The 57,671-nt window shown below is 37.9% G+C and carries 49 protein-coding genes, 7 pseudogenes and 1 riboswitch (1 of these 57 only partly in view); of the genes and pseudogenes, 30 read left to right on the top strand and 26 right to left on the bottom strand.

Going from position 1 to position 57,671, the window contains the following annotated elements:
* Positions 1 to 146: pseudogene (locus tag JCM10596_RS23575) on the top strand (ABC transporter ATP-binding protein) (it extends 537 nt beyond the left edge of the window).
* Positions 143 to 2,734, top strand: a pseudogene (locus JCM10596_RS31625) (ABC transporter permease). Before JCM10596_RS23575 ends, JCM10596_RS31625 begins: the two co-directional pseudogenes overlap by 4 nt.
* Positions 2,735 to 2,801: 67 nt before the next feature.
* On the opposite strand, the gene JCM10596_RS03310 reads toward JCM10596_RS31625, so the two are convergent.
* On the bottom strand, positions 2,802 to 3,950 hold the full coding sequence (locus tag JCM10596_RS03310; protein WP_025025920.1) for a glycosyltransferase family 4 protein: 1,149 nt from the start codon (positions 3,948 to 3,950) through the stop codon (positions 2,802 to 2,804).
* A gap of 197 nt (positions 3,951 to 4,147) precedes the next feature.
* Here JCM10596_RS03310 and JCM10596_RS03315 point away from each other — a divergent pair, with 197 nt between their 5' ends.
* From JCM10596_RS03315 to JCM10596_RS03380, 14 genes and pseudogenes are all read left to right on the top strand, one after another.
* Positions 4,148 to 5,323: a TraB/GumN family protein gene (locus JCM10596_RS03315; RefSeq protein WP_025025921.1), complete on the top strand. Its 1,176-nt coding sequence runs from the start codon at positions 4,148 to 4,150 to the stop codon at positions 5,321 to 5,323.
* Positions 5,324 to 5,327: 4 nt separating this feature from the next.
* Positions 5,328 to 5,792 (top strand): GyrI-like domain-containing protein, encoded by a 465-nt coding sequence (locus JCM10596_RS27440; protein WP_025025922.1) that lies wholly within the window; start codon positions 5,328 to 5,330, stop codon positions 5,790 to 5,792.
* A gap of 155 nt (positions 5,793 to 5,947) precedes the next feature.
* Positions 5,948 to 7,752, top strand: a pseudogene (pepF, locus tag JCM10596_RS23590) (oligoendopeptidase F).
* A gap of 192 nt (positions 7,753 to 7,944) precedes the next feature.
* Positions 7,945 to 8,385, top strand: a complete 441-nt coding sequence (gene sufU, locus JCM10596_RS03330) for a Fe-S cluster assembly sulfur transfer protein SufU (RefSeq protein WP_025025923.1) — start codon at positions 7,945 to 7,947, stop codon at positions 8,383 to 8,385.
* A gap of 55 nt (positions 8,386 to 8,440) precedes the next feature.
* Complete coding sequence (gene rpsN / locus JCM10596_RS03335) at positions 8,441 to 8,710, top strand: 30S ribosomal protein S14 (protein WP_025025924.1); 270 nt, start codon at positions 8,441 to 8,443, stop codon at positions 8,708 to 8,710.
* 34 nt (positions 8,711 to 8,744) lie between these two features.
* A complete protein-coding gene (locus tag JCM10596_RS03340; protein ID WP_025025925.1) occupies positions 8,745 to 9,710 on the top strand; it encodes a CobW family GTP-binding protein in 966 nt (321 codons plus the stop codon).
* Between the two features lie 418 nt (positions 9,711 to 10,128).
* On the top strand, positions 10,129 to 10,890 hold the full coding sequence (locus tag JCM10596_RS03345; RefSeq protein WP_234410388.1) for an SAM-dependent methyltransferase: 762 nt from the start codon (positions 10,129 to 10,131) through the stop codon (positions 10,888 to 10,890).
* Between the two features lie 13 nt (positions 10,891 to 10,903).
* Complete coding sequence (locus JCM10596_RS03350; RefSeq protein WP_159102301.1) at positions 10,904 to 11,653, top strand: class I SAM-dependent methyltransferase; 750 nt, start codon at positions 10,904 to 10,906, stop codon at positions 11,651 to 11,653.
* Positions 11,654 to 11,757: 104 nt separating this feature from the next.
* Positions 11,758 to 11,934, top strand: a riboswitch (cobalamin riboswitch).
* 197 nt (positions 11,935 to 12,131) lie between these two features.
* A pseudogene (locus JCM10596_RS23595) lies at positions 12,132 to 14,005 on the top strand (anaerobic ribonucleoside triphosphate reductase).
* Positions 14,006 to 14,022: 17 nt separating this feature from the next.
* A complete protein-coding gene (gene nrdG / locus JCM10596_RS03360) occupies positions 14,023 to 14,475 on the top strand; it encodes an anaerobic ribonucleoside-triphosphate reductase activating protein (RefSeq protein ID WP_025025928.1) in 453 nt (150 codons plus the stop codon).
* A gap of 51 nt (positions 14,476 to 14,526) precedes the next feature.
* Positions 14,527 to 14,871, top strand: a complete 345-nt coding sequence (locus JCM10596_RS03365; protein WP_025025929.1) for a metal-sensitive transcriptional regulator — start codon at positions 14,527 to 14,529, stop codon at positions 14,869 to 14,871.
* Between the two features lie 55 nt (positions 14,872 to 14,926).
* Positions 14,927 to 15,133: a copper chaperone CopZ gene (copZ, locus tag JCM10596_RS03370; protein WP_025025930.1), complete on the top strand. Its 207-nt coding sequence runs from the start codon at positions 14,927 to 14,929 to the stop codon at positions 15,131 to 15,133.
* 93 nt (positions 15,134 to 15,226) lie between these two features.
* Entirely contained in the window at positions 15,227 to 17,653 is a 2,427-nt protein-coding gene (locus JCM10596_RS03375) for a heavy metal translocating P-type ATPase (RefSeq protein WP_025025931.1), read from the top strand.
* 121 nt (positions 17,654 to 17,774) lie between these two features.
* Positions 17,775 to 18,644: an alpha/beta hydrolase gene (locus JCM10596_RS03380; RefSeq protein WP_025025932.1), complete on the top strand. Its 870-nt coding sequence runs from the start codon at positions 17,775 to 17,777 to the stop codon at positions 18,642 to 18,644.
* A 94-nt stretch (positions 18,645 to 18,738) separates the two neighbouring features.
* On the opposite strand, the gene JCM10596_RS03385 is transcribed toward JCM10596_RS03380, so the two are convergent.
* The gene (locus JCM10596_RS03385) at positions 18,739 to 19,146 is read right to left on the bottom strand and encodes a CHRD domain-containing protein (protein WP_025025933.1); all 408 of its coding nucleotides are present in this window, start codon (positions 19,144 to 19,146) and stop codon (positions 18,739 to 18,741) included.
* Between the two features lie 183 nt (positions 19,147 to 19,329).
* On the opposite strand from JCM10596_RS03385, the gene JCM10596_RS03390 reads away from it, so the two are divergent.
* The 3 genes from JCM10596_RS03390 to JCM10596_RS29975 are packed head-to-tail and all read left to right on the top strand — an operon-like array spanning position 19,330 to position 24,321.
* Entirely contained in the window at positions 19,330 to 20,496 is a 1,167-nt protein-coding gene (locus tag JCM10596_RS03390) for a DUF4317 domain-containing protein (RefSeq protein ID WP_025025934.1), read from the top strand.
* A 43-nt stretch (positions 20,497 to 20,539) separates the two neighbouring features.
* Positions 20,540 to 23,098, top strand: a complete 2,559-nt coding sequence (locus tag JCM10596_RS23600; protein ID WP_234410389.1) for a DUF4011 domain-containing protein — start codon at positions 20,540 to 20,542, stop codon at positions 23,096 to 23,098.
* Positions 23,050 to 24,321, top strand: coding sequence for a PDDEXK-like endonuclease domain-containing protein (locus JCM10596_RS29975; RefSeq protein WP_234410390.1), 1,272 nt, complete (start codon positions 23,050 to 23,052; stop codon positions 24,319 to 24,321). Before JCM10596_RS23600 ends, JCM10596_RS29975 begins: the two co-directional genes overlap by 49 nt.
* A 71-nt stretch (positions 24,322 to 24,392) precedes the next feature.
* On the opposite strand, the gene JCM10596_RS31135 is transcribed toward JCM10596_RS29975, so the two are convergent.
* Positions 24,393 to 24,602 carry an EamA family transporter gene (locus tag JCM10596_RS31135; RefSeq protein ID WP_369345594.1) on the bottom strand — a complete coding sequence of 70 codons (210 nt, stop codon included), beginning with the start codon at positions 24,600 to 24,602 and terminating at the stop codon, positions 24,393 to 24,395.
* On the bottom strand, positions 24,515 to 25,297 hold the full coding sequence (locus JCM10596_RS23605; protein ID WP_369345591.1) for a DMT family transporter: 783 nt from the start codon (positions 25,295 to 25,297) through the stop codon (positions 24,515 to 24,517). Before JCM10596_RS23605 ends, JCM10596_RS31135 begins: the two co-directional genes overlap by 88 nt.
* A 242-nt stretch (positions 25,298 to 25,539) precedes the next feature.
* Between JCM10596_RS23605 and JCM10596_RS03405 the strand changes: the two genes are divergently transcribed.
* Positions 25,540 to 26,202: an HAD family hydrolase gene (locus JCM10596_RS03405; protein ID WP_025025935.1), complete on the top strand. Its 663-nt coding sequence runs from the start codon at positions 25,540 to 25,542 to the stop codon at positions 26,200 to 26,202.
* 36 nt (positions 26,203 to 26,238) lie between these two features.
* On the top strand, positions 26,239 to 26,670 hold the full coding sequence (locus JCM10596_RS03410; RefSeq protein WP_025025936.1) for a hypothetical protein: 432 nt from the start codon (positions 26,239 to 26,241) through the stop codon (positions 26,668 to 26,670).
* A gap of 70 nt (positions 26,671 to 26,740) precedes the next feature.
* Here JCM10596_RS03410 and JCM10596_RS03415 read toward each other — a convergent pair whose 3' ends face one another.
* Positions 26,741 to 27,307, bottom strand: coding sequence for a TetR/AcrR family transcriptional regulator (locus tag JCM10596_RS03415; RefSeq protein WP_025025937.1), 567 nt, complete (start codon positions 27,305 to 27,307; stop codon positions 26,741 to 26,743).
* A gap of 152 nt (positions 27,308 to 27,459) precedes the next feature.
* Between JCM10596_RS03415 and JCM10596_RS03420 the strand changes: the two genes are divergently transcribed.
* Both JCM10596_RS03420 and JCM10596_RS03425 read left to right on the top strand, forming a co-directional pair.
* Positions 27,460 to 29,514 carry an efflux RND transporter permease subunit gene (locus JCM10596_RS03420; protein WP_081791894.1) on the top strand — a complete coding sequence of 685 codons (2,055 nt, stop codon included), beginning with the start codon at positions 27,460 to 27,462 and terminating at the stop codon, positions 29,512 to 29,514.
* The gene (locus tag JCM10596_RS03425) at positions 29,514 to 31,361 is read left to right on the top strand and encodes an X-X-X-Leu-X-X-Gly heptad repeat-containing protein (protein WP_034680391.1); all 1,848 of its coding nucleotides are present in this window, start codon (positions 29,514 to 29,516) and stop codon (positions 31,359 to 31,361) included. Before JCM10596_RS03420 ends, JCM10596_RS03425 begins: the two co-directional genes overlap by 1 nt.
* 34 nt (positions 31,362 to 31,395) lie before the next feature.
* Here the strand turns inward: JCM10596_RS03425 and map are convergent, their stop codons facing one another.
* Entirely contained in the window at positions 31,396 to 32,142 is a 747-nt protein-coding gene (gene map, locus JCM10596_RS03430) for a type I methionyl aminopeptidase (RefSeq protein WP_025025940.1), read from the bottom strand.
* Between the two features lie 366 nt (positions 32,143 to 32,508).
* Between map and JCM10596_RS03440 the strand changes: the two genes are divergently transcribed.
* Positions 32,509 to 33,432 carry a DUF3994 domain-containing protein gene (locus tag JCM10596_RS03440; protein WP_025025941.1) on the top strand — a complete coding sequence of 308 codons (924 nt, stop codon included), beginning with the start codon at positions 32,509 to 32,511 and terminating at the stop codon, positions 33,430 to 33,432.
* A gap of 500 nt (positions 33,433 to 33,932) precedes the next feature.
* Here JCM10596_RS03440 and JCM10596_RS29405 read toward each other — a convergent pair whose 3' ends face one another.
* From JCM10596_RS29405 to JCM10596_RS03470, 5 genes are all read right to left on the bottom strand, one after another.
* Positions 33,933 to 34,109, bottom strand: a complete 177-nt coding sequence (locus JCM10596_RS29405; RefSeq protein WP_159102302.1) for a hypothetical protein — start codon at positions 34,107 to 34,109, stop codon at positions 33,933 to 33,935.
* 503 nt (positions 34,110 to 34,612) lie between these two features.
* Positions 34,613 to 35,122 carry a DinB family protein gene (locus JCM10596_RS03455; protein ID WP_025025942.1) on the bottom strand — a complete coding sequence of 170 codons (510 nt, stop codon included), beginning with the start codon at positions 35,120 to 35,122 and terminating at the stop codon, positions 34,613 to 34,615.
* Between the two features lie 414 nt (positions 35,123 to 35,536).
* On the bottom strand, positions 35,537 to 35,698 hold the full coding sequence (locus JCM10596_RS29050) for a DUF1878 family protein (protein ID WP_148302498.1): 162 nt from the start codon (positions 35,696 to 35,698) through the stop codon (positions 35,537 to 35,539).
* A gap of 30 nt (positions 35,699 to 35,728) precedes the next feature.
* Complete coding sequence (locus JCM10596_RS23610; protein WP_081791882.1) at positions 35,729 to 36,370, bottom strand: phosphotransferase; 642 nt, start codon at positions 36,368 to 36,370, stop codon at positions 35,729 to 35,731.
* 206 nt (positions 36,371 to 36,576) lie between these two features.
* Positions 36,577 to 36,891, bottom strand: coding sequence for a hypothetical protein (locus tag JCM10596_RS03470; RefSeq protein ID WP_025025943.1), 315 nt, complete (start codon positions 36,889 to 36,891; stop codon positions 36,577 to 36,579).
* Positions 36,892 to 37,152: 261 nt separating this feature from the next.
* Here JCM10596_RS03470 and JCM10596_RS03475 point away from each other — a divergent pair, with 261 nt between their 5' ends.
* Positions 37,153 to 37,704: a nucleoside/nucleotide kinase family protein gene (locus tag JCM10596_RS03475; protein ID WP_025025944.1), complete on the top strand. Its 552-nt coding sequence runs from the start codon at positions 37,153 to 37,155 to the stop codon at positions 37,702 to 37,704.
* Positions 37,705 to 38,192: 488 nt separating this feature from the next.
* Complete coding sequence (locus JCM10596_RS03480) at positions 38,193 to 38,969, top strand: SDR family oxidoreductase (protein WP_025025945.1); 777 nt, start codon at positions 38,193 to 38,195, stop codon at positions 38,967 to 38,969.
* A 113-nt stretch (positions 38,970 to 39,082) separates the two neighbouring features.
* On the opposite strand, the gene JCM10596_RS03485 is transcribed toward JCM10596_RS03480, so the two are convergent.
* The 6 genes and pseudogenes from JCM10596_RS03485 to JCM10596_RS03510 form a co-directional block, all read right to left on the bottom strand.
* Positions 39,083 to 40,483 carry a sensor histidine kinase gene (locus JCM10596_RS03485; protein WP_025025946.1) on the bottom strand — a complete coding sequence of 467 codons (1,401 nt, stop codon included), beginning with the start codon at positions 40,481 to 40,483 and terminating at the stop codon, positions 39,083 to 39,085.
* Positions 40,484 to 41,196, bottom strand: a pseudogene (locus JCM10596_RS23615) (response regulator transcription factor). It abuts the gene before it with no gap.
* A 75-nt stretch (positions 41,197 to 41,271) separates the two neighbouring features.
* Positions 41,272 to 41,622 carry a YxeA family protein gene (locus JCM10596_RS03495; RefSeq protein WP_025025947.1) on the bottom strand — a complete coding sequence of 117 codons (351 nt, stop codon included), beginning with the start codon at positions 41,620 to 41,622 and terminating at the stop codon, positions 41,272 to 41,274.
* 25 nt (positions 41,623 to 41,647) lie between these two features.
* Positions 41,648 to 42,376 (bottom strand): ABC transporter permease, encoded by a 729-nt coding sequence (locus JCM10596_RS03500; RefSeq protein WP_025025948.1) that lies wholly within the window; start codon positions 42,374 to 42,376, stop codon positions 41,648 to 41,650.
* A 12-nt stretch (positions 42,377 to 42,388) separates the two neighbouring features.
* Positions 42,389 to 43,140 (bottom strand): annotated as a pseudogene (locus tag JCM10596_RS23620) (ABC transporter permease).
* A complete protein-coding gene (locus JCM10596_RS03510) occupies positions 43,137 to 44,054 on the bottom strand; it encodes an ABC transporter ATP-binding protein (RefSeq protein WP_025025949.1) in 918 nt (305 codons plus the stop codon). Before JCM10596_RS03510 ends, JCM10596_RS23620 begins: the two are co-directional and overlap by 4 nt.
* A gap of 465 nt (positions 44,055 to 44,519) precedes the next feature.
* Here JCM10596_RS03510 and JCM10596_RS03515 point away from each other — a divergent pair, with 465 nt between their 5' ends.
* Together JCM10596_RS03515 and JCM10596_RS03520 are read left to right on the top strand one after the other, a co-directional pair.
* On the top strand, positions 44,520 to 44,999 hold the full coding sequence (locus JCM10596_RS03515) for an RNA polymerase sigma factor (protein WP_025025950.1): 480 nt from the start codon (positions 44,520 to 44,522) through the stop codon (positions 44,997 to 44,999).
* 2 nt (positions 45,000 to 45,001) lie between these two features.
* Positions 45,002 to 45,688 (top strand): zf-HC2 domain-containing protein, encoded by a 687-nt coding sequence (locus tag JCM10596_RS03520; RefSeq protein WP_025025951.1) that lies wholly within the window; start codon positions 45,002 to 45,004, stop codon positions 45,686 to 45,688.
* Between the two features lie 165 nt (positions 45,689 to 45,853).
* Here the strand turns inward: JCM10596_RS03520 and JCM10596_RS29980 are convergent, their stop codons facing one another.
* The 3 genes and pseudogenes from JCM10596_RS29980 to JCM10596_RS23625 form a co-directional block, all read right to left on the bottom strand.
* Complete coding sequence (locus tag JCM10596_RS29980) at positions 45,854 to 46,804, bottom strand: CAP domain-containing protein (RefSeq protein WP_025025952.1); 951 nt, start codon at positions 46,802 to 46,804, stop codon at positions 45,854 to 45,856.
* Between the two features lie 315 nt (positions 46,805 to 47,119).
* On the bottom strand, positions 47,120 to 48,064 hold the full coding sequence (locus JCM10596_RS03530) for a GNAT family N-acetyltransferase (protein ID WP_025025953.1): 945 nt from the start codon (positions 48,062 to 48,064) through the stop codon (positions 47,120 to 47,122).
* A gap of 50 nt (positions 48,065 to 48,114) precedes the next feature.
* A pseudogene (locus JCM10596_RS23625) lies at positions 48,115 to 48,619 on the bottom strand (GNAT family N-acetyltransferase).
* A 155-nt stretch (positions 48,620 to 48,774) separates the two neighbouring features.
* Between JCM10596_RS23625 and JCM10596_RS03540 the strand changes: the two are divergent.
* Together JCM10596_RS03540 and JCM10596_RS03545 are read left to right on the top strand one after the other, a co-directional pair.
* Positions 48,775 to 50,733, top strand: coding sequence for an ABC transporter substrate-binding protein (locus JCM10596_RS03540; protein WP_025025954.1), 1,959 nt, complete (start codon positions 48,775 to 48,777; stop codon positions 50,731 to 50,733).
* Between the two features lie 42 nt (positions 50,734 to 50,775).
* A complete protein-coding gene (locus JCM10596_RS03545; protein ID WP_025025955.1) occupies positions 50,776 to 51,783 on the top strand; it encodes a DUF3231 family protein in 1,008 nt (335 codons plus the stop codon).
* A gap of 165 nt (positions 51,784 to 51,948) precedes the next feature.
* Here JCM10596_RS03545 and JCM10596_RS03550 read toward each other — a convergent pair whose 3' ends face one another.
* The 6 genes from JCM10596_RS03550 to JCM10596_RS27450 form a co-directional block, all read right to left on the bottom strand.
* Positions 51,949 to 52,509, bottom strand: coding sequence for a DJ-1/PfpI family protein (locus JCM10596_RS03550; RefSeq protein WP_025025956.1), 561 nt, complete (start codon positions 52,507 to 52,509; stop codon positions 51,949 to 51,951).
* Between the two features lie 116 nt (positions 52,510 to 52,625).
* Complete coding sequence (locus JCM10596_RS03555) at positions 52,626 to 53,960, bottom strand: (Fe-S)-binding protein (protein ID WP_025025957.1); 1,335 nt, start codon at positions 53,958 to 53,960, stop codon at positions 52,626 to 52,628.
* A complete protein-coding gene (gene glcD, locus JCM10596_RS03560; protein WP_025025958.1) occupies positions 53,954 to 55,363 on the bottom strand; it encodes a glycolate oxidase subunit GlcD in 1,410 nt (469 codons plus the stop codon). Before glcD ends, JCM10596_RS03555 begins: the two co-directional genes overlap by 7 nt.
* A gap of 100 nt (positions 55,364 to 55,463) precedes the next feature.
* A complete protein-coding gene (locus JCM10596_RS03565; protein ID WP_025025959.1) occupies positions 55,464 to 56,600 on the bottom strand; it encodes a CdaR family transcriptional regulator in 1,137 nt (378 codons plus the stop codon).
* 91 nt (positions 56,601 to 56,691) lie between these two features.
* Complete coding sequence (locus tag JCM10596_RS27445; RefSeq protein WP_159102303.1) at positions 56,692 to 57,075, bottom strand: hypothetical protein; 384 nt, start codon at positions 57,073 to 57,075, stop codon at positions 56,692 to 56,694.
* Positions 57,072 to 57,608, bottom strand: a complete 537-nt coding sequence (locus tag JCM10596_RS27450; protein ID WP_051541156.1) for a hypothetical protein — start codon at positions 57,606 to 57,608, stop codon at positions 57,072 to 57,074. Before JCM10596_RS27450 ends, JCM10596_RS27445 begins: the two co-directional genes overlap by 4 nt.
* Between the last annotated feature and the right edge of the window lie 63 nt (positions 57,609 to 57,671).

Below are 57,671 nucleotides of genomic sequence, written 5' to 3' on the forward strand. Positions count from 1 at the left end.
TCATTGATCTTCTAAAGATGTTTAATAAAACCTTTAACCAGACTCTTATTGTCATTACTCATGATGAGCGGATCGCCTTGCAAGCAGATCGAGTGATTGCCATTGAGGATGGGAGGATTGCTAAGGACGAGGTGATTCGTCCATGAATATTGTCAATAAACTCACCGTTAGACATCTAAAACAAAACAAAAGACGAACACTGGTGACCATTATTGGAGTGATTATCTCAGTAGCCATGATTACTGCCGTCGCCACCCTTGGTTTTTCTTTTATGGATTTACTTCAGAGGCAAACCATTGCTGATGAGGGGGAATGGCATGTTATCTACAAAGATATTCATATAGAGCAAATTGAAGCAATAAAAAACGATAGTGAGACAAAGGGTGTAGTCCTGTCTAGAGATCTTGGGTTTGCCGTCCTAGAAGAAGGACAGAACGAGAATAAACCTTATTTGTTTATTAAAGAGTACAACACTTTAGGCTTTGAAAAATTTCCTATTGTCTTAACTAAAGGAAGATTGCCACAAGCCACCAATGAAGTAGTAATATCGAAGCATATTGCGACGAATGGAAAAGTAGAGTATAACATTGGCGATGTTTTGGAGCTTGAAGTAGGGGATCGTGCTCTTCCTGATGGTGGAGAGATGGACTATCCAATGAATCAATCCTACTCACTAGAAATAAAAAATGGAGAGATACTTGAAACGTTAGTGAATACGAAGCCCGTAAACTATACAATAGTCGGATTATAGAGCGTCCCACTTGGGAGCCTGCATGGTCACCTGGATATACGCTGATTAGTTACATTGATGAAAGCTTGCTTGATGCAAACGAAACCGTTCATGCTTCTGTTATCTTGAAGAATGTGAAAAAGTCATTATTCACTCATGCGGAAAAATTGGCAAATGAAAACAATATAAATTCATACACATTTAATAATCATTTGTTACGCTTCTATGGAGTAATAAAGGATGACCAATTACAGTTCACACTTTTTTCACTCTGCGCTATCATCATGTCAGTCATTATGGTTGGCTCCGTCGCCTGATCTATAATGCCTTTGCCATCTCAGTATCCGAGCGCTCTCGGCATTTGGGTATGCTTTCAAGTGTTGGAGCAACTAAAAAGCAAAAGCGAAACTCTGTCTTTTTCGAAGGGGCTCTGATTGGTCTAATTAGCATTCCAATTGGCATACTTAGTGGCTTAAGCGGAATTGGAATCACCTTTTGGTCTATTAATTCAATGTTGCAGGATGCGTTACGCATATCGGAAAAATTAGTCGTTGTTGTAACGCCGTTATCTATTCTGAGCGCCTGTGTAGTCTCCATCGCAACTATTTTTATCTCAACCTATCTTCCTGCACGAAGAGCATCACGAATCTCAGCCATTGATGCGATTCGACAAACGGAGGATATTAAGCTTACAAATAAAGCAGTGAAAACATCCAAGCTTGTTCGCAAATTATTTGGAATCGAAGCAGAAATCGGGCTAAAAAATTTAAAAAGAAACAATCGCAGATATGTGGTTACTGTCTTTTCACTCGTGGTCAGTATTGTCCTATTTTTAGTTGTATCTTTTTTCTCAACCAATTTGGAGAAATCTCTCTCCTTGTCGCAAAAAGGGATCAACTTCGATATTCAAGTTTTTTTTGGCAATGAAATAGATGATAAAGATCAAAAGCTAAAAAATGCAATCCTCTCTCTTGATGGAGTAACAGACTCCTCCGTCAATAGAGAACTAATGACGACTTCATGGATCGAAGAGGAATTTATCGCAGCAGAACTACAGTCAAGATTGAAAGAAGATCAAGAACTACTGAATGAAGGAAAATACCCATATTATATTAAAGTGCATAGTTTGGATGAGGAAAGCTTGAAAGCTTATGCCCAAGAAACTGGTGCTAATTATGAAGAGCTTAATCATCCTGAAAAGTTATCCGCTATTGTAATTGATACTGCCTCTTATGTAGATCTTAGACAAGATAAGTATACTGAAACCAAGGCGATTCAAGCCAGAATAGGACAAACTCTTGATCTATCTACGAAAAAGAGAATGAAGAGCATCTTGGCAGTGTAGACATTTCTGCTCTAACATCAAAGCGCCCAATGGGGATTTTACCGAACAAAATTGGAGGACTGGACATCATTGTTTCGGAACGTACCTTTGAGCATCTTACACAAAATGTAACGAACCCTATTATCTATACAACCTTATTCCTGAAAAGTACGGACCCTATGGCAACACAACAACAGATTGAGGAAATGAAAGAAAGAGCCATGCATATTTGGAATGTACATCAGGTAAGGCAACAGGAAGAACAGCTCTCCACTATCATTTCAGTCTTTACTTATGGTTTTATTGTCTTAATCACAGCGATCTCTATTGCCAACATATTCAATACCATCTCAACCAGCATTTCATTGAGAAAAAGAGAGTTCGCCATGTTGAAGTCGGTTGGGATGACACCACAGGGGTTCAACAAATTAATTCATTATGAAAGTATTTTTTATGGGGTCAAATCTCTCATTTATGGGCTTCCTCTCAGCTATCTGTTCATGTACCTGATCCATATTTCGTTGATGAACAGCTTTGACTATCAGTTTGCTCTTCCTTGGAATAGTATTCTATTTGCTATTATCGCCGTATTTATCATCGTGAGTGCTGCCATGCTGTACTCAATTTCTAAGGTGAAAAAGGAAAACATTATCGATGGGTTAAAGCAGGAAAACATCTAGTTTGTACTAGTGCCTTCTCCACTATGGAGAAGGCTTTTCTATGTGAATAGACTTGAAAGAAAACATTCTATGCACTATATAAGTTTTGTGTTGAGTGCTCTATCACCTGAGAATAGCTGGAAATAAGCTTAGCAAATATCTCATCCCAGGATTGGCTTAAAGCGAACTCACGCGCTTCTGCTGCCATCACCAACCGAAGCTGTTCATACTCTAATACTATTTTTGTATGTTCTACGAAGCTTTGAGCATCTTTGGGCTTACATAGAAATCCATTTTCAGCATGTGTAATTAAATGCTGAACTCCCCCTGCTTGAGCTCCAATGATTGGTAATCCTGAAGCCATAGCTTCTAAAACCACATTTCCAAATGTTTCAGTTGATGAAGGGAATAAGAAGAGATCACTCGAAGCATAGATTTCAGCTAATTCTTGCCCTTCAACAAAGTGGGCAAAAGAAATCTGAGGATGAGGTCGCTCCCTTAACTCTTGAAGCAGGGGACCATCTCCTACGATCAATAAATGTGAATTTTCTTTTAGACTTTCAGGTAGAGAATGAAAGGCATAAAAAAGAACATCTATATCTTTTTCTGGAGCAATGCGTCCTACATACAGCAGAATATTTTTCTCCTTAATGTTATACTTTTCTCGTATACGATTAGAGCGCTTCGCAGGGGTAAAAAAGGTATGATCAACTCCACGGCCCCATATTTCAATGTCATGATGGATATGATGTTCAACTAGTTTTTCTTTTGTGCTCTGTGAGGGAACATATACTTTTTTACAAGATTGATGAAACCATCTCATGTATCGCCAAATCCATTTTTGTAAAAAGAGTAAATGGTAATATTGGAGATAAGCATCAAAATGAGTATGATAGGAAGCTACTGTTGGGATATTCAGCTTTCTTCCATAGTGTGTTCCATATAACCCTAAGTTAAAAGGTGTAGCCACATGAATCAGCGATGGTTTAAATTGATCTAAAATAAGCTTCATTTGAATAGGGTTGGGAATGGTAATCCTACATTCAGGATAGAGAAAAAAAGGAAGGCTTGTAAAACGCTGAATCTGCGGAAGGGTAGGGATAGAAGAACTGCTTTCTGGTGCAAAAACTTGAAAGGTAATACGATTTCTAGTGAGATAGGTAGTAAATTTATCAAGAGTACGGGCAACCCCATTTATTTCGGGTGTATAAGTATCGGTAAAGATCGCAATACGCATGTCAATCTCCCCTTTGTCGTTAATCTGGTTCCCTTACCCTTATAATTTAACAAAAAAGTATAAATATAATGTTAAGCTACTATTAATCTTGGTTGAAATTTACTTTTTTTTGCCTCATAATTGTATAATGCTAGAGATTATTTTTTTGATTCATTCATCCTTCTAAAAAATTGTCAATGGATAGAAAGTAGGTCAATATGTCAGAAGAGAATATTACAAGAATAACATTAGATGGAAAAGAATTTATCCTGATTGGAACAGCGCATGTATCCAAGCAAAGTGCAGAACAAGTAAAAGCAGTGATCGAAGCAGAAAGACCTGATTCCGTTTGTGTCGAATTGGATGATCAAAGATATCAAGCGATCAAGGCAGGGAACAAATGGAAAGACATGGACATCTTTAAAGTGATCAAAGAAAAGAAAGCCACGTTGCTTTTGATGAATCTGATGATCTCTTCCTTTCAAAAACGCTTAGCAAAACAGTTTGGTATTCAACCAGGACAAGAAATGATCCAAGGAATTGACTCTGCAAAAGAGGTGGGGGCAAAATTGGTTCTAGCTGACCGGAATATTCAAATTACTTTCGCGAGAATATGGAGTGGTGTTGGCTTCTGGGGAAAGGCAAAGCTCCTTATGCAAATTTTGTTAAGTATTTTTAACGATGAAAAAATCACTGAAGAAGAGTTAGAAAAAATGAAATCTCAGGATTCACTTGATGCGATGCTCAGTGAATTTACTCATAACTTTCCAAAGCTGAAAACACCCTTGATTGACGAACGTGATCAGTTTTTGGCACAAAAGATTAAAGATGCACCTGGTGAGAAAATTGTCGCTGTCTTAGGGGCCGCTCATGTCCCTGGAATAAAAGAAGAAATCAAACGAGAACATGATCTAAGAGCCTTATCGCAGGTTCCTCCAAAATCTAAAGTCCCTATGATGATTGCTTGGCTCATTCCACTTATAATTATTTCAATTATTGCTTATACCTTTTATGCCAATCCTACGGCTGGATTTCAGCAGACATTAAGCTGGGTCTTATGGAATGGATCTTTATCTGCTATAGGAACTGCCCTTGCTCTTGGACATCCTCTTGCCGTAGTTACAGCTTTCATTATAGCTCCATTAAGCTCGTTAAGTCCTCTTATGGCAGCTGGATGGTTTGCCGGGATTGTTCAAGCCTATTTCCGCAGACCTACTGTACAAGACTTCGAAAATCTGTCGGAGGATGTGTTTAGCTTTAAAGGCTTTTGGAACAATAAAGTGACTCGTATTCTACTCGTCGTGACTTTAGCTAACATAGGCAGCACATTAGGAACTATATTTGGCGGATCTGATGTCGTGCGTTTATTTATAAAAACGATATTTGGAGGTTAATGGAGTGAAAATCATCGATAAGGAAGATCTGAGGCTAGTAGGGGTACACCTACAATGTGAAAACCTCTCGGAATATCAAATCGAAATACCAAAAGCGCAACAGAACCTGCAAAGCCTTATGAACAAAATAGAACATATCATTTCTCCTACTATTTTTTACGGTGTGCACAAAGCGGATGCAGATGAAACAGAAGACGGCTACTGGAAATGCGTTGCAGTGGAACGCTATGAAAACATTCCAGAAGGTTTAGTTACCCTGACGATTCCTCAAGGTAGATATTCGGTGCTTCTCCATACAGGATCAGCAAAGGACATCCACCATACGTATAATCATCTACATAAACAAATAGAAGAAGCCGGATTGGAAATAGAGATGAGTAGATGGACGATTGAAGAATATAACTTCAATCAACCAACAGATCATAACATTAACATGAAAGTCCAAATTCACGAGCCAATTAAATACTAGATTAATAAAAACTTACCATGATGGACGTCGATTCTGGAGATAAGCCCTTATGGTAAGTTTTATTTTTCCTCCTTATTTAGTGTATAATAAATTAAGTTTAGCAAAACGAAATATAAGCTAGAATAACCATACTATTAAAAAGGAGAGGCATAGCTATGAGAACACGATGGACGAGAAGTGAAGCACCTCTAGAGCAGACCTGGGAACTTACAGATTTATTTCCTACCAATGCAGCTTGGGAAGTCGAGCTCAAACATCTATCGGAAGATATACATAAAATCATACAGTACAAAGGACTCTTGGGAGATGGACCAGAGATTTTGCTAAACTGTTTACAGGCAGAAGAGGAGCTTACTAAGCGCATGATTCGGGTTTCTACCTATGCTTTTTTACGATCGGCAGAGAATGGAAGTGATCCGATCAATCAAGCCAATGCGAGCCATATATCTGCGATGAAAGCGAAGATGCAGGCAGCCTTATCATTTATCAGGTCGGAAATCCTCACATTACCCGCTGGAGTGATTGAACAATTTCTTGAAAAAGAAGAAAGACTGGAAACATACAACATCTATTTGTTAGATTTACTGCAACAAAAACCTCATCAACTCTCTCCAGAAACAGAATCCATACTTGCTTCGTTGGATGAGGTGATGCAGAGCCCATATACCATCTATACGAACTGTAAACTAGCCGATATGGAGTTTGATCCGATCCAAAGTGAAAATGGGGATGAGAGCCCTGTTTCTTTCGCCTTGTATGAAACTCGCTATGAACAATCTTCTAATTCTAGTGATAGAAGAAAAGCATATGCCTCTTTTACTAAAACCTTACATCAATACAAGCATACATTTGCCTCCACCTATGCAACAGAAGTAAAAAACAAATCGTCATGGCGCGAGCACGCAAGTATGAATCTGTTACACATATGCTTTTACATCCTCAGAAGGTCACTATCGACATGTATCATAACATTTTAGATATTATTCAAAAGGAACTATCACCCCATATGCAACGCCTAATCCAATTAAAACAACGGGTTCTAGGACTAGATAAGATGATGTTATGTGATCTAAAAGCACCGCTAGATCCCGAATACAATCCTCCTGTCACCTTCAAAAGCGCTTCAAAGATGGTTGTAGATTCTTTAGAAATATTAGGGCAAGAATATATTGAAATAATGAAACAGGCTCTGGAAAATCGCTGGGCCGATTATGCTAATACCATCGGAAAAAGAAGCGGGGCATTTTGCTCTAGTCCATACGGCGTCCATCCTTATATATTAATGACCTGGGCTGGAACAATGCGTTCTGTATTTACCCTAGCACACGAGCTAGGTCATGCTGGTCACTTCGCTCTAGCCAATCGTTATCAGCGTATCCATAACACAAGACCTTCTATGTACTTTGTTGAAGCACCCTCAACCTTGAATGAAATGCTTTTAGGTCATTACTTATTGAATAAAGCCACCGAACCGAGAATGAGAAACTCAGTTATCGTACAGCTATTAGGCACCTATTACCATAATTATGTGACTCACCTTCTTGAAGGAGAGATGCAAAGACGGGTCTACCATCATGCTGAAGCCGGAAAAGCCATAACAGCGAATGTTCTCTGTGAATTAAAGGGAGACATCCTGTCTAGCTTCTGGGGTAACACCGTCGACATCGATGAAGGAGCCTGCCTAACATGGATGCGTCAGCCTCATTATTATATGGGATTGTATCCCTATACGTATGCAGCTGGGTTAACCGCCTCTACAGCAGTAGCACAATTAATTCAGGAAGAGGGAAAGCCTGTAGCTGACAGGTGGATTGAAGCCCTTAAAGCAGGAGGAACCTTATCACCATTAGAACTCATGAAGATGGCAGGAGTGGATATGACGAGTCCACAGCCAATCAAAAAAGCTGTTGCTTTTGTAGGCTCTTTAGTAGATGAGTTAGAAAACAGTTATAATCAATGACGATGTGAAGCTTTCAATCTAGTAACAACGGTTACATGGATTGAAAGTTTTTTTACTCCACTAGAACAATGATTGACCCACACAGTTAAATTCCCTATAATATAGCTATAAATAAGAATTATTACTATTTAATTGCTGTAGTAAATTGAAATAAACAAAAATTTCATAGGAAGAGGAGGAAAGCATTTTATAATGTTACACGACTTATATCGTACACTCATTATCGAGCATGATAAACATCGAAGGAATTATGGGGAGCTTGAAGGTGAAAGGGTACAAAAAATACATTATAAGAATCCAACTTGTGGTGATGTGATGACTTTATACCTAACAATTGATGAAGAGAAGGTCAGCGATGTTTCCTTTGTCGGTAATGGTTGCAGTATAAGCATGGCATCAGCATCTATAATGACGGAACTGGTAAAAAAGCAATCGCTAGATATTGTCTTAGCGACAAAAGAAGAATTTGAACATCTTATTCGAACAGGAAAACAACGGAATGAACATATCGATCTAGGAGATGCCCTGGCATTACAAGGCGTACACCAACTTAAAGCACGTCATAATTGCGCCCTAATGTCTTGGCAAGCATTAGATAAATTGTTAGAGCAATGTCATTTGAGCATTAAATAGTAATGGTTATTATTTATATAAAATGGTTATGTTAGGTATGAAAGGAGGGAGCAGTATGGCAAAAAAATCAAAAATAGCTAAAGAACATAAAAGACAAGAGTTAGTCCTCAAATATGCAGATCAACGCCGAGAACTAAAAGCAAAAGGGGATTATGAAACATTGCGTAAGTTGCCTCGTGATTCATCCCCAACCCGATTAACAAGACGTTGTGAAATGACAGGGAGACCTAAGGGTGTACTTAGAAAGTTTAAACTCTCAAGAATTACATTTCGTGAATTAGCATACAAGGGACAGCTTCCCGGAGTGAAAAAATCAAGCTGGTAAATAGAAAAACCAACTTAGAAAAGAGAGGATACACGTGCAGGTTAAGAAGGTAGATATTTATATTCTAACTGGTTTTTTAGGAAGTGGAAAAAGCACTTTATTAACACAACTATTGCAAAATGAACATATAAAAGAAAGGCGTGTGGGGGTACTCATGAATGAACTGGGAGAAGTGAGTATAGATTCTTCCATTGTACCCGAGGGTACGCCTTTAAAAGAGCTATTAAATGGTTGTATTTGCTGTACGATTCAAGGGGAGTTATCCTTACAGCTTAAGCTTCTTCTAGATGAACATGAACTGGATGTGATCTATATAGAGGCCACCGGAGTCGCTCATCCCCTAGATGTTTTGGATGCTTGCACACACCCGATCATTGCAAGAAGAATCAATATCCAGCGGGTTCTCTCACTGGTGAACGCAAAGCAATGGAAAGATGGAAAAATGAGCATAAAAATTAAAAAGCTGCTTATCGAGCAAGTAAAGTACTCTGACTGCCTGATCGTTAATAAACAGGATCTTTTAAGTAAAAAAGAATTGGCATGTGTCTTAGAGGAAATAAAAGAAATAAACTCCAACGCTGTCTTAATTACCACGACATATTCACGCATCAATATAGAAAATATAGAACCCTCCTCAAGATCATACAATGTTATCGACTCTAAGAGATTCATTCAGAAGGTAGATCAAAATGAAGCTCACGTGCACAATCATTTGCATTTACATACATTTACTTTCTTATTAGAAGCACCTATCGATCGTCTAGAATTTTTAACATGGTTAAGAAGCTTACCATGTCAAATTTACCGTGCTAAAGGATTTTTGAGTTTAACTGAAACACCTGGTTTGTTCTTATTTAACTATTCTTATGGAGAGCCGCTATTTGAACGATTTCACAATGAGAGCAAACCTAAGCAGGTTATTGTCATAATTGGAGAGAAACTTGACCATGACAGAATAAGAAATGAGATCATTCAACTTCAAAGAATCGCAACCGCGTAACCTGTATTCCGTGAAGTTTTGAACCTCCAATCACTGAAGTGACGAGTTTCTTGTCATAACAGAAAATCAAAAAGAAAAAAAATTACCAGAAAGGCCTTTGATATCAGAAGGCTTTTTTCTATTTATCATTCTACGAGTAAAAAGTGAAATCTTCCTATATTGTGACTGCAATCACACACAGCTCTTTCTTTCAATGATACTATATTTAATGATATTGATAATCATTTTCATGTTAAGGGAGTACATTATGGATTGAAAAGTACATTGTTTAAATACATGGAATGTGTCATATAGAAGCATCTCATACGGAAAGATGCTTACAGTAACCATTAATGGATCGCATTCGTACACATTTGTTTATTCAAATGAAAATGGGAGTCTAAAACAAAAAACGCTCTATTTAAAGGAGGATATATACTTGAATACATTGCAAATGCCAGCTCATTTATTTTTAGCTAGCTTAGGAAAAAAGATGCTTCGCCCAGGAGGAATCCGTGCAACTAAAAGAATTCTAGACAAACTACAATTAACGTCTGAGTCAGTGGTGCTTGAAGTCGCACCGAATATGGGTACAACCGCCATATATACTGCCAAAACATATGGTTGTAAAGTCATTGGGGTAGATCTTCATGGACCAAGCTTAGAGAAGGCAAAGGAAAATATCAAAAAGGAAGGTCTTGAGGATCAGATCACTCTTCTTATGGGAGATGCTAGAAAGCTTCCATTTGAAAACGAATGCTTTGATGCTGTGATCAACGAAGCGATGCTCACCATGCTGCCTAATAAAGGAAAGCATGAGGCACTTATGGAGTATCATCGTGTACTGAAAAAAGGTGGAAGATTAGGTACCCATGATCTAACCTTGAGTTATCCGCCTTCAGAAGAGTTGCTGAATGAGTTCTGGAATCTACTAAAAATGATGGCAACACCTTTAACACTAGAGGCTTGGGATGGCTTATATAAGGAAATCCCCTTTACATCTTATGAAATCGTCAAGGGTAAAATGAGTTTAGTATCATTAGATGGTTTATTAATTGACGAAGGATGGGAAGAAACGATTCAAATTCTTCAACAAGCTATGCAATCCAATGAAAGCAAGGAACGTTTCCTTTCTTTAGCTTCATTCTTCTCTAAGCACAGCGATCTGTTTGGACATTGCACAATCCATGCTCAAAAATAAAAAGGGTGATGACATGAATTTTTATCAGGAATTAAGTAAAGTATACGATCAGATTTTTCCACCCAATCCCAAAGCTGTACACTTCTTAACAAGGGCTCTTAACAGGACTCTCAAAGAAAATAGTGTGATTCTAGACGCTGCTTGTGGCACAGGAGGCTATGCTGATTTATTAGCACAAGAAGGGTTTGAAGTGTATGGCATAGATATGGATACAGGGATGATTCAAAAAGCGAAAGAAAAGAAAACGACAGCACAATTTATCCAAGGAAACATGATAGATGGAAAAAAATTATTTTCCAAAAAGTTTGACTTGATTTATTGTATAGGAAATTCATTGGTACATGTCCAAACGAAAGAAGAGATAAGGACTCTAATTCGTGACTGGTACGAGATGCTTGCTGATGATGGAGTCCTTGTTATTCAAATTGTTAACTTTGCTCATGTTATGAAGAATAACAACCCTTCCTTACCCGTCATTCAGCGACCCGAAGCAGGCATTACATTTACTAGACACTATCACTTCAATGATGACCAGGGTTCAATAGATTTTAGCTCTGAGCTTATTATGAGAAATGAATATGGCAAAGCCGAGTACACAAGTCACGTTACGCTCTTACCCATACAAATGCCTGAACTGACTCACTGGATAGAAGAAGCCGGTTTCTCTACGATTCAGATGTATGGAGATTATCTACAAAATAAATATGACATAGATACTTCTCCCGCTCTTATTATCAGAACAAAAAAGGAGTCTAATGGGTAACGGAACTTAACGAAAGAAAGATCTTGTCTAAGTTTCAAAACTATACTATACTGATAAAAGACACTATATATAGTGCCTTTTATTATTTTAATATCCATATATTGTTTTATTCCAATAAAGATGGTGTCAATAAGACGTAATAGGGAATCTGGTGAAACTCCAGAGCTGTCCCCGCAACTGTAAGTGCTGACGAAATAAGTGCATCCACTGTCGTATGATGGGAAGGGCTTAAAGTAGAATGAAGCACAAGTCAGGAGACCTGCCATTTTTATATTGAGTTTATCTTCTTCGGGAGTTGGGGAGATAGAATGAGGGGATAATGAAATTCATGTAAGCTAACCTATTTAGCATACTGTGTTCCAACATTATCGACTAACAACATTCTATCTCTGTCAAAAAACCATCTTCCAAATGAGATGGTTTTTTTCTGCAACTAGGAAAGTAAAAAAACATGTAAAGGAGCTACAACGAATTGAAAATCTATCGTCAAAGCAATAATAATACAGAGGAACTGTTTTCAGTCTTTCAAGATATTGTTAGTAGCACGAATCAGGATCTTATGCAAGAGAACGCTAATGTAGATGGTCGCTCACCAAGTGGACAAATGAATAAGTTTGCTAGTGAGAGTGCCAAGCATATGCCAAAAAGTATCTTCTAAGTAAAGAAGCTCGACAAGCAATGGAAAGTAATTATATTCATATTCATGACCTTGACTATATGCCGACGGGAACCACAACTTGTTGTCAAATTCCCTTAGGTAAGCTTTTAGCAACTGGTTTTGACACTGGGCATGGCTTTATGCGTCCTCCCCAGACAATCCTAAGTGCAATGGCATTAGCAGCCATTATCTTTCAAAGTAATCAAAATCAGCAGCATGGTGGGCAAGGGTATCAAGCCTTTGATTTTGACTTGGCCCCCTACGTAAAAAAAACGTATGAAAAAAAGCGAAACAGATTATTAGGGTATCAGCTTTCACTGGAAACAAAGAAATTAAATGAACTTGCATGGAAAGAAACAGATCAGGAGTGTTATCAAGCATGCGAAGCGTTCATCCATAACTTAAATAGCCTCCATTCTCGCAGCGGTGGTCAAGTTCCTTTTACATCCATTAATTATGGTACAGACACGAGTAAAGAAGGGAGAATGCTTATTAAAAACCTTTTATTAGCTACAAAAGCTGGCTTAGGAAATGGTGAAACCCCTATCTTTCCCATTCAGATTATGAAAATAAAAAAAGGAGTAAACTTCGATGAATCGGATCCAAACTATGACTTATATCAACTGGCGCTAGAAACCACAGCTCAAAGGCTATTTCCGAACTTCAGTTTTATCGATGCCCCTTTTAATCTTAACTATTACATTGAAGGAGATCCCTCCTCAGAAGTAGCTTATATGGGCTGCCGTACAAGAATCATGTCAAATCGATATGGTCGTAGTCCAGAAAATAGTGTGGCTCGAGGCAATTTATCTTTTACCAGTCTGAATCTTGTTCGAATAGCCTTAACCTCAGATACCATCAATGTTTTTTTTGAAAAGTTAGAAGAATATGTGGCCATTGTCATTCGACAATTGTATGATCGTTTTCTCTTTCAATCAAAGAAGCTAGTAAAGGACTTTTCTTTTTTACATGGACAAGGAGTGTGGAAGGATAGTGAAAAACTTGGTCCAGATGAGATGTTACATGATGTACTCAGACACGGAAGTTTAAGCATTGGTTTTATTGGACTTGCCGAATGTTTGAAGGCTCTGACAGGAAAACATCATGGTGAATGCGATAAAGCACAACACTTAGGTCAGCAAATCGTTGCTTATATACGTGAAAAATGTGATATAGCCAGTGAGCAATATGATTTAAACTATACACTCATTGCTACACCGGCAGAGGGCTTGAGTGGTAAATTCACAAAGAAGGATAAAGAAGAGTTTGGACTTTTAGCAAGCATTACGGATAAAGAATACTATACAAATTCATTTCATATTCCGGTTCATTTCCCCATTCGAGCTATAGATAAGATCAAAAAAGAGAGTGTGTATCATTCTTTAACCAATGCTGGTCATATCACTTATATTGAGGTTGACGGGAATGTTCGAAACAATATCAAAGCAATGGATACTTTGATCAAAGCAATGGCAGAGTATGGCATCGGATATGGGAGTATCAACCACCCCGTTGATCGCTGCAAATGCTGTGGTTATTCAGGTGTTATCGAGAATGAATGTCCTACTTGTTACACAACAGATGACAGGAACATTGATAGGATTCGACGCATCACAGGCTATTTGGTCGGGACGATGGAGAAATGGAATACAGCAAAAGCAGAAGAGGAAAAACATAGAGTGAGGCATTCATAATGGAAAAAGTTCAAGTTATGTCTATCTATCATGATTCTGTTGTAGATGGAGAAGGTCTTCGTACAGTGATTTTTTTTGCCGGTTGTCCCCATAAATGTGAAGGATGTCACAATCCAGAATCGTGGAATCCCTGTAATGGCAAATCAATGACTGTAGAAGAGATACTTGAAGAAGCCTTAAATCCATTGACACAAATTACTCTTAGCGGAGGAGATCCATTTTATCAGGCGAGGAGCGTAAAGAAAATTGCCAAAGAATTAAAAAGGCATGGCAAAAATATATGGGCATACACTGGGTGGACATTAGAAGAAATCAAGAATAGTAAGGATTTAGATAAGGTGGAGCTTTTAGAATATGTGGATGTATTAGTAGATGGTCCATTTCTTCTCTCGGAAAGAGATCTCACTCTTACCTTTCGCGGCAGCAGAAACCAGCGAATTATTAAACTTAGAGAAGAGAGCTTGACATAGGGTAGGGGGGTATAATAGGATATACATAAAGGGGGGCACACCATGAATCCGATGAACAAGGAAAGCAGGGAAGAGCTTCAAGAAGCAGTCAACGAACTCGATACCTGTTGTGAGAATAAAAGGAAGAGTCATCACTCGGACGAAGTAAAAAAAAATCTGATTAGCCGTTTAAATCGTATAGAAGGTCAAATTCGTGGTGTAAAAGGACTTATTGAAAAAGACACCTACTGTGACGATGTAATTAATCAAATATCAGCCATCCAATCGGCATTGAATAGTGTTGCTAAGGTTTTACTTGAAGGACATTTAAAAAGCTGTGTGCTTGAACGTATCCAAGAAGGAGACCTGGAAGTCATTGATGAAGTATTAGTCACTGTCAAAAGATTAATGAAATAAGTAGCAATCTAGAAATTATCATATAACCTATCTAAATCATAAGGAGCGATCTGAAATGGAAAAAACAACGTTACAAGTGAAGGGTATGTCGTGTGGTCATTGTGTAAAATCAATTGAAGGAAGCGTTGGAGAATTAGAAGGGGTAAGTAAAGTTCAAGTCCACTTAACCGAAGGAAAAGTAGATGTAGAATTTAACCCTAACCAAGTGACGATTCTTCAAATTAAGGAAACCATCGATGATCAAGGGTTTGATGTAGAGTAATACTCTAAAGAAGAGGGATTATTCGTGCGATAAGCACGCCTCTTTTTTAATCAAAATTATACCCCCTCACCGTATATTGAGAGGAGAATCCGAATGAGTAGTCAAACAAAAGAAACGAGTATGCAAATTACGGGTATGACATGTGCGGCTTGTGCCAACCGTATTGAAAAAGGATTGAAGAAAATCGAAGGTGTACAAGAAGCAAATGTCAATTTTACCCTAGAAAAAACAACAATTAAATATAACCCAGATCAGACAAATCTGGACGCCTTTCAGAAGAAAATTAAAAGCTTAGGCTTTGATATCATTCAAGAAAAAGCTGAATTTGATATTACTGGAATGACGTGTGCAGCTTGTTCCGCTCGAATCGAAAAAGGGTTAAATAAAGTAGAAGGTGTAACACGCGCTACGGTCAATTTGGCTATAGAGTCAGCAACAGTCGAATATAATCCTTCTCAAGTAACCGTTTCTGAAATCATGCAACGCGTGGAGAAGTTGGGATATGGAATCAGAAGGAAAACAGAAAAAAGGGAAGAGGATACAGATTTCCGTCAAAAGGAAATTGAACGACAACAAGGAAAGTTTATTTTTTCAATGCTTCTATCCTTTCCATTACTCTGGGCTATGGTTAGTCATTTTAGCTTCACCTCCTTTATTTATTTACCCGAGGCATTTATGAATCCGTGGGTTCAATTTGCCTTAGCTACACCCGTACAATTTATTGTTGGGAAGCAATTTTATGTTGGAGCTTTTAAAGCCCTTCGAAATAAAAGCGCCAATATGGATGTTTTGGTAGCCTTAGGAACATCAGCCGCTTATTTTTACAGCCTATATTTATCGTTTGAAAGCTTGGGTTCAAATGTACACATGGTGGATTTGTATTATGAAACGAGTGCCATCTTAATTACGCTCATTATCCTAGGTAAGCTTTTTGAAGCGAAAGCAAAAGGACGTTCATCAGAAGCGATTAAGAAGTTAATGGGTTTACAAGCTAAAACAGCAACCGTCGTTCGAAATGGTCAAGAAATAGAGCTGCCGCTTGAAGAAGTGATCACAGGGGATATTCTCTATATCAAACCTGGTGAAAAAGTACCCGTTGATGGTGAGATTCTCGACGGGCGCTCAGCCATAGATGAATCGATGTTAACTGGTGAAAGCGTCCCTGTTGACAAACAGATAGGGGACACGGTGATTGGAGCCACAATAAATAAGCACGGTTTTTTAAAAATAAGAGCAACGAAAGTCGGTCGAGATACGGCTCTCGCGCAGATTATTAAAGTCGTCGAAGAGGCACAAGGTTCAAAAGCACCTATTCAACGTTTAGCGGATAAAATTTCTGGAGTTTTTGTACCGATTGTAGTTGCATTCGGTATCCTTACTTTCCTTGTTTGGTATTTTTGGATTACACCAGGAGATTTTGCTGGAGCACTTGAGAAGCTCATCGCTATATTAGTGATTGCCTGCCCGTGTGCCCTTGGTTTAGCTACTCCCACCTCGATTATGGCTGGGTCAGGTCGTGCCGCTGAATATGGAATCTTATTTAAGGGAGGAGAGCATTTAGAAACAGCCCATCGTGTGACTACCGTTATTTTAGACAAAACCGGTACTGTTACCAATGGAGCACCTGTTTTAACAGATGTTATGACCACCCCTGAACAATCCCTTGATGAAAATCATTTTTTACAACTGATTGGTTCAGCGGAAAGACAATCGGAGCACCCCTTAGCTCAAGCCATCGTTCAAGGAGTCAAAGAAAAAGGGATTGAACTTAAAGAACCTTCAGAATTTGAAGCGGTTCCCGGATTTGGTATTAAAGCAAGGATCGAAGGTAAAGAGATTTTAGTTGGAACTCGTAAGCTGATGAAACAACATGGAATTGAGATTCAGCAAGCACTAGAAAATATGAACACCTTAGAACAACAAGGAAAAACAGCTATGCTAGTCGCTATTGATCAACAATTTACGGGAATCGTAGCCGTAGCAGATACGGTCAAAGAAACCTCTGCCTCAGCCATCCATCGATTGAAAGAGATGGGCTTAGAAGTGATCATGATGACTGGAGATAACCATGCTACAGCCCAAGCCATTGCGAAACAAGTAGGAATCAATCACGTCATTGCTGAAGTTCTACCTGAAGGGAAAGCTGATGAGGTCAAAAAGTTGCAGCTACAAGGAAAGAAAGTAGCTATGGTTGGTGACGGAATTAATGATGCACCTGCACTAGCCGTTGCAGATATCGGTATGGCAATAGGTACCGGTACTGATGTGGCAATGGAAGCAGCCGATATAACCCTTATCAGAGGAGATCTTAACAGTATAGCTGACGCCATCTTTATGAGTAAAAAGACACTAAGAAATATTAAACAAAACTTGTTCTGGGCGTTTGCCTACAATACCACTGGTATCCCGATAGCAGCCCTTGGTTTCTTAGCACCTTGGTTAGCTGGTGCCGCAATGGCATTTAGCTCGGTATCTGTTGTCCTCAATGCCTTGCGCTTGCAGAAGGTCAGATTAAAGTAATCATGATTTGTCGTGACTAAAAAATGGTTCTATATTAAGATATATGTATAGTTCAATGTTTCAGTCACAATACAAGCTAGGGGAACCTAAATGGCAATCTGAAAAGTAAAGGAGAACACAGGTGAACGATACTAAAGTTTATAAAGAACTTAAAAATGGAAAACTTAAGGCGGATGTTTACTACCATGGTACACGTTCACCTGTCATTGTATATATTCACGGTGGAGGACTCATTTTTGGCACAAGAAAATGGCTGCCTTCAGAGCAAGTTGAATTTTTTCATTGTGCAGGATTTAGTATGATTAGTATTGATTATCGATTAGCTCCAGAATCTAAGATTGAAGCGATCATTCAAGATGTTCGCGATGCTCTAAAATGGATTCGAGAGGACGCTAAGGAATGGTATGATTTTGACTTGAACCAAATTATCTTAATGGGCAGCTCTGCTGGCGGCTACCTAAGTCAATTAATTGGCACAGAGGATTCGAACATCCGTGCTATCGTTTCTTTTTATGGCTACGGAGATATCCTTAGCAATTGGATCGTAGAACCAAGTGAACACTATCGCAAGAAACCTATCATAACAGAAAGCCAAGCAGATGAATATGTAGGGAATGTAGAAATCACTCAAGGAGCAATGGGGCGCTTTAATTACTATATTTCCTGTCGCCAACATGGAATTTGGATGAAGAAAGTTACGGGATATGACCACGACACTGAGCGTTTGTCATTAGAGAAATATAATCCAATCAGTCATCTTTCTAAAAATTTCCCACCAACACTATTCCTTCATGGTGATCAGGATACCGATGTCCCTTATGAACAATCGGTGCTTATGCATAGTAAGCTTCAAGATCTAGGTGTATATAGTGAATTAATCAGAATAAAGGGTGGGGAACATGTTTTTGATCAGAACTTTCATGATCCCCAAGTTCAAGATGCTTTTGACAAAGTGCTAGAATTCCTAAAAGTACAGCTGAGTCTACGGTAGATTCAACATTCTTTAACAGCTGTAAATTGAGTACAATATACGTTAGGACTGCTGACAAATGTCAACAGTCCTAAAATATATGATCTTTCCCTGTTTAGAAAAACAGCCCACGTCTAATTTGACCGCGGATTTCACCGCCAGGATTTTGTGTTGTATGAACATTCACATACGTATTTCCACGGCGCATTTGTCTGATTAGGGAAGCTAAGGAACGTCCTGCTAATGGACCAACCAAGTCGTTTTGTGTAATGGTTCCAACAACAAAGCCTCTTCTTACAGAAACTGGTCTACGAAAAGGACCAAATAAGAAAGCCACTATTGGACCATTTTCTCCTCGACGTCCTAGATGGATGTGACCTTCTGTTGTATTTCTTATATTTTCTGCAGCTACTATATAACGTAGTCTTCGCCCATCTCTACTTAATGAAAATATAGCAAAGCCTCTGGCATTGGTTCTTACTGGCGGGACTTCTTCAGCACCTCTCAAACGAGCTGAAAATATTCTCAAAGTTGAACCCCTCCTTTCAAAGAATGTATTGTAATATATTCAATAGAGCCAAGCTTTTCTTGTTTGAATAACTAATGAATAAAAAATTGGATGCGCGCTCATTTTAAAATGAAATAAAGCCTTAAGGAAATCTGTTCCTAAAACAACAAACCTAAATCAGTAGGAGTTGGAATCTCAATGAATAAAAAAGACGTAGCAAATTTACGCAAGCAATTTAAACTTGATAACGACCTAATGAAAATAAACGAGATCTTTAATGTCTATATAATGAAGGAAAGCAGTGAGATTTATCATCAAGAAAGCCAACCATTTGACATGTTAGAAAAGGAACAGCAGGAATTATTCTTGAATAATTTCAAAAAGGTACTCACAGGTCAAATGGATGAAAAGTTATTTGAAATCAAATTTCAGCGTGAAACCGAGGATCACCACAGTCAGCTTATCCTTCACCAAGGAATACAGTCTAGTAGTGTGGAAGAGTGGAAAGAGCAGATGCTTTTCATTGTGGAAAAAATGCTGAGAGATGTCCAGTATTCAATGGATATTGTCGTCAGCTTCATTCGTGGAGAATACTATAAGCCGACTAAAAGAAAAAACGAAGAAGCCGAAGTGAGTGAGCGTGATGAATTATATAAGCAGTCCTTTATTCTCTGTAGTATCAACAAAACAGAGGAGCCCCAAAAAGCACTGTTATTTGACTATATTGAAAAAGAGTTTAAATACAATGTCATCATAGATCCGATCATTAATCTTGCCGCTCCCTTGGCTGGATTTTTGTTTCCTTGTTTTACGGAAAATTATGCTGATGTCAACCATATTTTATATTCATCTGGAAAAGCAAACGAACCTAATGTTCATTTCATTGAAACGGTACTGAATGGCGAGGAACCTATGACGGCTCAAGAGGATAAAGTCGTCTTTGAGGAAATTGTTAAGGAAGTGATAGGAGATCAACTGGATTCTCAAACTCTCTCAAACGTTTATGAAGAAATTAACCGTGTAATAGATGAAAATGAAGAACAAGACACACCTAAATTGGATTATAAAGATGTGGAGCGTATCTTGAAGGTTAGTGGAGCAGAGGATGTTAGTACAGATAAGGTAGAACTGGCTTTCCAAAAGGTCATCGATGACGAGAAATATGAACTTAAAGCAAGCAGTATTGTCGGTAATTATAAATCAAAATCTATCAAAATTAATACAAAAGTAGCGAATATTTCGATCAGCCCGCAAGATCTAAAATATGTCAAACAAGTAAACTATAACGGGAAACGGTGTATTCTAATCGAGGTTGATGAAGATGCCGTAATAGAAGGGTTCAAGTTGATTCCAGAAGCTTTTTAAAGGTTACAAATATAGAAAAGAGTTGGAGATGTGAGGTTTGTAAATGAAAAAACAGTTAAGTCATTTAAAGGACAGATTAAATGATATTAGTAAGAGAAATCGTTCCATTCGATTATTAAGACTTTATAATAAATGGAACCTAGACCTATACGAATTAAATTGTGTATTAACAGAAGGTATTACAGATGGCATAATAGATCAAATAATTGATCAAAAAGATAGGATTTCTCTTCTAACAATCAAAGGGGATGATGCTGATAAATTAGCTTTAAGTCAGCGATTGACTACTTTATTTCGTAACATGAAATCCATAGAGGACGAAACAGGATTATATGACTTCTATTTTGGATATCCATTTCTAACAGGTACCATGTTGGATGGAACCTATTTTCAAGCTCCTCTATTTTTATATCCTTTACGCTTAGAGAGAAAGGATAGCAGTAATCGAAATTGGGAGTTACATAGAGAAGATGGAGATCCACAACTAAATCGTTCTTTATTTTTAGCATTGAAGAAGATCAATGGAATGAACCTTGAGGAAGCCATGTTTGAAGAAGCAAGTGAAATAGCAAAGACGAAGAATATGGAGCAATGGCTAGAATGGCTTTCAACCTATGATATTAAAGTAACTTCAACAACGGATACCACGGATACCATTGAGAGGTTTCAATCGTATACCGCTGATGAAACACCGAACCTTCCAAAAGGAACAATGGAAATTAGACCCTTTTCCATATTAGGTAACTTTCCTCAAGGCAATTCCTCTTTATTACGTGACTATGAGGCTTTAATGGAGTTATCCGAAGAAACCATGTTGGGACTATCTCAAGAAATCCTTGACATTGGAGACGCAACAAGAGAAGGGCACGTTCTAGCAACAGCAGGTGAAGAAACGAAGATAGCTAATAGGGAAACAAATGAAAAAGATAAATTTTACCTTATGCAAACCGACGGATCTCAAGAAGAAATTTTAGAGGAAGCAAGATATAGGAAAGGGTTAGTGGTTCATGGACCTCCAGGTACAGGAAAATCTCAAGTCATTGTAAACCTTATGACAGATGCTGTTCAAATGAACAAAAAGGTTTTACTTGTATGTCAAAAAAGAGCCGCACTAGACGTGGTTTACCAAAGGTTAGAAAGCTTACATTTATCACCTCATGTTGCTCTGGTACATGATGAAAAACATGATCGTAAAGCCCTGTATACTAAGATTCAACAGCTCATCCAATCATCAGGTTTATACGATACACAAGTAGAGCAAGAGTTGGAGAGTACGTCTAGTCAACTAGAAAGCAGAGAAAAAATATTAAATAATATTGCTAAGGGGTTATTTGAAATTCAACCCTTTGGCTATCGGGCTTATGATCTTTATGGCATGGTAAACAGGTCCGATGAGATGGAAAACATAGTTGATCTGGCGAATATAATCGATCAATTACATAAGAACAACCTTGATGATACATTAGCGGAAGTGTATAACTTCGGTGAGTTTTATGAACAATATGGGTCATCTGACTATCCTTTAGTAAAACGCCATTCCTTTGCTCAATTAGAAATCAAGGATCGAATGACGATCGCTAAAATATTACAGCAGGTCATAGAAAAAGCAAAACAATCCGCTAAATTCATGGACTCATTAGATCAGAAGAAACTGACACCAGCGTATACTTGGATCATTAGCGACAAACTAGAAAAGATCTATGATGATTTAGATTCCACACAAAAACGAACGTTACAACAGTTGCGCTTGTGGTGGTGGACTTCCTTTACGGGAAAAGGGATTATTGAAGAATTATTAAATGGGGAAAAATTCAAGGGACTTTCTTCAAGCGACTGGCCTAAAGTAAGTGAGAGCCTACGTATTCTTTATGATCTGGGAAAAGTGACAGAAGAAATGTCCACAGAGTTAGACCAGCTTGAGCCCTATGTCCAAAAGGAGGAAATAGAGAGGCTGAAGAAGATGGTATCAGAAGGGAAAATGCCTCTTCGTGAGTTGGATCGCATGTATGAATACCTGTTGCGAGATTTTGAAGCATTACGACAAATGGATCGAATCTATGAGCAATCTACTCCGCTGGTCATAAATCTAATAGATATGGCTAGAAAACATATACAGAAGCCCAAGAATCTATCATTAGCAGAACATTGGGTGAAAACAATGAAACACTCAGCCTATATCCATTGGATTGACATGATTGAGAAAAAACATCCAGAAATTCCGACTGTTTCAACAGATCAATATGAACGTTTACGTAGCTCCTTTAGCGATTTAATCGAGAAGAAAAGAGAATTATCTCAAAAGGCTTTGGTCAATACATTGGTTCGACGCCTATCAGAAGTGAGAGAAGAGCATCCGAGAGCAATGAAAGAATTAAATCATCAAGTGAGCAAAAAAAGGATGATTTGGCCTGTAAGAAAGCTAGTAAATGAATTTTCTAATCAAGGATTAACGGACATTTTACCTGTATGGTTATCTTCGCCAGAGATTGTTTCAGCCATATTTCCTTTATCAGAAGCTGTGTTTGATCTCGTTATCTTTGATGAAGCCTCTCAATGCGCCGTAGAGAGTGGGATCCAGCTATTTATCGTGCAAAACAAGTGATTATTGCTGGGGACGAAATGCAGCTCCCACCAGCCAATCTATTTAGAGGAAGCTTATCCGATAATGAGGAAGAAGAACCTGAATTTGACGTAGATGAATCTCAAAGCTTATTGAACCTTGCTAAAAGAAGGTTTCCAGAGAAAATCCTACAGTGGCACTATCGTTCAAAATCAGAAGAGCTGATCAATTTTTCTAATCATGCTTTTTATCATGGACAAGTACAAATTGCACCTAATGTTCAGCCTCTGAAACAACCTGCGGCTATTCAATGGAAAAAAGTAGATGGGCTGTGGGCTCATCAACAAAATGAGATAGAAGCACACGAAGTGGTGGAATTACTTAAACAGCAGCTCGTTATCAACCCCAACCAAACAGTAGGCATCATTACGTTTAATGCCAAGCAACAAGATAAGATACTAGATCTCATAGATAAAAAGATCCAAGAGGACCCTGAATTTGAGGCGATGTATCATCAGGTAATGAGTAGGGACTTGGATGAAAGAATCTTTGTGAAAAATATAGAGAACGTTCAGGGAGATGAACGGGATGTGATTATCTTTTCTATTGGTTATGCCAAAAACCATGAGGGCAAAGTATACAATCGCTTTGGTACTCTGAATCAACATGGCGGAGAAAATCGATTAAATGTAGCCGTTTCAAGAGCCAAAGAAAAAATTCACGTGGTTTCTAGTATTGAACCACATGAATTAAATGTAGCAAATGCCAAAAACCAAGGTCCACGTTTATTAAAAGCTTATCTAGAATACGCAAAAGCTGTATCTAACGTAGAACATGAGCAAGTAAACCATGTTTTAAAACAGGTGAATGAGCAAAGCAATATTCAGAAACAAGAAGGACAACTTCATTTTGATTCCACTTTTGAAGAAGAGGTCTATCAGCAGTTACGTGCAATTGGTTATGAGGTTAATACTCAATTAGGGCTGTCTGGATATAGAATAGATCTTGCCATTATTCACCCTAATGATCCACAAAAATATATTCTAGGGATTGAATGCGACGGTGCTATGTATCATAGTTCAAAAAATGCGAAAGAACGGGATGTGTATCGTCAAAAGTTTTTAGAGTCTCGCGGGTGGAAAATAACGCGGATATGGAGTAGAAACTGGTGGAGAAATCCAACTACTGAAACTGAACGAATTGATCAAATGGTTCGTAGCATGGTACAACAAGAGCAAAGCAAACAAAAAGTTGAGAGTATGTAATTGTATGATTTAAGTACAATGCACCCTTTAGTAGTGGATAAGAATAAGAAGCCAAAGATAGCTTCCTATCCTTATCCACTTTCTTTCGTTGGAGCTTCCTTTTGCATCCTAAACATATAGAAGGAGGCACAGAAAATAACAAGATAGCCAAAGATACTGATTAAATCTGGAAGCTGTTTGAAGATGATTAAGCTCAGAATGGCAGCAAATACAACACTGGAATAAAAGAAAATGGATATCTCACGTGCTGGTGCGTATTTGTAGGCATGGTGACACCAAATTGTCCAAGTGTGGCAAAAAGACCTGCTAGTATTAGAAAAGCTAACTGACTTCCTGTCATTGGTTTATATGTAAGAAATACAAATGGGAGCATAGCGATGACAGAGAAAAAAGAAAAGTAAAAGACGACCGTATAGGGCTTTTCTCTAGAACCCAAAATTCTTAAAATGGTGTAGGCTAAAGCAGCAAATACCGCTCCTAATATTCCAGCTAGGTAAGGAATCATTTCAAAGTCCAATTTAGGCTTAATGACAAACAATGTTCCCGCAAAAGCAATCAAGACAGCAGTAAGCTGGTAGGTTTTCACCTTTTCTTTTAGAAAGACAGCGGCAAAGATAATGAGTAAGAAAGGACTTAATTTATTTAGCATCTCTGCATCGGACAAAATGAGATGGTCAATGGAATAGAAATTAAGAATAACTCCAATTAATCCAAACACGGAACGAAGAACAAGCCACTTTTGGTTTTCTCTTTTGCCAAAAAAGCTTTCCCTATAATAGATAACCAAACCAAACGCAATGATACATGAAATAAGATTGCGGAATAACGTTTTTTGGACTGTCGGCAAATCTCCGGAGAGCTTGATAAAAGCGGCCATTAAAGCAAATCCAAAACCAGATAGCAGCAGAAGAAATATGCCTTTATTGCGATCACTCATGATGACACTTCGATGACACTTCACGTTCTTATCTTTCATTAATGATTCCCTTCCTTTCATTAAAACTTTACCAAATAAAAAAGGAAAAATGAAATCATTTGCTTTAGACTGGGTTTAATTTACTCTGTAATTATGAAGGAAATGAACACGATTAGTCCTTCTCTATATTCATGCTATAATTAGGTTAGACGCAAATGAAAAAACGGATGAATGAAATGAAAAATGAGAGAAGAGATTATGCGATCAAAGGAAGCATATGAAATAAGTGAAGGGAGATCAATATGAAGGTAGCTATTTTCGATTTTGACGGTACATTATTTCCTGAAGAAACATTTCCTTTAATGATGAATCACTTGAAAAATCACCCAGTACATAACAAAAGGTATAAAAGGTTTATGGTCAGAGCCCTCCCTGTATATGCAGCCTATAAATGCAAGCTTTACCCCGAGCAAAAAATGAAAGGTCAATTGATGCAATCCTATTTATCTTCTTTTGGTGATACCTCTCAACATGTTATTGAAGAATTTTTCCACGAGATGGGGGAAGGAATTCGGAAAAACCTAAGTAAAGCTGTGTTGGAAAGGCAGGAACAGCATAAGAAGGAAGGTTATTATACAATGCTTGTTTCTGGTGCCTTTGAGCCACTTCTTCACTCTGTTACAAAAAACCTTACTTTCGACTCTATTATTGGAACAGGCATTCCATTTAACCAAAACAAGCTGGACAGGCGTTCGAAGGTCATACATATTCATGGCAAACGAAAAACAGAGAAAATCTATGAACAGCTGGGAAATAGGGACATAGATTGGGATAATAGTTTTTGTTATGGAGACAGTTATTCGGATTTGGATGTACTTCAATTAGTCGGTAATCCCGTTGCAGTCAATCCAGATCCTCGTCTGTTGAAAATAGCACAAGAACAACGGTGGAATGTAGTAAACTGATTAAAGTATAGATAACCTAGAGGAGGCTTTACATCATTGAACTGGTTTTTAGAGTTATTTAAAGGCAAAGATAAAAGTATTGAATTCAATGAATTTATACTATCCTTAAAGGAGATTAACATACCTCAAGACATCATAATCGAGGCTCTATATATTATCAAAATGATAATGAGAGAAGTAGAAGAAGTGGATGAGGCAAGAATCCTAAATAAAACGATCAAAACGATAGAAAATTGGAAAGTTACAGAAGTATTGACTGAGGAAGAATGGAAAGCAATTTACACTAGACGTTCTAAAGAAATTGAAAAACTATTACATGACTTCTTGATTGAATCTGAGATGAGCCTTGAAGAACAGACACAACATATTGAGCATTTTCATCCTGATGCTATTAAGAGTGAATATGTTATGACCCATGTAATAGCGGAAGGTATTCATAAATTTGTTCGGATTTTTGGAACTAGGTAAGTTAGATGAAAAAAACAGCTAAAGTGATAATAAATACTTTAGCTGTTTTTTAGTTTATACAACATAAGCCTTACAAAAACGAAGAAAGCCCCCTATTGGCAAGCTTTTGAATTAGTTCTGCCATCTCTTTAGGTGATTCTTTTGACCCGTTTTTCAACCAAATTTGGATGACATGAATACTTCCATTTACTATATACTGACTCAGGTATTCTACATTGTGAGGAAGTGTATTGCTTTCGACCGTCCATAATTTATTAAAGTGCGTATGGGCAAGCATCATCACTTTTCTTTGAAAAGATGGGGCACCATGCTCACTGAATAAGGTTTCACAGCTCTCACGGTTTTCAACAAGATACTCCAATACCTTTTCGATCATTTGGTAGTTTTCTTCCTCAATTGAGTAGCTGTAAGTGGATAAAGCTTGGTTCAGATCCTCAATAATATCATCTTCTACTTGATGAAGGAGATCATAGAGATCAGTAAAATGGGAATAAAACGTGGAACGATTGATATCGGCATGTTCACAAACCCCTTTTATGGTTATATTAGCTAAGGGGATCTCTTGCAGTAGCTTTATAAAACTATCTTTTAGGACCATTCGTGTATATTGTTTGCGTCTGTCTATTTTTACACTCATCAATTTTCTCCCTTTTGTATACTAAACCAACATATTGAAGCTCTTTGCTGGTTATTTAACAAATTATAATAAACTGTTTGTTGAAAATCAAACACAGTGTCTTTATAATTTGAAATTAGTTAGGTTTTAAAGGGGGTGTTCTTTTGAGAGATATGGCTGAACTAATAATAAAAAGTAAAAAATCAATTGTTGTTATTTTTACTATGTTGACAGTGCTCAGTACGATTGCACTTTTTTTTGTTTCCGTTAACTATAACATGAACGACTATATACCAGAGCATTCTCCATCCACAAGAGCCATAGATGTGATGGAAGAGGAATTTAATCAATCCCTTACGAACTCACATGTGATGTTAAAAAATGTATCCGTCCAAGAAGCGCTTGCCTACAAAGACAGGTTAGCTGAAATAGATGGTGTTTCTGATGTGGTCTGGCTAGATAAGATCATTGACTTAAAAATTCCATTGGAGATGGCAGATCGTGATGTAGTGGAGTCATACTATTTGGATAACCATGCACTCCTTTCCTTAACGATACGAGAGGGGGATGAAGTAGCTGTTACGGATGCCATTTATGCGCTTATAGGAGAAGAGAATGCCTTGACAGGTGCAGCAGTGGAAACAGCTGTTTCTCAGAAAATGTCCTTCAGCGAATCATTAAATGCAGCTTTGTTATTAGTTCCTGTGATTATTATTATTTTGATCCTATCCACAAGATCGTGGATTGAACCCATACTATTTCTTACAGCGATCGGTGTTTCTGTGATCATCAACCTAGGAACAAATATTTTTCTCGGGAACATATCCTTTGTTACTCAATCGGTCAGTCCAGTGCTACAATTAGCCGTTTCCTTAGATTATGCCGTCTTTCTCCTGCATAGCTTTGCTTATTTTCGTCTGAAGATGGAGAATCCTGAAGAGGCGATGAAGCTTGCGATGAAGAAGTCGTACCCAGCTATTGCTGCCAGTGCTGCCACAACGTTCTTCGGATTTCTGGCACTTACCTTTATGCAGTTTGAAATTGGAGCCGATTTAGGTATTAATTTAGTAAAAGGCATTTTACTCAGCTTTATAAGCGTTATGGTATTTTTACCAGCCTTAACATTGTTATGCTATAAATGGATTGACAAAACTCAACATAGACCTTTATTGCCTTCTATTAAATCGATTGGCAAGAAGGTCATTAGTGTAAGAGTGATTAGTTTATTCGTTGTATTCCTTATCATAGTTCCTAGCTTTTTAGCACAAAAGGAAACAACATTCGTTTATGGAATTGGTGAACAACCAGAAACAACACGCTTAGGAAGCGATATGATAGCCATTGATCAGGTGTTTGGAAGATCTACACCTATTGTCTTACTAGTTCCAAAAGGGGATGTCGCTAAAGAAGTACAGCTCGAACAAGATTTACTTAAAGTGGATCGTGTAAAAAGCGTGATTTCGTATAATCAATCGGTCAGTCCAGCTATCCCACCTGAGTTCCTACATGAAACCATCAGGGAGCAATTTCATTCTGAAAACTACAGCCAAATCATTCTGTACACAAATACGAAGACTGAAGGGGAGATTGCCTTTCAAGTAGTAGAAACAGTTCTAGATATTACTACTTCCTATTATGGAGATGAATATTATGCGCTTGGTGAGAGCGTGTCCTTGTATGATATGAAAAAAATCGTTTTAAAGGATAATACCGTAGTTAATACATTAACGGTTCTAGCTATCGGTATCGTTTTATTGATTACATTTAAATCCATATCGATCCCCATTATTCTGTTACTGACAATCCAATCAGCTGTTTGGTTCAATTTAGCTATTCCCTATTTAACAGACACCTCGTTAGTTTTTATCGGTTATCTGGTTGTGAGTACGGTCCAATTTGCAGCAACGGTAGATTATGCCATTCTTTTTACCGAAGATTATCTCCAGAACAGGAAAGAGATGACAGCACGACAAGCTATTCAAAGGACTTTAGATGAAAAGACATTCTCCATTTCCATTTCCGCTGTCATATTATCTAGTGTCGGCTTTATCCTATGGTTTACTTCTACGAATCCTATTGTGTCAGCCATTGGCTTACTCATTGGCAGAGGAGCCATGCTTGCCTTTATCGTTGTTCTCTTTTTCCTGCCAGCAATATTGCTTGTATGTGATAAAGTGGTGGGTACAACAACTTTACGATCCAATTTTTACAAGGAGGGGAGATCATAATGACAAAAAAAATAGTGCTCGTTTTTATAGTTAGCTTGCTCGCATTTCCTTTATATATAGGAAACGCTCAGCAAAATTTGGGAATACAGGATTCAACCGATGAAGAACAAGGAGATCCTCATTCCGAAGGAGAAGCGGCTTCCAAGGATGAGGTTGTCTATGGCAAACTAAGTCCCACAGGTGAACTAAGAGAATTATATGTGGTGAATATGTTCAATGTCACGACATCTGGTACCTTCCTTGATCATGGAAACTATACCTCCATAAGAAATTTGACTGACCTAACAGAAATGGAACAGGAAGGGGATCAAGTCCAATTCCAAGCTTCGCCAGGCTGGTTCTACTATCAAGGAAATATGAATGATGCTGTATTGCCTTGGAATGTAGAGATTACCTATAGGCTCGATGGAGAAAAGATCTCACCAGAAAATCTTTCAGGAAAAGAAGGGCGTTTACTATTATCAATCCAAACGTCAAAGAATGCAAAAGTAGACCCTGTTTTTTATGAAAACTATACTATGCAAATCTCTTTGACGCTTGATACAGACATTATTAGCAATATCGAAGCACCTGAGGCAACCATAGCAAATGTGGGTAAAAAGAAACAAGTAACCTATACCATCATGCCTGAAAATGACGGTGCTATCCATTTACTTGCCGATGTAGTAAAGTTTGAAATGGAAGGGATTGATATAGCAGCCATTCCATTATCAATGTCCATAGATAATCCAGACATCGGGGAAATGAAAGACGAAATGCGCAGCCTAAGTGAAGCTATAGCCGAAATCAATAAAGGGGTCATTGATTTAAAAACAGGTGTATCGGAGCTAAATGAAGGTATTCAACAATTAAACAATGGTTCTAAAGAATATAACTTAAGGATGACTGAGATCAAAGAAGCTTCTTCAGAAATCAACAAAGGCTCGAAAACAATTCACGAATCGCTTGTCTTGTTATCCGAAAAGCTTAATGGAGCATCTTCTGAAAAAATGGATCTGAAACAGTTGTCTCAATTGCAGGGAGGCTTAGCACTTATTGCAGATGGGCTTATCGAAATAGCAGATGGATTATCCCTTTTACAGAAAAATTTTTCTACTGCCTATACCACATTAGATGGAGCGATGAATGGTATTCCAGCCCCTTCTGTGACAGAAGAAGAGATTCAACAATTATATGCTAGTGGAGCAAATCAAGAGATTATCAAGCGCTTAGTCGAAGTCTATGGTGCAGCTCAAAAAGCAAAGAGTACCTACGAACATACAAAACAAGCATTTAAGGCGGTGGATACAACTCTAGGAAGAACGAGCGATGCTCTCTATGACATGAACAACAATGTAACGATCATTTCTCGTGATCTATCCACAGCATTGGAAGGTATGGAAGGACTTGACGCATTAAGAGAATTAGAAGAGGGAATCAACCTTCTTGCTACGAATTATAACGAGTTTCATTCAGGTTTAGTATCCTACACAACGGGAGTTTCTCAGCTTGCAGACGCCTACAATGAGTTTCATTCAGGATTTAACGAAATGGCTTCTGGAACGATCCAACTCGAAAACGGTGTAGGGGAGCTTGCTAATGGTACTCAAGAATTAGCAAATGCAACTAAGGATTTACCTGATAAAATGCAGGAAGAGATTGCTACAATGATGGAAAACTATAATTATTCTGATTTTGAAGCTGTATCCTTTGTATCTCCTAAAAATAACAACATTCAGTCTGTTCAATTTATCCTCAAAACAGAAGAGATTAAGATACAGGTAGAAGATAAGATCGATGATGCGGAAGAAGAGATTTCGGGGTTTTGGCAGCGATTATTTGGATTGTTTTCCAAATTTAAGAAATAGAAACTTATCGTGCTAAACCAGAAGATCATAATATCTAAGCTATAGTTGTAATTATAGGTTGATCTCTTGTAATAATTATTGTGTGCTCATGTTGAGCACACAAGCTATTATCAGGGACACATAAAGTCCAACCATCAGGACTTTTGACTGCATACTCTGCTCCAGTTGACAAAAAGGGCTCAATAGTAATGACCATACCTTCTTTCAGTACACGTTTATCATCTTTTCTATAAAAAGGAAAAATATCGTTAGGTGCCTCATGTAGAGATTTCCCAATACCATGACTACACAGATTCATAATTACTTTGTACCCACTTTTCCGGGCTTCGCTTTGGATAATCCTCCCAATTTGATTCAATTTTACACCATGTCTAAGCGAAGAAATAACCTTCATCATGGTATTGTGTGTATGCTGACAAAGTCGCGTTATAGAAGTGTTATATAAAGGAACTTGGAAGGAATGTCCTGCATCGGCAAAATAACCACCCAGTTCAGCGGATACATCAATATTTATTAGGTCACCTTCTTGGACCTTTCGATCCCCTGGAACTCCGTGAGCAATCTCTTGATTAATACTAATGCATGTTTCACCAGGAAAGTTATAAGACGTCTTCGGTGCAGATACCGCTCCATATTTTTTTAAAAATCTTCCCCCAATGTCATCTAATTCTTTAGTCGTCATTCCGATATGCGTCTGACGTTTCATCTCACTTATTGTCAATGCAACAATTTTGCCAATTTCCTTTAGCCCATCAATATCGCTCTTACCTCCAACCGTCATATACAGAGCCCTCCATTCTTTTGATATTCATATTTTACCACATTACCAGCTTAAGATTCAGAGCTTTAAGCACTACTTAATAAAAGGAGCTTGTGCAACGTCTTCCGCCAAATCTGCTCCTCAATTGCATTTATTTTGCTTGTGACTTAAGCGATACATTGGTAAAATTAAGTCAAAAAGTGTTTCTTGATAAAGATACTTGACAACATGGTAGAGATTAAATTTGAAATTCATGAAACGATAAAAACCACCTCAGAGGGATCAAAAGGGTGGGGGACATTATTGATTGAAAGAAGTAATTGAAATGAGGAATCTGCTTAATGTTTGGAGCTTTATTAAATAGAAACGCCATCTTAGGGGGACATAATGAAGAAACAATTTTTATCCATGATAACGATAACGACAATTTTATTGACTATGAGCGGTTGTCAAGTAATTGAAGAATTCAAAGAAGGCTATGAGCAAGAAATGAAGAAACAAGAGGAGATACAACAAAAAGTAGAGAAGTCAAATATACCTCCATTAACAAAAAACGAGTATGTCAGTGAAATTGTAACTTTACAAACAGAGTTGAAAGATTCGTTTACTGCTTTTGGAGAAGCAATGGAGACATTGACAAGTTCTCAAGAGATAGATCATGCACTTAATAAAGTAAATCAGATTAGAGAAATCGTTGATAAGTTTGAGATACTAAATGCTCCAGATGAATTCAAAATTCCACAGGAAGAGTTCTTATTAGCTATGGATTTATTCCGAAAAGGCTTAGATAAAATGGAGGAGTACTTAACAGTGACAGGTCAACCCTCTACTTATGAGGAAGCTGCTGAGTACCTATCTGAGGCGCAAGACCACTATAGCTATGCTTTTGCAGTGATAGATCTTACAGAAGATCTTCCAGTTGTTGGCGGAGACGGAACTTTATCATCCAGTGACTTAGAAGCATTAGATAATATTGCAGGGATGGATCGTCGTAGCGTTCTTTTAAATATCTCAAAAGACGGCCATGAATTAGTTGGAAAATGGGGATTCTTTAATGATGATGGTACTTTTAATATATCTATCGTTATTCATGAGAATGGTCAATATGAAGGGTATGGAAATGGAAAATACCCAAATGACCCCATGGAAGGAACATGGAATTATAACTATTTAAAACGAACTCTTGTATTTGACCATGTGGGAGATATTCGTTCATTTAATATGGATGTTCAATCATTCAAAGACAATACGATTCGCCTAATGGATTTAGATTCTCTGAGAACGTTCGACTACGTTAAAGAAGGTCAATAGTTAAAATGTGTGAAACTTTAGTTGGATTTCACCTTATTAAAAAACCAAATCATAGCTGTGATAGCTCATACTGTTTACTTTCAGGATCATGAGCCATGTCAATGGATAGAGTAGGGCAGGTCGAACAGTTGTCATTATTCGATAGGGGCAGTACAAAAAGTCAGTGGAGCTTCAGTAATTGAAGCTCTTTAAATTATTCCCTTTCAATTTTCTGTTAAATAGAAAGATATTAAACAAGTTAGAATGGAGGTTGTTCATAATGAAATGGGAACAAATTCGCGAAAAATATCCTGAGCAATGGGTACTTTTTGAAGATATGATGTACCAAAAGTTAGATGTTCTACGAGGTACGTCATAAACCTCTCATTCTAGTTTACATAATATATATTATCGGACGTTTGCAATTTTTAAAGATTAAAAAATGTGCTTATACGCTGTAGACCTCCATCAGGTGGAATTTTCACTCCACCTGATGCTTTAGAACCAATTAAAACTAATATCTACAGATGCTTAGTAAGATTATAAAACATAGGAAGCTTGGCAGCCCTTCGAATAACTTGAAAAGCAACATTTTTCGGAACAGTCCTCCCTTTATTCTTGGCTGGCTCATTAAGTATATGGATTAATTCAACTGATAACTCACCTAGCTTTTTTTCAAGTTCCTTTTTATCTTCCATAGCGGCAATACTTCCATTATGCTTTTTTAATGCATCGAGAATTAGATGTAGCTTTAATATAAAGTTTAATCAAAAACGTTCAACAAACCCCATATTCTACGGCACAAAAAAGAATCCATTTTGAAAAAAGATTGATCAAAATGGATTCTTATCCAGTAGATTTAAGTTTAGTTTTTATAAAAAAGTATGATCATCTCTGTGATCCTTCCTCCATTAAAGCGCCCTTTTGCGGAATAACCACCAATCCTTGTTTGTCATTCGTATGATGTATTGAGCTCTCGTTCTTCGTTAGCTTAACGAAGAGACCTTAATTTTTCTTGTTTGAGTTTATTATTTGCTTTTCATTTTTAGACAAAATCCAGTCTGCAACCAATCGCTGCTGCTTTTTTCAAACCGTCTTGTCCTCTCTTCATATCAGTCTATGAACGGGGCGGGAAGGCTGCCATAAAGAAAGAACGGAAGCCGCGTTTTCCGCGCAGCTTCTGTCCCGATTTTCCGGACAACTAACTCAAATATCGATTTCGGATGACCCCCATGTGATGAATCTCGTGTCCTGCGATGCCGTACGCGAGGGCACGCGCCGTAATGCTTGCGTTGTTGGCTGTGCCTTTGCGGGACCACGCCTCCGCCGGTAACCCACGCAGCAGTGTGATCGTCGATTGCCGTACGGCCCGGTAGTCTTCGGCCAATTGCGCGGTTGTCCAGCTTCCGAAAGGAGGCATGAACAATTCCTGATCGAAACCGGACAGAGGCGTCTGGTCCCCTCTTGCGAACCGGAGGAGGCGGTAGGTCATGACGCGTTCTCCGTCTGCGATGTGGCCCACGACTTCTTTTAGCGTCCATTTGCCTTCCGCATACCGATAGGCGCCATGGCTCTCGGTCAACGATGCCAGCAACTCGGTCATTTGCTTTTCCTGGGCAAGCAGAATGTCGATGATGTTGCCATCCGGCACCAACCGGATATACTTTCCGAAGTCCCCGGCATATTCTTCTTCTGACGGTCTTTGATTCATGCGTAATCACCTCTCTATGGAGTTATAGAAAATTAAAATGCTCTTTCCAATGCTCTACCGCGATTTTTTTGCGAATTTCGTAATTTCGGCATGTATAATGAATTCGCGAAAGGATAAAACTTTCCTTCCAATAATTAAGTGTAAGCAACCACTTAGTTGGTCGGTGGCCACGCTAAACTACCCTTTAACTTAATAATAATCATCTCAATTTTTCATAATTTCCACAATAAGTTATTCAATATAATGGCCCGTTTGCTGAATAAAAAAATCCTGCAATACAGGATTTTTGATCAAACATTTACAAACGGTTCGATTTTTTCAAAACGGTGCAGGGAAAAGCTTCGCAACTTTTTTATAAACGTCGTGAATTTATTTTAAACATCGCATCTTTTTTATAAACATCACGACTTTATTTCAAATCAACATTAGATACATTAGATACGACTGTTTTTCGTCTAGCCGTTCGGCAATAATCCAGTCCCACAGTACATAGGTTTCAGGATCTAAGGAGAATTCTCTTAATAGATTAATATAATACTCCAATCTTTCTACTTTTTGCTCCAATGTTTCTTTCATTATATCGCCCCCCATTTCCTCCCTTTATTTTCATTTGATACCACGAATTATTTCCTTCTCATTATTTTTTAAATATTCCATATCATCTAAATATAGATTAAGATGACCATTTTCTATATGTAACTGAAAATCTTTATTACCATTATTGGCTTCAGAACGCATAAAGTCTATTAGACTCTGTAAACGTTTTATTAAAACACTAGTAAAAGACTCTTTTTCTTCAGAGTTTACTCCATAAGTATCCAGAAACAACCTTGTCTTTCTTATTTGTTCCTTTAAATTGCCGTAACAATCTGGATTATTAGGGTTTTTAAAAGGCACCCATCGGTAAATGGCATAGGCTATATCCCACATTTTCGATCCTGGATGGAGAGTATCAAAATCAATTATGCCTGTAGCTTCATTCTTTATTACAGTAACATTATAAGGCGCAAAATCTCCGTGACACATTACTTCAATAGGATAAGATGCGGGTAACATCCACTGCTTATCATTTGTAAGTCGTGATAAGTATCTTTCACTATACTTATGAAACTGCAATAATAATTTCGAAGTGGACACTAGCATTGAGTCACTTAACATCTCTTCAGGTAATGGATAGTGAAAAACATGACCCGGTAAAAAAGAAAGTACTTCCTCTCCTTTTTCATTTATACCATATGGTTTTGGCACAAAATCAGCACCTTCTTCACGAATAAATTGTAAAAAGTCATGTATATCCTTTGTCCATTTGTTAGAAGGTCGTACAACCGTTTCTTCTACTTTATGAATTTTACCGCTTCTACACCTGTGAGCTCTTCCCTATGTTTCATATATACCCTCCTACCTCTCTCCGTGTTCATGATGGATTGTGATTTCATTTGAATCCGCAATGCAATTTACTTTTTTTGCTCAATTCTATATTTCTTATAAAATTCTCTGTGTTCTTTGCCGTTTAATACCTTACCTTCTTTTGTTATATAGATTATTTCTCCAGGCTTACTTCGTTCAAACTCTCTTCTTGCTTCGGCTGCAATTCTCTCAGACTCTTCTATACTAATCACTCCATATGCAGAGTTTCTTTTCTTGTCTTCAGACTCATTTGATATCTCAATATTTCTTTCATTATCCGTATTATCAAAAGTAATTATAATTGACATCAATATCATACTGACAGTTAGTACAGTTAAACAAATTATTAGCCATTTAACCAATTTTTGCAACTCCTTTACCTAGTTTTTGTCTTAACAAATGGCAGGAAGGGATAAAAACCTTAGCTGTTCATTTACTATACCTACCAACGATTGCTGACCACGTTCAACCTTCAATTCCATTATAAGGCACTTTTCCTGAGCATGGAAAGCGTCTTTTTAGTGGAATAATAGATTGACCTAACTCCATTATTTTGAAATAATTGTAATAAGTAATTGGGTAGTAGGATTGTGGAGTTATGTAGATAGATAGGAGTTTTTATAATGACAATAAGGACAAAAATCATTTCAATTGCAGCTGTGTCTGGTGGAGGGAAAACTACAATAACAAAGAAATTAGGCGATAAATTGAATAATTCAAAAGAATTGTTTTTTGATGATTATGACTTTGAAGATTCACCAGAAGATTTAATTAATTGGGTGAAAAAAGGAGCTGATTATAACCTATGGAATTTGGAGCCTCTACTTTCAGATATTGATTTATTAATAAATTCTAAGGAAGCACCCTCTTACATATTGCTCGACTACCCATTCGCATATAAGAATGATAAAATGAAAAAACTTATTGATATTTCTATTTATATTGACACTCCTTTAGATGTAGCAATGGCTAGGCGTATTATTAGAGATTACAAAAATAATTCAATAACAGAAATACATAACGATATAAATTTTTATCTGAAGAATGGGAGAATAGCTTATTTAGAAATGGAAAATACAATAAAACCCAGTTCAGACACTGTTATAGACGGAACATTTTCTCCTGATAAAATTGTTGAGCTTATCATAAAGGAAATAAGAGATAGAGAATTATAGATATTCCACAAACGGGCGCTAATCTGGAATATGAATTTGATTGATTTTGGTCTTTGATACCATATTTCACTAACCTAGTTAATAAAAGAAAATACTTATGCTAGAGATTTCTTCTCTATGAATTGATAAATAACTGTTGTTATAGTATTCTAAGGACATGGAGATGTACGGAAGGAGCATGGATTTCAATGGGAGATATCCTTTAATGGCTAAGTAATTTAATGAATTTATTTTTCCCCTATTATTCTTAAGGGGCAATTTTTCATTTTTTTAAACCATTATAGGATCGCTGGGTTCATGTACTATAAAGTAGACTTCCATCAGATGTTTTTTGACTCTATCTCATGGGAGCCCGCCCTTATCAGGTTCTTCGCTTAAAACCTGATAAACACACCAAGTGAATGCCTATTTTAGGTATTCTTTTTTTATTTGGTAAGCATACGTCTCCAATAGTACTTTGTGCAGGCTGTCCATGAGGAGTAGATATTATGAAACGATTAATGAATAAGATTGCGATTGTTACTGGCGCTAGTCGGGTAAATGGCATAGGAACTGCAATATGCCGAGAATTAGCCAGAGAAGGTTCAGACATTTTTTTCACCCATTGGTCAAAATATGATCGGATGATGGATTATTTTATTAATGATGATTCCGATTGGTCTTGGCATCTTATGGAGGAGATTCGCAGCTTTGGCGTGCGATGCGAATCAATGGAAGTTGATCTATCGAAGCCTGACGCACAAAAAAAACTACTTGATAAAGTTAATGAGAAACTAGGTTCTCCATCCATTCTTGTAAATAATGCAACACATTCGGTTGACGTAGATTTTCGGTCTATCAATGCCGATATTTTCGATGCTCATTATAACGTAAATGTAAGAGGTTCGTGTCTTTTAACTGCTGAATTTGCGCGTCTAATAGAAGGAAAACATGGTGGTCGAATTATTAACATGGTGTCCGGTCAAGACAAATCACCTGAGCCGGGCAACTTGGCTTATGTTTCAACAAAAGGGGCTGTTTCGGCATTTACTAAATCAATCGCTCTTGAATTAGCACCACTTAAAATCACAGTTAATGCTGTAGATCCTGGTCCAACTGACAGTGGGTGGATGAACAGTGAGCTGAAGGAATCTTTATTACCGAAATTTCCTATGGGTCGAATCGGTGAGCCTAGAGATGCTGCAAAGTTAGTCGTCTTTTTAGCAAGTGAAGAATCCGAATGGATAACAGGACAAATTATCCACTCAGATGGCGGTTTCTGGTGATTTAACGTGTAATCAACTAAAGCCGGATATCCCTGTTTCGTATATTGGGAGTCCGGCTTTTTTATGTGAAAATAGTGGAGATAACAAACTTACGGAAACCTTATTTTATTGTTTTACCCTTTATCATTTTGCGGCGATACAAGAAATTCCATGGTGGCTTTAAGACCTCCTTTTTCTTCGTGATTTTCCAGCAGAAAGCGACCGTGATGTACTTTCACAATCCTTGCCACCATCGGAAGCCCTAGTCCATGTCCTTGCCGGACAGCTCCCTTTCTTGTTGATGAATAAGGTAATTCAGTAATTCCTTTCAATTGCTCTTGAGAGATGCCTCGGCCGTTATCTTTTACGATAAACCGATAGTGAGAATGGTCCTTGGATAGAGAGCTTTCCAGTATGATTTGGCACCCCTGTGGGTTATGACTTATACTATTTTGGACAAGATTATTAATTGCTCGGAGCAGTAACTTCTCGTCCCCAATGATCTGAACTGCTTCAACTTCCAAATTCAACTCAATGTTATAACTGCTGTCCAATCCGTTATTCAAAAAATCCGCAGCAGCCTGCCTCGCCAAAACCGATAACCTAGTGTGCTTCAAATTCAAAGGTTGCATATCATACTCAAGCATCGAGACCAGATTCAAATCACTTACAAGTGAGCGTAGCTTCTCCCCTTGGCGGCGTATAATAGCCGCCTGTTGCCTTTGTTCCTGTGGCAAGTCCATATTATCTTCCATTTCGCTTGAATAGCCTAGGATCATCGAGAGCGGAGTCCTGATATCATGAGAAATCCCCGCAATCCAGTTGGAACGTGCTTCATCCCTTGCCTTCAACGCCGCTGTCTTATCCTGAAGCATAGAAGACGCAGAATTTATGCTCTGGGCTATATCAACAAATAGGCCTTTGGAATCCAACTGGACTGCTTGTCCATTGGCAAGATTGTGGATTCCAGTCACAAGAGGACGTATTCCTCTTATGATACGAATGCCTAGCACAACAGAAATCAGTAGAGCCAAAACTACGTTAAAGAGTAGCAGTAAAACCAACCGCAGAGGCATCGACTTTACCCACTCACTAAGGAAATCCAGTTGATACTTCCAATGACTTTTCTTTGGATATCCAATTACAATTAGACCGTCCTCATGCTCCCAGATATAGACTGGATATTCCATCAGATAATAACGTGAGAACTTGGCTACCTCAACAAGATTATAGGATCGAGGAATATCATTAGGCAGATGATATTCCCACTGCACATTCCCATCTTTACTTAGTAGCATGGCCCAAGCATAATTGTTCTCCAACAGCCCAGAGGTGTGTTCATCCAGACCATATCCCCCCTCCCCCTTGTCTAAACCTTGAGATACTTGTTTGAGCAAAGTTTCAGGAGATGGGCGGTTGTTTATTTCCTTGAACAACAGCGTACCCAGCAGTACAAAATTAAAAATTAACAAAAATATCGATACAAAGATGGTCGTAAAAACAAAACGGCGTAATATACGAATTACTCCTTCCACTTAACTCGTTTCCTTCATAAGAAGCTTATATCCCAACCCTCGAACGGTGAGAAGATATAACGGTTTGGAAGGGTTCGGCTCGATTTTTTCGCGGACACGCCTGATATGGACCATCAATGTATTTTCATAACCATAGCTGTCATCCCCCAAACCGCCTGACACAAGGCATCACTCGTGACGATTCGACCTTGATTTTCATACAATTTAACAAGAATTGCATGCTCCTTTGCGGTTAAGGGAAGCTCTTTCGTGCCTTTGTACACTACTGCACTTTCGAGGTCAATGCTTAGCTCACCCAGTCGAAAGATTGAGTGCTGCTTTGTTACTGGAAAAGAGTAGACCCTTTTTAGTACCGCCATCAAGCGTAAGACCAATTCACGTGGCAAGAAGGGTTTCACAATGTAATCATCTGCTCCCAAACCCAATCCGATTAGACGGTCTTCATCCTCGCCGCGAGCGGAAAGAAAAAGAACGGGTGTGTTCGAATGCTGTCTGATAGAAGATAAAAGAGAGAATCCGTCGCCATCTGGCAGCATGACATCGAGAATAACGATATCTGGCTTTTCGTTGCCAAAGTATGACAGGGCTGAAGCACAGTCAGCCACTGAGTAAATACGGAAAAAGCCCTCTTTACGTAAAAAGCTCTCAATCATCATTCTAATTTCTGGTTCATCATCTACAATCAATATTTTTTTATCTTTTATCTTATCCATACTGTATCACCCAATTATATTATACACGAACAATGGAAACTATTGATTTTGGACATTCTAGACATTTAGATTCCGTTATTTTTGATATTGCTGTTGAACTGCCTCAGGCAACTCCTCGAAGCCAACCTCTTTCCAGTATGTAACTCCTCGAAAAAATGTGTGATACAACTGGACATAAGCACCTTCTCTCAATTGCTTTCTTGCTGAAAAAACAAGCTCTCTTTCCTTTCCTTCTTCATTATATGTAGGCAACTTATAGTCGTAACGTCCATTCTCACCCTGAACACCAGATTCGATTATCATCGTATAATACATATTTTTCCCCGCAGGATGATCAGGTGTTAGTTTTTCTGGGGAGAAGAAATAGAAACATAGACATACCCCAATCAATATGATAGACCCCAGTATGAGTAATTTTTTTTTCATTATACAATTCCTCCTTAATGCATCATTATGAAACAATATCTTTATTCTTTAACCTGCGAATAGAAATCAACGAGAATATAATTATATAAGCCATATTTACTACCCAAAACAGGATGTTTTGCAGGTCATTTAGCTTGTCCTGATTCAGTACGCTCATGCCAATGGTGAGTAGAGAGAACGGAAAAAATAACCCTAAGTTCGCAATATACATGGCTAAACCGATAAAAACCGCACACAAACAAATGCCGATGGGTGTAGCAAAACTACGAATCCTTAACGATAGACCTAATTGCAGTGCGATAATAGACAAAGAAGCATACCAGCCACGCATAGCCCAACCTACAACCTCTACAGGAAACGGCCTAGGCAAGGAGAATAAGGTACCTGCTAACCAATAGAGTCCTATGAACAGTGCTTGGACGAACAGAATTAAAAGGCTAACGACAACCAATTTAGAAAGAAACACACTAGCAACTGATACAGGGGATGTCAATATCACATTCCAATTTCTGTCCAGATGCTCAATCCTGTTTACATAGGAACAGCAAATAGCAATCAGGATGGGTAGGAAAAATGCACCGTAAAACAGGATGACTTGAGTCCATAAGCTGTACCAATCATTATTCAAGACGCTCTGATTAAAATAATAATTAGCGCATCCTATCACTAGACTTAGAATAGGAAGAACAGCAAGTACAAGACCAATCCAGGAATGTCTCAATTTAAGCCATTCAGCAGATATGCTTTGTTTCATTAGCTTCCCTCCTCAGATTTCCTGCCGAGTTACATGGATGTTTCCGGCAATATAGAATAGAACAGTCAGCAACAGTGTAATCACTACAATCCCTGAACCAACAGACTGTACCATATAAGTGCCTGAAGATTCCTCATAGAGATAAATAACTGGGCTGAGATCTATATAATAAGCCAGATAAAAATGTGCCTAAAAGCAGCTGGGAACAATCCGGCTGTCATTCCTATAAAGCCCCCCAACATACCTAAACACAAGGAAAATGTCTGGTTTTTGATTGCAAGAGAAATCCATTGCTGAAGTGCCGTAACAGCAAGTGTTGTCAGTAGAGTCCCCGCCATGAACCGAATGAGCAATTCTATTGGGAGATCTCTGGGGAAACCCTTTACCAATCCGAAAACAATCATAAGTAACATTTGTGTAAGGATGCCAAACAAAAGCAGACTATTGGCACAGATATACTTTGCTGCGTATAGCTGACGACGATCCACATTGGTGGCAACAAGCATTTTCCAAGTCACTCCCTTATGCTCCATATCACAAATCCGAGAAACAACAATGGCCGAAATAATCGGTATAAACAAGCCATTCATGGAAGATACGCTAAAAATAATAGATTCCCACACAGCGTGATCAGAATGACTAGAAATAGATCGGCTGGTGGATAGGAAAGCCCACAACATCTCCACTAGAAGAAATAATAAAATCATGATCCAAATTTTTTTTCGACGAATTTTGAAAAATTCAAGTCCTACTATCTTGATCATAAGCTGCGCCCCTTTCCTGTTAGTTCAAGAAAAATATCCTCTAGACTTTTCTTCTGTTCCTCAATCCGGGTGACAGGAACACTATTTTCAACAAGCAAGCGATTCATTTCCGCTACCTCCAGATCCTCAAGAGTTCCTAGTTCAAGACGGTTTCCACTTTTGGCAACTTTGTATCCTTGAGTTAGAAGTAGTCGCTCTGCTTTGCTATTTTCTACGGTTTTTATAAAAATGGTGGTTTTGCTTTTTAGCTGAAGACTTGCCAGTGTTCCCTGGAACAGGAGATTTCCTTCACTAATAATACCTACTGAAGTACTAATCTGTTCGATCTCCGAGAGTAAATGGCTAGAAAGTAAGATCGTTATCCCATATTTCTCAGGTAACGATTTAATTAAATTCCTTATCTCTCCAATTCCAGCTGGATCAAGACCGTTTGTTGGCTCATCTAGGATCAATAGCTTTGGGAAGGAGAGCAGGGCCATTGCAATTCCCAGTCGTTGCTTCATTCCAAGCGAATATTGTTCAGCTTTTTTGTTTTTGTGATTTTCCAGTCTTACTATACGAAGCACCTCATGCACGTTTTTATCTGGCACATTTCGCAGACGTTGCATGACTTTCATATTCTCAAGTCCTGTGAGATGACCATAGTAAGATGGAGATTCAATCAGTGACCCGGTACGTCGCAAAATAGATGTGCGATGTCTACTCAAACATTCGCCGAAAATTTTGATTGTTCCTTCAGAAGGCTTAATGAGTCCCAGTAGCATTTTTAGCGTGGTTGTTTTTCCTGCTCCATTCGGGCCCAGAAATCCGTATATTTCTCCTTCCCTAACATGAAGATCAACCTTATTTACAAAGTTAATATTCCCATAGTTTTTGGACAGGTTTTGCGTTTGCACAATAGTCGAAGTGCTCATATAAAAAGACATCCCCATTCATTTTATATATATTTCTTCTCTTTTCAAGAGTAAAGAATCCACCTTTCCCCAATCTAAAGAGAACCTTACATCAACCTTAAATTACTGACCTATAAAAAGTTATAAAGGAGAACAACATTCTTCCTTCTTCAACTAAACCAGCTAATGGTTGTCAAAATCCTTCAATAAAAAAAAGATTCGCTCATGTTATACTAAAAAAGAGCATGTCAAATAACCTTCCTTTTCATACTTGGAAGGTTATTCGTACTTTGCTAACCTTTTAGCTCTTTGATCCCGAAGATTATTCTGAAAAATCAAAAAATATTTTTATAATGTTTTATGCAACACTAGTGATTACCGATAAATGATATGACCTAAAGCCAGAAATATACTTCTGTTATTTTTTTGTTATTTTTGTAACGAAACTTACTTTACTTAGTCTTAATTATGAAAGGAGGTAGAAATGTGACAGAGTTTGAAAGTATATACACCCAATATTTCCGAGACGTTTACTCGTTTGTATTATCGTTAAGTCGTAATGAAAAGATTGCTGAAGAAATAACACAAGAAACATTTTTCAAGGCTTTAAAAAGCATTGATAGTTTCAATGGCAACTGCAAAATCAATGTATGGCTTTGTCAAATAGCCAAAAACACATACTTTACTTACCTCGATAAACAAAAGCGATATGATACAAACGATATACCAGAACAAATAAGCGAGATTAGCATTGAAACAATGATAGTGAATAAGGAAGAAACCTTCCGTTTACATAAGGTCTTACATTCCTTAGAAGAGCCTTATAAAGAAGTTTTTACATTAAGAGTATTTGGAGAACTGTCCTTTAAACAAATAAGTCAACTTTTTGAGAAAACGGAGAGTTGGGCAAGAGTCACATTTCACCGATCTAAAGGTAAAATTCAAGATTTGTTAAGGGAGGAATAAGAATGAGTAAAGTGTCATGTGAAATAATTAAAGATATGCTTCCGTTGTATTATGACAGTGTATGTAGTGATGATAGCAGAAGAATGGTAGAAGAACATCTTTCAAAGTGTAATAACTGCAAAATGGAGTTAGAAAAAATTCAAGATGAAATCCATATTCCAGAAAAAGATATTATTGAAAATAGGAAGGATAGCAATGTCATAAAAAATATATCTATTTCGTGGAAAAAAATACGATTAAAGTCCTTTATTAAAGGTGGAATAATAAGTGCACTATTAATAACAACAATCATTTTAGGATATGTGGGCTTGTTTAATTGGGAAATCACCAGCGTTGCCACAGATGTAGTGGAAATTAGCGATATAAGTGAAATGGAAGATGGAAAAATCGTATATTATGCCGAAATAAACGATGGATATAGCTTAAATAGAATAAAATATGATATGGACAACGAGGGGAATTTTTATATTACCCCATTACGACCAATAATAAAGAAAGAATCACAACCTCCATATGCATTGGAAAAAATGTATGATTTTATAGATATTAAGAACCAAGAATTAGTCCGTGGCAAGGAGATAAAAACGATTTATTACGGTACACCAAAAGATAAAATTTTAATTTGGGAAAAGGGAATGGAATTACCAAAGACAAGTGCAGAAGTAAAGAAAAACTTTGGATTTGAATAGGATAGAATTTGTCTTTTGTTATTCAACTAATGGGTGCGCTAGTTGAACAAGAAAGGACATAACTTATTAGTCATTAAAATATGTTATGTCCTTTAATTTATTTATCTTTTTTCAAAATAGGTCTTGATAATACATAGAGCTAGGGTTTTACGTTGCTTAACATTATCACTTACTAATAAACATTTGCGTCCAATAATGACCGTTATCGTTGTACCCTATTCCAATATGGGTAAAGTTTCCGTTTAATATATTCGCTCGGTGTCCTTCACTATTCATCCATGCTTGTACCACTTCCTCAGCAGATGGCTGTCCTTGAGCTATATTCTCGGCAGCCGCTTGATAAGTAACACCGAAATCTCTCATCATATCAAAGGGTGATCCATATGTTGGGCTTGTGTGAGAGAAATAGTTATTCTTCTGCATATCATTTGATTTCTCTTGTGCGACCTTACTTAATGAAGCATCTGCTTTCAACTCTGACAACCCATTATTTCTTCTCTCTACATTAGTTAACTCAATGACTTTCGATTCAATGCCAGCAATATTAGAAGCACCTGTTGATGGTTGGTCTGTCGCCTCTTGCTTCGCTTGTTCTTTTTGCTCTCTTTGTTTTTGTGGTTGTTGTGGCTGAGCTGCTTGTTCCTGTGGTTGCTGCGGTTGCTGTGGTGTCGGTGCAGCCGGCTTCTCCTGCTCCATTCTTTCCCTTATTCGTGCTGCAATTACTTCAGGTGATAATTGTGTTCCCTCTGCTATGAAGCGAGATATTTCTTCTTGAGATAGCTGAATACCCTCTGGCAATAAACGTGCTATTTCTTCTGGACTTGGTTGTTGACCACCTTGAGGAACAACAACAAATTCATATTTCGCCTGCTGGACTTGAACCGCTTTCGTATGAGGGAATTGTTCACTTGGAATCGAAGTACTTTCACTAGATAATTGACCTTGTGGCTGATTGAGCGGCTCATGATCTCCCCCCGTTTGTAACCCTCTCAAATATCCTTCATCAATATGCCGGTTTTCCAAGGCTTGATTTCCCATCGGGTTACAAGCACTAAGTAATAAAAGTAAAAAAAACATGTTGGCTATTAGCTTAATTTTTTTTCTTCTATTGTTCATGAAAATGCTCCTTTTTGTGAAAAGTTTTCTTCCTGTTCCTTTTAATGATTTCAAGCATCAAAAGTAGACATAGGAATGTTAGCGTTACTCTAATACTATATCCATATATTGGTTTACATATTCAAGAAGGACTAACATGAAGCAGACTTCAATCAGATGGAGTTTTCACTCCAACTTACCGACGATTAGAACAAGATAAAAAAATCTCTTCATTCAAGATTTTTATTTCTCTTGAAGAAAGAGATTTTTCAGTTTGATATATGCTAGTCATTTAAGTTGATCCAGATTTACATTATGAAAATATGATTATGTTTTTTATTTTCTTAAGTCTGCTTGTTCTTTTTGTTGTTCATAAACTTTCAACAACTCACTTACTAAAATTCCAGAAATCTTCATCCCCGTTATATCACAACCCTCAATTTCCACATTCTTAAGATTGGAATCAATGATACGACTATTCCTTAAATCACATCTCTCCATCACTACCGGAACCTTTTCTTCATCTTCAAGATCCAAATTCACATCATGAATATGAGCTCCAGCTAAGGATACATGGCAAATTTCCACATTTCTCATGTTTGAATCACCAATGGTCGAATGGCTTAAATTCGTATTTGTAATACGAGAATGGCTAAAGTTGATATTTTGAACAGTTACGCTAGACATGTTACCATACGAAAAAGCTGAATTCCTTAGATTAACATTGTGAAAATCAGCATTTTCTAAATGACACCGCCGATAATTATAATCTCGGAGATCTTGATCGGTAAGATACTTATCCATGTGATATGGAAGCTCACCAATCGTTTTATAATAATACCTCTCCTCCTCGTCTTCCCCACTTAACACATAACCGCATTTTTCATAAAAATAATGATTTCTGACACTCTTTTGCGTCGTATCTAATGTCCACAGCTTGACTTCTGGAAACGCCTTTTCTATAAGATCAATGACCTGATATCCTATTCCCTTCCCTTGAAATTGAGGATGCATGTAGAAACGATCGATTCTGGCATGCTCTCTTCCTGTACTAGATACGAGAATAACACCGGCAAGAGATCCATCAGCCATGATTTTAAAATACTTGTGGTCCCACATATGATATTTCTGCATATCTACGGAATGAAAACCGGGAATATAAGGTCTTTCTCCATTATCAAACCATCTTGCTGTTTCATCCTCTTCAACTTCTACCATTAAATCTCTTATTTCTTCTACGTCGTCTTCAGTAACTTTTTCTAATCTAATGATCTGACTCATATAAGGACTCCTTTTCTTATAGATATTTCTCAGGTTTATTTCTCACTACGTTATAACATCTTATAATAAAACACCGTCGCGTCGAATGCTCCATTGGCAGACATGGCGTAATGGGGTATTTGACCGGCTTGAATATACCCTAATGATTGATAGAGCTCGTTTGAAGGATCTCCTTCTCTAGTATCCAGAACCAATAATGATCTACCTCTTGTTGAGCCCTTTCCTCTGCTGCTCTCATTAAGAGTCTAGCAATTCCTTGACGCTGATAATCTGGATGTGTCATTAGTTTTGCAATCTCAGCCCTATGCTGTCCATTTTGCTTTAAGCATAGATGGAGCTGAACTGTTCCGATGATTTTGTTATTCTTTACAGCAACCAGAAGAATGACATCAGGATCTAGTACCTTTTCCCAGTATTTCATAGCCTCCTCAATCTGTAAAGGAGGGAGAAATCCAATAGATGCCCCCCTTCTACTATGTGTATCAACAGCTCCGAAAGATCCTTTATAGACCCTTCAATGGACGATAATTCTTCAATCTGTACATGATTCAACATCAGACTCACCTCTACCAAGAATAGTTTATGGAATATACAATGGAAATGGAGTAAAGTATACTCTTAGTATAAATGTTACTGTGGTCAATAAATACGAAATAATCTATTTTTCATTTCAACTTTTTGGAGAGAAATACTAGATGAGGAGCTTGTACATGAAACTGTATGAAGATTACTTACTTCTTCGATCTCATTTTAGTGCTATACCCGAGGATCAAGAGATTCAGATTACAATGGACCTACTGTCGAGCACTTTATTTTGCTCAACTCGAAATGCCAAGCTGATCATCATCAAAATGATGGATCTACGTTGGATTTCTTTTACCTCTGGAATGGGTCGTGGAAAAACCTCTTTACTAACATTCCATTACTCCAGTCGTGAAATGCTAAAACAAGCTATAGAGTCTATGCTCGCAGATGGTCATGTAGAAGGAACCCTGCAATTGCTTAAAAGATATGGGGATCCTCTATCTAATAGAGAATACTTGCAAAATATTATTCCTACTCACTTTGGCATCTCTTTGAATATTCATAGCCACGAAATGATAGAAACCTTACGTATGCCGATTTTTAGACCACTTAATACCCTAAATCCTGCGGAATCTTTTTTTGCACTCGATACACATATGGTTAAACAGGTTTATAATACACTAGTGGAATACGATAAGAAGGAGCATAAAATCCTTCCAGCTCTTGCTCATTATTGGGAATCAATAAATGAGGGGAAAGAATGGGTTTTTTATTTACGAAAAAGAGCCCTCTTCCATCATCATCAGGAAGTAACAGCTGACGATGTAAAGTATTCCATTCGGAATCTAGTATCAACAAAATCAGCCTGGTTAGTGAGGAATATTGAGTCGATTGAAGTGCTAAATAGATACTGTATTAAGATCAAGCTGTCTACAGCTAACCAACTCTTTCCGATCTTTCTCAGCTATCCTCAGCTATCGATCATCCCTCAATCTGTTCATGGACTGAAGGATTCTTTGCCCATAGGTACAGGCCCTTATAAAGTCACCAAATTTACAGAAGATCTATGTACACTTGAAGCATTTGAATCCTATTATGATCTAAGTCCTCTTCTTGACCGGATTGAAATCTATAATCTTTCACCATTTCAAGATGAAGAGGTTTCATTCAATCGTGAAACAGACCTGCTGTATGTCGATACGGGAGAATCTAACATCAAGAACATCCCTCATTGGGACCAGCAAAAAGAGATTTGCGGTACAACGGTATTAACTATAAATAAGAGAAAAGCTTCCATTATGATGGATCCCTTATTTAGAAAAGCACTGCATCATTTAATCAATCGAGAAAAAATGATCCGTGAGCTTGGCGCTTTAAGAGCATCACCCTCTCATAGTTTTCACTATGAAGAGATAGTAAGCCCTATTGATATAGAATATAACTTGAAATTGGGTCAACTACTTCTTGAACAATCAAATTATGCTGGCGAAACGCTTCAATTATTTACGTACGCTCGACATAAAGAAGACGCAACATGGCTGATCAATGAGTGGCAAAAACATGGCATCAAGATTGATGTCCGCCTTTATTCATGGCATGAAATGCTAGATGAACGAGTGGTATATGAAGCAGATTTGGTTCTTTTTGAAGCAATTATTAGTGAGGGCATTACTCCCATCATCGCATACTACTCTTCTGATAATAGCTTCCTTAAACAACACTTGAGTAAGGAGAACATAGACTTCATTTCTTCTTTTCTAGAAGATCTTTGGGCAAAAACGTCCAACCACCAAGACATCGTATTAGCGCTTAAAAGTATTGAAAAACAACTCTTGGTAGACAACTCCTTGATTTTTTTAAACTATAAATTATTTTCGACCTATCATCACCCCTCGTTTTACTCCCCTGTACCTACCTTCAATGGTGGATGGATTTTAAACATATATGGTTTAAAAGATAGGTTGGCATGTCAACAGCTCAAAGTCATGTTCTTGTTGGGTAGAGAAAACTTTCCAATCAATTTATTAATAAACTCGCTACCCTGGTCTGTTAGAAATCATTCTAGACGACTAAAAGTAGAACCAGAGGTTGCGAACATTTTTTTATTCCCTGTTAATTATTTTTCATTACTATGCAAATACTAAAATTAGAAAAAAAGAAATCCATATATAGAAGGAGTTCTGCATATGACTGAAAAACACATTGTGGCTTTATCATCCACTGAAATTGCAGGGTTATGGGCGACTTATATAAACGCTAGCTTATCAATCTGTATCACTAAGCATTTCTTGCAACATCTGAACAATGAAGATGTTAAGCCTTTAATTGAACTAACATTAGACATCTCAAGAAAGCAGATTGAAGAAATAAAGGGCATTTTTGAAAACGAAAATATTCCTATTCCTAAGGGGTTTACCGATGAAGATATTGACCTTTCAGCACCACCTCTATTTTTCGATTTATTTCCTGTAAGCTATGCTTACGGTGTGAGTCGCATCGGTTTGATGACCTTTGGTATCCTTCTTTCTAACGTTGCTCGCGAAGATATTAGGACTTTCTTCTCTAAGTGTTTAACCTCTGTTTTGGATCTCTATAATACAACAGTAAATTTCATGCTTTCTAAAGGGATATATGACCGCCCGCCAATGATCCCATATCCCGATAAAGTTGAATTTGTTACGGAAAAAGAAACTTTTTTGTCCAAGTGGCTTGAGAAGAAGCGCCCTTTAAATGTTCTTGAACTATCTGAAATGTTTTTTAATATAGAGAGGAATTATTTTGGTTTAATATTGCTGACTGGTTTTATTCAAATTGTTAAAGATGATAAAATAAAGCAATTCCTAATAAAAGGTAAAGAGTTAGCTCAGAAACAAATTAGTTTCCTGAACAATACCTTAATCAATGAAGATCTACTTGGCACTATAATGGTTAACTCAGAGGTGACAACTTCCACTCAGTCTCCTTTTTCGGATAAGCTCATTATGCACCTTGTAGTTTTGCTCAATACCCAAGGAATAACCTATATAGGTCATGCATTAAGTATTTCATCGAGAATAGACCTTGCTTCTGAATATTTACAACTAATCCCTGAAATCTTACAGTATGGGAAAGAGGGTACAGAAATCATGATAGAAAGAGGATGGTTGGAAGAAACACCACACGCTCCGAATAGGAAAGAGTTGGCGAAATATTAGGTTTGAATAGACCTATATTCTTCAAAGTCTTATTCATCTAACGGATGCGTTAGTTGAATAAGACCCAACCCTATTGTTGTGGTAGATGAGAACATTTGTACAAAAAAGAATAGGTTAAGCAGATATACTCACTGCTCTCCTATCCTTCTTGTTCCTACTCATTTCCTATCTTGAAGTGTGTAAGATAGTAAAGAACTCTTTCATAAATTTAGGTAAATCTGGCCAGGCATGACCTGTAACCAGGTTTCCGTCCACATGTAATGTTTCTTCAACATAATGAGCACCTGCTGCCTCTATTTCAGGTCGGCAACAAGAGTAGCCTGTCATAGAACGCCCTTGAATATGCTCACGTACCGTTGTTAGTAGCTGTTGTCCATGACAAATGACCGCCATAGGTTTATTTTCCTGTAAAAAATGAGCTGTAATTTCTTGAACTTTTGGGTTCATTCTAATATACTCAGGGGCGCGTCCGCCTGGAATGATGAGACCGGCAAAGTCCTGCGGTTCAATATCATCTACTGACGCATGAGAATCTATTTTATATCCTTTCATTTCTGTATAGGTTTCCATTTCTGGAAGGAAATCATGACAAACCGTTTGCAATCTTTTTTTCGTTGGGGATGCAATGGTCACATTGATGTCCTCTTCTAGACACCGATAATATGGATAATAAACCTCTAAACAATCTACAGCATCGCCCGTTAATATCAATACTTTTTTACTCACTTCACTCACCTATCCTTTGGAATGAACTTTTTATTTCCTTATAAGATCTAAACCTTCTATAAATGGATATGTCCACCCTCAAAAATATATGAGCTTTTTCTATATCGTCGTTCGGCTTATGGCAACTGGCTGTGCTCTACAGCCTCCAGTAATAGATCTGCTAAGTGCACAGAACGAATCGTATCACTCATTCCTTCTCGTACTACACCCAGTTTCATTTGCAATAAACAGCCAGGATTAGCAGTGACGATGGTATGTGCTTTCGTCTTTTTCACCTTCTCCATTTTATCATCTAGAATTTGCATGGACATTTGTCCTTGCGTTATATTATATATTCCTGCTGAACCACAACACTGATCTGCCTTTTCCATTTCGGTATAGTGTACTCCGTCAATCGCCTTTAGTAATTTTCTTGGAGAGTCAAATGTTTTCATTACATTGCGTAAGTGACAGGAATCTTGGTAGGTTATCACTTGATATGGTAAGGATAGCTCGTTAGCCATAAAGTTTAATTCGACTAGAACTTCTGAAAAATCTTTGATCTTTGAAGAGAAGAACCGTGCCCTCTCTTCCCACTCTGGATCATCCTTAAAGAGATGATCATATTCAGCTAGAAGTGCTCCACAGCCTCCTGCATTGAGCACAATATAGTCTGCCTCCAAGCCTTTGAATGCCTCAATATTTTGTTTAGCGAGAAGCTTTGCCATCTTCTTCTCCCCGCTATGAGCATGTAAGGCTCCGCAGCATCCCTGTGTTTCTGGAATGATCACATCACAGCCTGCTTTTTGCAGCAATTTGATCGTGGCATGATTGGTATTCCTAAACATCGTATCCATTAAGCAGCCAGAAAAGAAAGCGACTCTTTTCACTGGTTTCCCCTCCGCCCTTGCTATTGGCAGGCGTTGCTCGTCCTCACTAAGAGAGGGAATTTCGGGAATGATCTGTTCCATTTGCCTTACATGTTCGGGGACTATTCTTAAGATTTGACTTTTTTGTACAAGCTTTTGTATGCCGCTTTTTTGATAAAAAGAGAGGCATTGATTCACTTTTTTTATTCGGCTCTTATAAGGGAACAACTGATTGAAAACAAGATATCTTAAAAGACGAATGGGTAGAGAGTGTTGCTTTTTCTCTTGAATCACATCTCGTGCCTCTTCAAGTAAGTGACCATATTTTACACCAGATGGGCAGACAGGTTCACAAGCTCGACAACCTAGGCACAAATTTAGCTGTTGCTCAACTTGCTCATCCGGCTCTATGATGCCATCGACAATCCCTTTCATCAAGGCAATTCTTCCTCTTGGTGAAGCTGCTTCATATTGGTTGCTCTGTCCGTAGGTAGGACAGGTGGGTAAACAGAATCCGCACCTCATACAATTGATCAGTTCATCATAATCTAACCGCTCTTGAAATCCTTGTTGGATGGCTTTCTTCTCTAGCTGATTCATGATTGAACCACCACTCTTTTTCGTGAATCTTTGGCAAATACCTTCTCAGGATTCATGATACCCTTAGGATCAAAGGCGTGTTTGATGGCTCTCATGGCAGCGATCCCTTCTTCCCCTAATTTCCAAGATAAATAAGGAGCTTTCATCATCCCCACACCATGCTCACCTGTAATCGTTCCACCTAATTCAATGGCTTTCTCAAAAATTTCTTCAAATGCCTGTTCAACTCGCTTCATTTCCTCTGTATCACGTGCATCTGTTAAACAGGTCGGATGTAAATTCCCATCACCCGCATGTCCAAATGTACATATTTTTAAATCATATTTTTGAGCTATTTTTTGAATCGCTCGGACCATATCACTAATTTTGGAACGTGGAACCGTTGCATCCTCCAGAATCGTTGTTGGTTTAAGACGGGCAAGAGCAGACAATGCGGATCGTCTTGCTTGACTTAGCGCCTCTGCTTCTTCCTTTGACTGGGCTATATTTACTGAAACCGCATTTGCTTCTATACAGATTTCAGATATTTGATGGATATCTCTTTCAACTACTTCTGGAGCCCCATCTTGTTCAATTAAGAGAACCGCACGCACATCTGTGGGTAAGCCTACCTTGGCAAACTGTTCGACCACCTCACAAGTGGCTTGATCAAGAAATTCCAGAGTGGCGGGAATAATTTTATTCGCGATAATAGTAGAGACACACTGCGCCGCTGCTTCTATGTCATCAAAAAGAGCGAGAAGTGTTTTCTTTGTTTCAGGGATAGGAATTAGCTTCAGTGTGGCTTCTGTGAAAATGCCAAGAGTTCCCTCAGAGCCTACAAAGAGCTTTGTCAAATCATAGCCAGCGACATCCTTGGCAAGCTTACCTCCTGTTCGGATGAGGCTTCCATTGGGTAAAACGACTTCAAGACCTAAAACATAATCCTTGGTTACTCCATATTTTAATCCTCTCAAGCCTCCAGAACACTCACTTATATTTCCACCAATTGTTGATATTTTCATAGAGCTAGGATCTGGCGGGTAAAACAACCCCCTCTCTTCAACCGCTTTGATCAGATCAAGCGTAATCACACCTGGCTGTACCGTAGCGGTTAAATTCTCCTCGTCAATCTCAAGAATTTTATTCATATAATGAAAACAAAGAACCAGCCCCCCTTGAGTAGGGCAAGTTCCAGCGCACAAATTAGTCCCTGATCCTCTTGGAACGATAGGTACTCCCTTAGAATGGCAAAGCTTAAGTATCTCTTGAATCTGCTTTTTATCTTGAGGCATGATAACAGCATCTGGCATAGATTGATAGTTTGGTGTTGCATCATAAGAATAAGCTAATCTAGCTTCATTCGAATCGTGAAAACGTTCTCTTCCGACGATTTCAAGCAGCTTCTTTTTTATATCCTTATCCACCTATGAATCCCCCCTTCACTTTCTTAACCTTCTTAAAGTATAGGATGATCCACTTCAGAACTCTATGGATATATATACAAAGATTGCTCAATTTTATTCTTTATTTTTGGATGAATATCTCATGATAAAAAGATAAAGCAACATGAAATAAAACGATTCCTTCTGTGCTCTTAGGGTCAATTCCAGTCATTTCTTTGATTTGGTTTAGACGATAATGCAAGGTATTAATATGAATATGTAGTTCTTCAGCCGTTTTTTTGAGAGAGTGGTTGGTAGACAACAATACGTGAAGAGTAGCAATTAAATCCGTTTCTTGCTGAATAGGCGATAAGACTCTACCAAGAAATTCTTCTTTCGTTTGCTGACTCACTTCTTCTAGTACAATGTCTAATAGTAATTCTTCATAATAAACCATCGTATGCTGTTTCTGTGCTACGGCTAGGGCTTTTTTCGCTTCATGATATGAACGGAAAAGATCTTTGCTCTCACTTGTTATTCCCATACCAATAGCGATTGAAATTTGATCATCTACTAACCTGTTTTGGTGCCATTTGCTTAACTGATATTTGATCTGCTCTATTGAAACGTCATGGTTGATCCTTTTTAATAGAAGCAGCCGTCCTTGCCCCCACGGAATCAACACATCATGTCTTTTCTTATACAAGCGCTGCTCCAGCAAAGAAAGCAGATAGGCTTGTGTACGCTGTAGCTCCTCTGGCTTTAAGCTCAAATCCAATTGGAAGAGAACACACAAATAGGTTTGATCGAGATCAATACCTAAGATTCGTCCTTTTTCAATAAACGCTGGCTCTATTTTAGGATGATAGATCCACTCATAGCAAAAGGATTCTATTCCTCGCGTCTCCCATTCCTTTCTTTCGATATGTGTTGCCTCTCTAATAATAAGCTCCGTCATTCGGCGAATGATCTCTGCATAGGGCTCTATATCAAGGGGATTGCCCGTAATTCCTATTACTCCGATTATTTCTTTTTCATAAAAAATGGGTAAATTGATTCCTGGTTTAACGCCCTGAAGAGTGTCCAGGCTATTTTCAAATATATAAAGCTTCTCTTTTTTACTCAGCACCTCTAAAGCCCCTTCGTGTAAAGAGCCCACACGCTTTCGATCTGTAGAAGCTATGATCATTCCTTGTTGGTTCACAACGATAATATTTTCATTAAGGACTGCTTGAACTTCTTTGATTATTTTTTGAGCTAATTCCTGTACCAATTGCAACGAACGCACCATCCTTCTGCTTGTATTATCTAAAATAAAACATACTGTTGAAAGTTTCTCAAGCAGTATGTTTTATAGATGAGTATAGTACCTAAAGAACGCTATCGATATGTTTATGACCAGCATATCGCGATACAACTTTACTTACGACCAATATAAGAATGAACAGCCAGCATATCAAAAAGAATAGAGTTAGCAAAGGAAACAAACTGAGTTCGAAAATGGGGAAGCCGAGTAAGGTTTGAATACCAATACAAACAATGCAAAGAATCCAAGACACCCCAGCAGCATGTAGTAGTGCTTTCCCTTTATACCTATCTTGTTTCTCTAGTAACCAGGCGATGAGAGGAACGGTTTGTATCCCATGTAAAGCGAATCCATGGAGCCAAATGATATTTCCACTATCTCCCGTATACCTACTCTGAAGAGAACTAATCCATATTCCTGCTAAGAAGCCGAGCATAGTTGTAATCATCCATAACGTATGCCTATGACTAGACCTGCTCTTTCCACTCTGAGCACTGATTGACGAAAGAAAAACAGAGCAAGTAAGGAGTAGAAAATAACCATAATGACTGCCACAATTCCAAAAAACATGCCGAGTATCTGATCTAAAGTGGAGCCATACTGGGTAAATCGAGGATCAATTCCTCTCAAATGCTGAATGGTTTCTAAACCATAGCTGTACATACTAGCAAGAAAATACGCCCACCGAAAAAATTGCTGAAATCTTTTGGATAACTGAGCAAAGGGTAAGATGAGCGCAGTCGTTAATAAAAACATACCTAACGCCACATTAAAGGATACGGCTTTAGATAAATTTCCTTCCACCCCAATTTCAGCTCCAAACAATAGAATATACCCTTGACATAAAAGCCCCAGTAATAAGCCAAGTCCCCCTGTAGCTGCTAACAGCTTTTCTTTTTTTAATAAATCCAATACTTTCTCTAGCATCATGCCATCTCCCTTCATCTTCCAAATAGATCCTGTATCAAAAAGATACTTCATTTGGGCAAACTCTGGAAGTGAAATTCGTCATCGATCTGACGTGACCTTAGTCACACCGTTTCA

The organism is Caldalkalibacillus mannanilyticus JCM 10596, from assembly GCF_000615945.1.
In the GTDB taxonomy this organism is placed as follows: Bacteria; Bacillota; Bacilli; order Caldalkalibacillales; family JCM-10596; genus Bacillus_AT; species Bacillus_AT mannanilyticus.

Excerpts from the sequence above, each read along its gene's own strand:
- JCM10596_RS03425 (WP_034680391.1), top strand. The coding sequence starts at position 29,514 with ATGACAAAAAAAATAGTGCTCGTTTTTATAGTTAGCTTGCTCGCATTT.
- nrdG (WP_025025928.1), top strand. The coding sequence starts at position 14,023 with ATGTCTATCTATCATGATTCTGTTGTAGATGGAGAAGGTCTTCGTACA.
- JCM10596_RS03390 (WP_025025934.1), top strand. The coding sequence starts at position 19,330 with ATGAATAAAAAAGACGTAGCAAATTTACGCAAGCAATTTAAACTTGAT.
- JCM10596_RS29405 (WP_159102302.1), bottom strand. The coding sequence starts at position 34,109 with ATGGAAGATAAAAAGGAACTTGAAAAAAAGCTAGGTGAGTTATCAGTT.
- rpsN (WP_025025924.1), top strand. The coding sequence starts at position 8,441 with ATGGCAAAAAAATCAAAAATAGCTAAAGAACATAAAAGACAAGAGTTA.
- JCM10596_RS03350 (WP_159102301.1), top strand. The coding sequence starts at position 10,904 with ATGAATTTTTATCAGGAATTAAGTAAAGTATACGATCAGATTTTTCCA.
- JCM10596_RS03315 (WP_025025921.1), top strand. The coding sequence starts at position 4,148 with ATGTCAGAAGAGAATATTACAAGAATAACATTAGATGGAAAAGAATTT.
- JCM10596_RS27445 (WP_159102303.1), bottom strand. The coding sequence starts at position 57,075 with ATGATTACAACTATGCTCGGCTTCTTAGCAGGAATATGGATTAGTTCT.
- JCM10596_RS29050 (WP_148302498.1), bottom strand. The coding sequence starts at position 35,698 with ATGAAAGAAACATTGGAGCAAAAAGTAGAAAGATTGGAGTATTATATT.
- JCM10596_RS23605 (WP_369345591.1), bottom strand. The coding sequence starts at position 25,297 with ATGAAAGATAAGAACGTGAAGTGTCATCGAAGTGTCATCATGAGTGAT.
- JCM10596_RS03455 (WP_025025942.1), bottom strand. The coding sequence starts at position 35,122 with ATGAATCAAAGACCGTCAGAAGAAGAATATGCCGGGGACTTCGGAAAG.
- JCM10596_RS03480 (WP_025025945.1), top strand. The coding sequence starts at position 38,193 with ATGAAACGATTAATGAATAAGATTGCGATTGTTACTGGCGCTAGTCGG.
- sufU (WP_025025923.1), top strand. The coding sequence starts at position 7,945 with ATGTTACACGACTTATATCGTACACTCATTATCGAGCATGATAAACAT.
- JCM10596_RS23600 (WP_234410389.1), top strand. The coding sequence starts at position 20,540 with ATGAAAAAACAGTTAAGTCATTTAAAGGACAGATTAAATGATATTAGT.
- JCM10596_RS03440 (WP_025025941.1), top strand. The coding sequence starts at position 32,509 with ATGAAGAAACAATTTTTATCCATGATAACGATAACGACAATTTTATTG.
- JCM10596_RS03405 (WP_025025935.1), top strand. The coding sequence starts at position 25,540 with ATGAAGGTAGCTATTTTCGATTTTGACGGTACATTATTTCCTGAAGAA.
- JCM10596_RS03310 (WP_025025920.1), bottom strand. The coding sequence starts at position 3,950 with ATGCGTATTGCGATCTTTACCGATACTTATACACCCGAAATAAATGGG.
- JCM10596_RS03420 (WP_081791894.1), top strand. The coding sequence starts at position 27,460 with ATGGCTGAACTAATAATAAAAAGTAAAAAATCAATTGTTGTTATTTTT.
- JCM10596_RS03540 (WP_025025954.1), top strand. The coding sequence starts at position 48,775 with ATGAAACTGTATGAAGATTACTTACTTCTTCGATCTCATTTTAGTGCT.
- JCM10596_RS29980 (WP_025025952.1), bottom strand. The coding sequence starts at position 46,804 with ATGAACAATAGAAGAAAAAAAATTAAGCTAATAGCCAACATGTTTTTT.
- JCM10596_RS03530 (WP_025025953.1), bottom strand. The coding sequence starts at position 48,064 with ATGAGTCAGATCATTAGATTAGAAAAAGTTACTGAAGACGACGTAGAA.
- JCM10596_RS03500 (WP_025025948.1), bottom strand. The coding sequence starts at position 42,376 with ATGAAACAAAGCATATCTGCTGAATGGCTTAAATTGAGACATTCCTGG.
- JCM10596_RS03495 (WP_025025947.1), bottom strand. The coding sequence starts at position 41,622 with ATGAAAAAAAAATTACTCATACTGGGGTCTATCATATTGATTGGGGTA.
- JCM10596_RS03365 (WP_025025929.1), top strand. The coding sequence starts at position 14,527 with ATGAACAAGGAAAGCAGGGAAGAGCTTCAAGAAGCAGTCAACGAACTC.
- copZ (WP_025025930.1), top strand. The coding sequence starts at position 14,927 with ATGGAAAAAACAACGTTACAAGTGAAGGGTATGTCGTGTGGTCATTGT.
- JCM10596_RS03415 (WP_025025937.1), bottom strand. The coding sequence starts at position 27,307 with ATGAGTGTAAAAATAGACAGACGCAAACAATATACACGAATGGTCCTA.
- JCM10596_RS27450 (WP_051541156.1), bottom strand. The coding sequence starts at position 57,608 with ATGAAGTATCTTTTTGATACAGGATCTATTTGGAAGATGAAGGGAGAT.
- JCM10596_RS03475 (WP_025025944.1), top strand. The coding sequence starts at position 37,153 with ATGACAATAAGGACAAAAATCATTTCAATTGCAGCTGTGTCTGGTGGA.
- JCM10596_RS29975 (WP_234410390.1), top strand. The coding sequence starts at position 23,050 with ATGCGCCGTAGAGAGTGGGATCCAGCTATTTATCGTGCAAAACAAGTG.
- JCM10596_RS03520 (WP_025025951.1), top strand. The coding sequence starts at position 45,002 with ATGAGTAAAGTGTCATGTGAAATAATTAAAGATATGCTTCCGTTGTAT.
- map (WP_025025940.1), bottom strand. The coding sequence starts at position 32,142 with ATGACGGTTGGAGGTAAGAGCGATATTGATGGGCTAAAGGAAATTGGC.
- JCM10596_RS03375 (WP_025025931.1), top strand. The coding sequence starts at position 15,227 with ATGAGTAGTCAAACAAAAGAAACGAGTATGCAAATTACGGGTATGACA.
- JCM10596_RS03545 (WP_025025955.1), top strand. The coding sequence starts at position 50,776 with ATGACTGAAAAACACATTGTGGCTTTATCATCCACTGAAATTGCAGGG.
- JCM10596_RS03510 (WP_025025949.1), bottom strand. The coding sequence starts at position 44,054 with ATGAGCACTTCGACTATTGTGCAAACGCAAAACCTGTCCAAAAACTAT.